The organism is Xanthobacter agilis, assembly GCF_021730435.1.
Taxonomy (GTDB): domain Bacteria; phylum Pseudomonadota; class Alphaproteobacteria; order Rhizobiales; family Xanthobacteraceae; genus Xanthobacter; species Xanthobacter agilis.
On the sequence record NZ_JABWGX010000015.1, the window covers coordinates 55,322 to 112,992 of the forward strand.

Sequence of the window (57,671 nt, forward strand, 5' to 3'; positions counted from 1 at the left end):
CGGCGCGCGGGATCGCTCCATCAAGGGAAGGTGACGGCCATGGCCGGGCATTCACAATTCAAGAACATCATGCACCGCAAGGGCCGTCAGGACGCGGTGCGGTCCAAGCTGTTCTCCAAGCTCGCGCGCGAGATCACGGTGTCGGCCAAGATGGGCCTGCCGGATCCGAGCATGAATGCGCGTCTGCGGGCCGCCATCCTTGCCGCCCGCGCCGAGAACATGCCGAAGGACAATATCGAGCGCGCCATCAAGAAGGCGGCCGGGGCCGATACCGAGAACTACGAAGAGATCCGCTACGAGGGCTATGGTCCCGGCGGCGTCGCGGTGATCGTGGAGGCGCTGACCGACAACCGCAATCGCACCGCCTCGGAAGTGCGCTCCTTTTTCACCAAGTCGGGCGGCAACCTTGGCGAAACCGGCTCGGTGTCCTTCATGTTCGATCGCGTCGGCCTGATCGAGTATGACGCCAAGAAGGCGGATGGCGACGCCATGATGGAAGCCGCGATCGAAGCCGGCGCCGATGACGTGTCCTCCGACGAGGACGGGCATGAGGTGGTGTGCGCGGCGGAAAACCTGGCCGAAGTGCAGAAGCTGTTGGAAGCCAAGTTCGGCGAGCCGCGCAAGGCGGCGCTGGTGTGGCGGCCGCAGAATACCGTTGCGGTGGATGATGACACCGCCGAGAAGCTGCTGCGTCTGGTGGAAAATCTCGAAGACAATGACGACGTGCAGACCGTGACGGCGAATTTCGAGCTGTCCGAGGCCATGCTCGCCAAGCTCAGCGCCGAGTAAGGCTCGATCCCGTCCTGGGTGTCCCGGCCCTTTGATTCCCGGCCGGTCCGCGGAACGCGGACCGGCACCGATTGCTCGTCGTCTGTCCTTTAGTAAGGCTGCGCGACAGGGGCGTTCGGGCCGCGGCACCTCGTGCCGCGGGCGTGGCTCGCGGCCGTCGCGCGGAGCGCGGGCCATCTTGCGGGTCGGGCGGAAGAGAAGCCCTCTGGGCGTCCCTGCGGCGCGGCGCTTCCGCATGTGAGCGGGGCTAATTGGACGCGACCCAGGCTGATGGGCGGCGTTGATGTGTCGCTTGGTGGGGCCCGCCGGCCCGGCGTCAGGCGCCGGATCGAGGGGGCAGGCTCAGGCCGCGAGCGTTTCGGCGATGCCCTTCAGCTCTTCGATGGCCGAATCGATCTCGCCGCGCTGGCGTTCCAGCTGGGCGAGCTGCTTCAGGCACCGCTCGCGGGTCAGGGCGAGGCCGTTCGCCGCACCGGATTCCGCGGCCGGCGTACCGGTCTTCGCCGCCACCAATGCGCGGATCTCGGCCAGGGTGAAGCCGAGCTGCTTGCCCTTGAGGATGACCGTGAGACGCTCCCGGTCCGTCGCCGAATACAGGCGGGTCATGCCGTCGCGGCGCGGCGACAGAAGGCCCTTGTCCTCATAGAAGCGCAGGGCGCGCAGGGTGGTGCCGAATTCCCGGGCGAGGTCGCCGATGGTGAAGGCCTCCTCCGCGGGGGAAGAAGGCGGGGCAAGGGGCGCTGCCGCGGCGGCATGGCCCAGGGCGTGGGCGACATCGTAGGTCGTAGCATCCATAAATAGTCACTCCCGTGTCACAGGGCAGGGGGTTGCGCCTGTGAGATTGCGGTCCTGTTTCGCGGCTCCCGCTGACGCTTGGTGACGAACTGGGGGCCTGTTCTGTTCGATCGCGGGGCCGATGGCCGCCAGGGCGGCGGTGGATAGCGGTCAACCATCCATTCGCCGTTCAGTGCGACATCCTGCCGAACGCTCTCGTTGTGACGGTGTCGGCCGCGCAGCCGCCTTGGGGCTCCTCCGCGCCTCTGATCCCGGCCATCCGCCAGCGGGTGCGGACGCCGGTTGCCGGGGCCGCGGTGGGTTCGCCGCTGCGAGGCGTGGCGCGGAAGACAAATTCCGTTCCGTTACGCAAACTTTTTAGCGCAGCGATGCCGAATGGGGGGAGAGTCAACGGGCTACCGTAGGGGAAAGTAACCGTTACCTGAACCTGAAAACATGGGCGTTTCCTGGATTTAACGGCCCATTTACCATGACGGCCGGATGCTGCATTGAGCGAATCACGCATTGCGGCCATGGTAAATGAGCACCAAGATGGGGCTCCTCCAGCCGCAGGGAGGCGGGCATGGAGCGGATGGAGCGTATTCAGCGCACGGCTTCGGCCGCAGCCGCCGCTGCGCCTCGGCATAGCCTGGGAGGTAGCCGCGGCCGGGACGGCTGGCCGGGCGATCTGGGCGGCGACACCGTGGGTGGAGACACTGGGGGTCGAGATTGGGGGCGTGGCGACGCGGCCGGCGGCGGCGCGTGGCGCGACCGGGCTGCTGACCCGCAGATGGCCGTCGACACGCTGCGCGCCGAGGTGGGCCAATTGCAGCGCCGGCTGGCGCAGGCTGCTCCGCGCCGCGCGGTGGTGGAAATGGACCGCGCCATCAGCCTGCTGCACAGCCGGGTCGAGGAATTGCGGCAGACGAGCGGCGGGGCGGGGCACGGCTCGGGTCCGGAGGACATGGCCTATCTGGCGGAGGAACTGCTGGATCTGCGCACGTCCCTCGACACCATGCGGGCACCGGAGCGCTTTCAGGCGCTGTCGGCGGGAGTCGAGATGCTCTCGCGCAAGATCGACATCCTCAATGCGCGCGCCGTCGACCCGGTCGAGGTGGCGCGCCTGCAGGCGCAGTCGAACGAGCTGAAGTCCCTGGTGACGCGGATGGTGTCGGGCTCCGGCCTTCAGCCCCTCGCCGAGCGTCTTGCCGCCTGCGCGGAGGAAATCGCCCGCAGCAGCGATGCCGCCGCGCAGCGGGTGGCCGATGCCACCTCCACCTTCGAACGCAACGCGGAAGCCGTCATTCGCCGGGTCAATGCCTACGAGGCCAGTGTCCATGAGGCACGCAACGCCACGGCGCAGGACCTGCGCCGAGATGTGGAAGCCAATCTGCACGGCATCCACGACCGCCTCGACAAGGTGACACAATACCTCGCTTCGCTCTCTCCCGCCGCCGGTTCGGAGCTGGCGGCCCATGTGACCGGGCTTCTGGAGCGCCTGGATGCGGCCAAGGCCCGTGACGCGGCGGCGGCGATCCCCCTTGCGGAGGTGGTGGAGCGCCATCTTTTGGCGCTGACGGACCGTTTTCAGGATGCATCCGCCCGCCTGGAGCGACTGGACGGCATCGAGATCACCCTGACGGAGATGATCGACGAACTGCGGCGGGTCCGGGAGGTCTCCAGCGAGGCCACTCAGGAAGCTGTGGAAGTGGCGGTGGAGGCAGTCAGCCGCAAGGTCTCCACCGATCCGGCCGGCCCGGCGGTGGTCGGCCTCAAGCGCGGGCTTGCCGCGCTGGAGGCCCGTCAGGCGGAGGTGGAGCGTCGGGCTTCCGAATTGCTCGGCGAAACCCTCGCCCGCGAGATCGAGGACCGGACCGTCGTCCTGGGTCGCACCGGCGATGACGCCTGGGCTCCGCATCCGCTCGTCGAGGACGAGCCGGGTGAGCCGGATTTTGCCGCCTATGGCGACGGAGGCATCGATCGCGATCCGCTGGCGGACGACGCGCCTGCCGCAAGCGCGGAGGCGGCGTTCGAGCCGGAGCCGCACCATGCGCCGGTTGTGGAGCCGCGGCTCCCGCCGGAACCTGCCGCCGCCGACCTCGGGGACATCCGCCCCGATCCGATGGCGGCACCGCGCCCGAAGAGGGTGAGTCGCGGCCGACGGGCGCCCGCGGATATCCAGTTCGCGTCCCCGTCCCGTGGCCAGGATGCACGGCCGCAGGTGGAGCGGCGCACCCGCCGGGTCGGGCACGCGCCCCTTGCGAAGGTGTCTCCGGCGGTGATTGCCGTTGCCGGCCTCGCGCTGCTGGCCACGGTCTCCGGCGCCACCGCCTGGGTTCATCGCGACGCCATTGTTGCAATGGCGCAGCAGGCTGCGCATCAGGTGAAGGTGGCGGCGGCGACGCCCGCGACGCCGTCGCATCCGGACGAGGTCGCCGCCGCCGCGAAGTCCACGGCGCAATTGCCGGCGCCCATCGGTCCGCAGGCGCTGCACATGGCGGCTTTGGACGGCAATCTGGCCGCGGCCTACGAGGTGGGCGTGCGGTTTGCCGATGGGGTCGGCGTGGACCAGGACGTGGATGCCGGCATCAAGTGGCTCGGCTATGCGGTCTCGCGCAGCTTCGCGCCGGCCGCCTACCGGCTCGGCAGCCTCTACGAAAATACCCTGCACAACATGGACGAGGCCTATCGCTTCTATAAGTGGGCGGCCGAGCAGGGCAATGTGCGGGCCATGCACAATCTGGGCGTGCTCTATTCCCAGGGCATCGCCGGTGCGCCCGACTGGAGCGAGGCCCTCAAGTGGTTCCGCAAGGCCGCCAATCTGGGCCTGAAGGACAGCCAGCATAATCTGGGCATCATTTTCGCGCGCGGCTTCTCCGGCACCAGCGACCTGGCCGAAGCCTTGACCTGGTTCAACATCGCCGCCCGCCAGGGCGACCAGGACAGCGCCGACAAGCGCGACGCGCTGGCCCGCGAGGCGGACGAGGTGGTGCTCGCCCGCGCCAAGAAGGCCGCCGACGCCTTCGTGCCCAAGCCGATCAACGAGGCGGCGAACGTGGTGGCGGTGCTGCCCGAGTGGAATGCCAGTGAGGCCGGAGAGCATGTGGCGGCCAACACGATGGCCACCAACACCCTCGCCTCCAACACCCTCACGTCGGGGGCGGCCTCGGCCAGCACCGTCCTGTTTTCCGGGAATCTGCTGGCGAGCAAGCACTGAGATCGTTGCCGCCGGGGGATCTCCCGGCGGCCCATTTCCGCGGATCTCCCATCTCCGGCGCGGGGCTTTCCTCGCGGTCGCGGGCGGCGCACCTTGGGCATCATGACCGTCACTCCGATTCGTTCCCGCCGCGCCGTGCGCATCCTTGGCCTCGATCCCGGCCTGCGCCGCACCGGCTGGGGGGTGATCGAGGCGGAGGGGCCGCGCCTGCGGTATGTGGATTGCGGTGCCATCCTGCCTCCGGAGGACGCGCCCATGGGCCAGCGTCTTGCCGAGCTGCATCACGGCCTCATGGCGGTGCTCGAACGCTACCTGCCGGACGAGGCGGCGGTGGAAGAAACCTTCGTGAACATGAACCCCTCGTCCACCCTGAAGCTCGGGCAGGCGCGCGGCGTGGTGCTGCTGGCGCCGGCCCTGAAAGGGCTGAGCGTCGCCGAATACGCGCCGACCCTGGTGAAGAAGAGCGTGGTCGGGGCCGGGCGCGCGGAAAAGGCGCAGATCCGCATGATGATCGGCATTCTCCTGCCGCAGGCGGCGCCGAAGAGCGAGGATGCGGCCGATGCCCTTGCGGTCGCCGTCACTCACGCCCATCATCGCAGCGCCGTGACGCAGGTGCGAGACGCCCTCTAGAGCATTTTTATCGCAATTTCAGACGCAAAACCGCTGCACACTTTTGCTGAAATTGCTCTAGTCGTCGCGGCGGAATGATCGGACGTGCGGGTGGGGGACCGGCAGATGATCGTGGGGCATCTGGCGCTTCTGGTGGCGGCCCTGTTCACCGGGGCGGCACTTTATATCAATGTGGTGGAACAGCCGGCGCGGCTGCGCCTCGCGGCGTCGGCGGCCCTTGGCGAATGGAAGCCGTCCTACCGGCGCGGCATCCTCATGCAGGCGAGCCTGGCGCTGTTGGGATCGGCGCTCGGCGCCGTGGCCTTCTGGCAGACCGGGGATTGGCAATGGCTGGCGGGCGGGGTGCTGCTGCTGGCCAACTGGCCCTATACGTTGATCGGCATCATGCCCACCAACCGGCGCCTGCTCGCGGCGCGCGACGAGGACGCGGGGGAGGACACCCAACGGCTCATCGCCAATTGGGGTCAGCTGCACATGGTGCGCACCGGCTTCGGCGCGGTGGCGAGCTTCGTCTTCCTGTGCGCCGCGCTGGCCTGATACAAGGGGCGAACATGGCGCGCCTGCTTCGCGCCATGCTCGGGCGGCCGCGCGGGCCGGCCTGAGCTGAGGAACCCATATGATCGGCAAGCTCAAGGGCGTGGTGGACACCGTCGCCGAGGATCACCTGATTCTCGATGTGCACGGCGTCGGCTATCTCGTGCACTGCTCGGCGCGCACCCTGCGCGACCTGCCGCGCACGGGGGAGGCGGCGAGCCTCGTCATCGAGACCCATGTGCGCGAGGACATGATCCGTCTTTACGGCTTTGGCTCGGAGGCGGAGCGGGATTGGTTCCGCCTGCTTTTGACGGTGCAGGGCATCGGCTCCAAGATCGCGCTGGCGGTGCTCTCCACCCTGCGGCCGAGCGAACTTGCCCAGGCGGTGACACTGGCGGACAAGACCATGATCGCCCGCGCCCAGGGGGTGGGGCCGCGGGTGGCGACGCGCATCGTCACCGAGCTGAAGGACAAGGTGCCGGGCGGCGGCCTGTCCGCCGACATGGGGCTGCCCGCCATCGCCGGCGACGCGGCCATCGTGGGCGAGGGCGGGCCGGTGGCGGACGCCATCTCGGCCCTGGTGAACCTGGGCTACGGCCTGCCGCAGGCCAATACAGCGGTCGCCGGGGCCATGCGCGCGGCGGGGGAGGCGGCGACCACCGAGACGCTGATTCGCCTCGGGCTCAAGGAACTGGCGAAATAGGGGCACGGGGGCGACGGTTTGGCGATCGGCCCCGGTCGTGTCACTTTTTGAGTGACTTTCATGATACAGCGCGATTCACGGGGGCGACGGGCCGCCCGTGCCACAGGCAGTCCACATGAACACCCGCCGCCTCGTTTCGAGCGAAAAGCGCGACGATGACGCCGAGCTCCACCTGCGGCCCCAGATGCTGGGCGAGTTCGTGGGGCAGGCGCAGGCGCGCGCCAATCTCGATATCTTCATCCGGGCCGCCCGCGCGCGCGGCGAGGCCTTGGACCATGTGCTGTTCGTCGGCCCGCCCGGCCTCGGCAAGACCACGCTCGCCCAGATCATGTCACGGGAGATGGGGGTGGGCTTCCGCTCCACCTCCGGCCCGGTCATCGCCAAGGCGGGGGACCTCGCGGCCATCCTCACCAATCTGGAAGAGCGCGACGTGCTCTTCATCGACGAGATCCACCGCTTGTCCCCGGCGGTGGAGGAAATCCTCTATCCTGCCATGGAGGATTATGAATTGGACCTCGTCATCGGCGAGGGGCCGGCGGCGCGCTCGGTGAAGATCTCGCTGCCCAAGTTCACGCTGGTGGGCGCCACCACCCGATCGGGCCTGCTCACCACGCCGCTGCGCGACCGGTTCGGCATTCCGGTGCGGCTCCAGTTCTATACGGTGGAGGAATTGGAGAAGATCGTGGTGCGCGGCGCCAAGGTGCTGGGCATCGCCATCGCCCCCGATGGCGCCACCGAGATCGCCCGCAGGGCTCGCGGCACGCCGCGCATCGCCGGGCGCCTGCTGCGCCGGGTGCGGGATTTCGCGCTGGTGGCGGATGCCGAGGCCATCGACCGCAAGATCGCCGATCGCGCGCTGTCCGCCCTGGAGGTGGACAAGGCCGGTCTCGATGCCATGGACCGGCGGTATCTGACGGTGATCGCCGAATATTACGGCGGCGGCCCGGTGGGGGTCGATACCCTGGCGGCGGCCCTCTCCGAGCCGCGCGACGCCATCGAGGAAATCGTGGAGCCCTATCTGGTGCAGCAGGGCTTCATCCAGCGCACGCCGCGCGGGCGGATGCTGACCGCCATCGCCTTCCGCCATCTCGGCCTGCCCGAGCCCCGGATCGATCCGGCGGCTGATTCGGCCGGCGCTGGCGCCTCCTTGCCTTTGTTTGACGAGGAGGGGTAGGTGTGTGCCCGGCTGCGGCCGGTTTCTCCTGCGCGCACAGACGGGACGAGGGCATGAAGACGGATCTTTCGGGCGAGCGCACCGTGGCGCCGGGCGAGCTGGACGCCCATCCGCATCTGGCCGGGCGGCTCGTTCCCGGCGGCCATGTGCTGACGCTGCGGGTCTATTACGAGGACACCGACTTCTCGGGCATCGTCTACCACGCCAACTACCTGAAATTCATGGAGCGCGGCCGCTCCGACTACATGCGGCTGCTGGGCGTGGTGCAGGGCGAGCTGTTCGCCCAGGCGGCGGCGGAAGCCCCCGGTTTCCATTTCGTCGTGCGCGCCATGCAGATCGATTTCCTGAAGCCTGCCAAGATCGACGACGTGTTGCAGGTGGTGACCTTGTCCAAGGATGTGGCGGGCGCGTCCATCACCTTGTCGCAGCAGGTCAAGCGGGGCGATGAGCTGCTGGTGTCGGCGACCGTGCGAGTGGCCTTCGTCTCCCAGGGCCGCGCCAAGCGGATCCCGGATGCGCTGCGGCAGGCCACCCTCGCCGACGCCCGCGCGGTCGAGGGCTGATCGGCCACCTCCGTGCCGCGTGCTGGCGCGGCGCAGGAATCGCCCGGCCACGGTGGAGCATGACGTTGCGACAGGCCTGGACATTATGGCCAAGCTCTGGTTCAGCAAGGCTGCGCTAACTTTGCCTTAAGCCTGTTCGTGCCTAGGTTTCCGCCGAGCCTTGCGGCGAATTCTTCGCGCCGCAACACGAAACAGCGCTCCCGTCAAAGTTTGGACTAAGTCCCCCGGTCAAACACCGGGATACTGTGGACAGACGGGCGGAGTTGTCCCGCGCGGCGGTGAGCGCCGCGCGCAGCGGAGCCGAGAATGAACGATCAGATGAGCAGGCGCGGCGGGGTGCTTGCGATTGCGTCGCCTCTTCCAGGCCGGGTTCCGGCCGTGCCGGGGCGCGCTTTCCGCCCGCAGGCCCAGCTTTCGCAAACCGTGGTTGCGCTTCTGGCCTTGGCTGTCCTGGCCACCGGCCTTCTGCTCGCCGGCACAGGTCCCGGCTTCGCCCAGGACCTCGGGGCGCCGCCGCTTGCGGCCGGCGGCCCCATCGCCGCGGCCCCGATGGCAGCTCCCGCCGCCGACATTTCCTTCCTCAGCCTGTTCCTGCAAGCTCACTTCGTGGTGAAGCTGGTCATGATCGGGCTGATCTCCGCCTCCATCTGGGTATGGGCCATCATCATCGACAAGACCATTCTGTTCGGCCGCAACAAGCGCGAGATGGATCAGTTCGAGCAGGTGTTCTGGTCCGGCCAGAGCCTGGAGGACCTGTATCGCTCCCTGTCCGGGCGCACCAACCACGGAATGGCCGCCATCTTCGTCGCCGCCATGCGGGAGTGGAAGCGCACCTATGAGGGCGGCGCCCGCTCGCTGACCGGTCTCGGCCAGCGCCTCGACAAGGTGATGAACGTGACCATCGCCCGCGAGATGGAGCGCCTGGAAGGGCGGCTTCTGGTGCTCGCCACGGTGGGTTCGGCCGGTCCCTTCATCGGCCTGTTCGGCACGGTGTGGGGCATCATGACCTCGTTCCAATCCATCGCGGCGTCCAAGAACACGTCGCTGGCGGTGGTGGCGCCGGGCATCGCTGAGGCGTTGCTCGCGACCGCCATGGGCCTCATTGCGGCCATTCCCGCGACCATATTCTACAACAAGTTCATCTCCCAGGCGGGCCGCCAGGGCCAGCGCCTCGAAGGGTTCGCGGACGAGTTTTCCGCCATCCTGTCGCGGCAGATCGACGAGCGGGGCTGACGCCATGGGCATGGGAGGCGGAGGCGCTTCGGGATGGCAGAGCCGGCGCTCGCGGCGTCGCTCCGCCCATGTGATGGCCGAGATCAACGTGACGCCCATGGTGGACGTCATGCTGGTGCTGCTCATCATCTTCATGGTGGCGGCGCCGATGCTCACGGCGGGCGTGCCCATCGACCTGCCGCAGACGCAGGCCAACGCGGTCAGCCAGGACAACAAGGAGCCCATCACCCTCTCGGTGAACGAGAAGGGACAGGTCTTCCTGGGCGAGAGCGAGATCAAGCCCGAAGATCTGGTGGCCAAGCTCCAGGCCGTGACCCAGGCGCGGGGCGGCATGGAGGAGCGGATCTTCGTGCGGGCCGACAAGCGGGTGGACTATGGCACCGTGATGCGGGTCATGGGTCGCCTTTCGGGCGCCGGTTTCAAGAAGGTGGCGCTGGTCACCGAAGTGGATCAAGGGGGCTAAGGTCAAGGCCATGAAACCCGGCCTCGCGGCATCGACGGTCGCCCATGCGGCCATCATCGTCTTCACCCTGGTGTCGTTCTCCGGGGCGCGGCCGCTTGAGCAGGCACCGGATTCCGTGCCGGTGGACGTCATTTCCGCGACCGATTTCACCAAGCTCACCAAGGGCGCCAAGACCGCCCCGAAGATGGAAAAGCCCCAGCAGGTGGCCGAGAAGGTGGCCGAGCCGACCCCGGTGGAAGATCCCAAGCTGAAGGTCAGCAAGGACCCGCCGGTGGAAGCCACGGCGCCGCCGGCACCCGCCCCCGCGCCCAAGGTCGATTCGCCGCCGCCGGAGCCGTCCAAGCCCGCCGAAGCTCCGCCCAAGCCGCCGGAGCCCAAGAAGGCCGTCGAGGCGCCGCCCAAGGCCGAGCCCAAGGTGGACGAGGCCCTGAAGAGCGAGCCCAAGAAGGAAGACAAGCCGAAGGACGAGCAGCCCAAGGAGGAGGCCAAGGCGGCCCCCGCCCCGCTGCCGCCCAAGAAGCCGGCCCCGCCACCGCCCAAGCCGGTGGAGGCGCGGCAGACGCCGCCGCGCGACTTCAATTCGGACCAGATCAAGGAACTGCTCGACAAGCGCACGCCCACCCGCCAGGTGGCGAGCGCCAGCCAGACCTCCACCACCTCGTCCCTCGGGGTGCAGAACGGGCAGGCGGCCACCTTGAGCATGAGCGAGATCGATGCCTTCCGCGCCCGTATGCGCCAGTGCTGGAACACCACCGGCATTCCACCGGAGGAGCGCGTGTTCGTGGAAGTGCGCGTGGATTTCAATCCGGACGGCACCCTTCGGGTCGAGCCGACGGTGATCGGCGGCAGCGCGTCCACTTATGGCCCGGCGGTGGCGCGCACCGCCGTCGCCGCGCTGGTGCGGTGCCAGCCCTTCACCATGTTCCGCAAGGAGACCTATGCCCAGTGGAAGAGCATGGATCTCACCTTCCGGCCGCAGGAGTTTGAGCGTTGATCGCGTTCCTTCGGCGCGTTCCAGCTTCCGTCATGGCGCGGTCGCGCGTCATCTCTTAAGTTTTGTCCTTAAAGATGAGCGCCGCGCGGCTCTTTTCGCAGCGGCGGCTCAACCCACCAGAGGCCCCGATACCGTGATGTCCCCCTTCAACCGCTTCGGACCCGCGTTGAGCCGCCGCCGCTTTGTGGCCGGCGCCGGAGGCCTTCTTGCCGCCGGGGCGGCCTTGCGCGCCTTGCCCGCCGCCGCCGCCACGAAGCTGGACATCACCTCCGGCACGCCGCAGCCGATCCCGATCGCCATCACCGACCTCCTGGGCGAGACCGAGATGGGCCGGCAGATCTCCGGCGTCATCTCGGCCGACCTGAAGCGCTCCGGCCTGTTCGCGCCGATCGATCCCAAGGCGTTCGTGGAGCAGATCAGCAATCCCGATGCGCCGCGGTTCCAGGATTGGCGCGTCATCAATGCCCAGGCGCTGGTGACCGGCCGGGTCACGCGCCAGTCGGACGGGCGCTTCCAGGTCATGTTCCGCCTGTGGGATGTGCTGGCGGGCCAGCAGATCGCCGGGCAGCAGTTCGTGGCCCAGGCCGAGAACTGGCGCCGCATCGCCCACATCGTCGCCGACGTGATCTATGAGAAGCTCACCGGCGAGAAGGGCTATTTCGACACCCGCGTGGTGTTCGTGGACGAGAGCGGGCCCAAGGAGCGGCGCGTCAAGCGGCTCGCCATCATGGACCAGGACGGCGCCAACGTGAGCTACCTCACGCGCGGTGATTCGCTGGTGCTGACCCCGCGCTTCTCGCCGACCAGCCAGGAAATCACCTATATGTCGTATGCCCAGGGTGAGCCTCGGGTGTATTTGCTCAACATCGAGACCGGACAGCGCGAGGTGGTGGGCAATTTCCCCGGCATGAGCTTCGCCCCGCGCTTCGCGCCGGACGGCCAGCGGGTCATCCTCAGCCTCCAGCAGGGCGGCAATTCCAACATCTTCGTCATGGACCTGAGGTCCAAGGCGACGACCCGGCTCACCGACACCCCGGCCATCGACACCGCGCCGTGCTATTCACCGGACGGGCGGCAGATCTGCTTCGAGAGCGATCGCGGCGGCACCTCGCAGATCTACATCATGAATGCCGACGGCTCGGGCCAGCACCGCATCTCGTTCGGCACCGCGCGCTATTCGACCCCGGTGTGGTCGCCCCGCGGCGACTGGATCGCCTACACCCGCCAGGCCGAGGGCCGCTTCGCCATCGGCGTCATGCGCCCCGACGGCTCGGGCGAGCGCGTGCTGACCGAGGGCTATCACAACGAAGGCCCCACCTTCGCGCCCAATGGGCGGGTCATCATGTTCTTCCGCGATCCCGGCGGCGCCTCCGGCCCCTCGCTGTATACGGTGGATGTCACCGGCTACAACGAATTGCGGGTGCCGACCCCGAGCTACGCTTCCGATCCGGCCTGGGGGCCGCTGCGCTCCTGAGCGCGGGCCGCGCGAACTGTGACCGGCGCGCCACACCTTGGCGCCCGCGTCGGCATCGCCCCTGCGTTTGCACAACCTTGCCATGATGCCGCCACGGGCCGGCATCACTGAAGGGATGTTAGAAGGCTGGCGCCGAGACGCCGCCGGCCTTTCGTTATCAAAGCAATGGAAGACGGTCCCCCTTGAGGATCCGCCGTCGGCGCCGCCGGCCGGTGGACCTCCTGGCGCGGCCCGAAGACCGGCGCATCCGGACGTCAACGCCTTGGAAACCATGGCGCCCGGTATTCGATGCAATTTCATCTTGAGTATGCGCGACGGTGGGCGCGCGGAACATTCGCTTAACCGGGACGCGGCTAGACCATGCCATCCGGTCTGCGTGGAGATAAGGAGACACCGGAATGCATTTTCTTGAGGTTGTTCGCGGCTTCCGGTTCGCGGCTCTGTTCGGTTTCGCACTGGCCCTTGCCGCGTGCGCCAATACTCAGAATCAGAATGCCGGCGCCGGCAACGGCGGCCCTCCCGGCTCGCCGCAGGAATTCGTGGTGGGGGTGGGCGACCGCGTGTTCTTCGAGAGCGACCAGACCGACCTGACGCCCCAGGCGCGGGCCACCCTCGATCGCCAGGCCCAGTGGCTGCAGCAGTGGAGCCGCTACACCTTCACCATCGAAGGTCACGCCGACGAGCGCGGCACCCGCGAATACAACATCGCCCTCGGCGCCCGCCGCGCCCAGTCGGTGCGCGATTATCTGGTGGCCCGTGGCATCGACCCGGCCCGCATGCGCACCATCTCCTACGGCAAGGAGCGCCCGGTGGCCATCTGCAACGACATCTCTTGCTGGTCGCAGAACCGCCGTGCCGTCACCGTGCTGAACGCCGGCGGCGCCTGAGCCGTCCGACACCGACCGGATGCGAACTCAGCCGGCGCTTTTCGAAGCGCCGGCTTCTGCGTTGCATCGGCGGCTCGCGCGGGATCGCGCGGCGTCGGGTCACACTTTGGACGTGATCGCCGCTTTATGCTGCGCAGCACGCGTGCCGAGTCTTTCGTCTTTCGGGCCAAGCTGTTGGCGGGACTTGTCCCGGGTCTTCCCCGGATCTTGCCGCCATCGTCGCCGAAGCGGGATTCGGGCGCGTCCGGAAGCCGGATGCGATCGGCGCGTGCCTTCAGCCCCTGCGAGCCCCATGCCTTCGATTCTGCCCTTATTCCGGATGACCCGGCTGGCCCTGCCGGCGGTGGTCCTCGGCCTCGCGATGTCGGGGCCGGCCGCCGCGCAGCAGGACAACAACATCTTCGGAAACCTCTTCAAGCCACCGGCTCCGGTGCAGGACAACAGCCACGGCGCGGAGGCGTCGGAGGTGGCCATGCGGCTCGACCGCATGGAAAACGCCTTGCGCAACCTCACCGGCCAGATCGAGCAGCTCCAGTATCGCAACCAGCAGCTGGAAGCGCAGGTCAAGCGCCTGCAGGACGATGTCGATGCCCGGGCCGGGCGCGGCAGCCCGGTCCCCGCGTCGGCTCCGCCGCCGGTGGCCGCGGCGCCTCTCGGACGCCCGGCGCCGACACCCGTGGCGACCGGCAAGCGCTCGGATATCTTCGATCCGGCCGAGGAGCCGAGCGCCCCCGGCGCGCCGCAGCCGCTCGGCTCGCCGGCCAGCGCATCGGCCGGCCTGGGCCGGCCGCCGGCGGGGATCGGCGCCGCGCCGATCGCTGGCCAGGCGGGAGGGGGGCAGGGTGGCACCCAGGTGGCGGCGCTACCGGCGAATGCCGGGCCCCGCGAACTCTACGATCAGGGTCAGGCGCAGCTTCAGCGCCAGGATTATGCCGGCGCGGAACAGACCTTCCGCCAGATCATCCAGGCTCATGCGGGGGACCGCATCATCCCCGATGCCACCTTCATGCTGGGGGAAAGCCTGTTCCTGCGGCGGAACTACGGTGATGCCGCCGCCTCCTTCCTGGAGGTGTCCACCAAATATCCGAATTCCGTGCGCGCGCCCGAGTCGCTGCTGCGGCTTGGCCAGTCGCTGGCGGGCCTCGGGGAGAAGGAGACGGCCTGCGCCACCTTTCTGGAGGTGGATCGCAAATATCCCCGTTCGCCGTCCGCCATCCGCCAGGCGGTGGAGCGCGAGCAGAAGCGTGTCGGCTGCTGAGGCGGCCAGCCCCCTTCGCGATGACGAACGCGACCGGCTGCTGGCGGGATTGGCGGCCTTTCCCCATCTCCTGATCGCGGTGTCCGGCGGGCCGGATTCCACCGCGCTCCTGTGGCTCGCGGCCCGTTGGCGCGCGGCGCGGCCGGACCGCCCGTGCCTCACCGTGGCCACCGTCGATCATGGTCTGCGGCCGGAGGCCGCCGCCGAGGCGGAGGCGGTCGCGCGGCTGAGCGCGGCGCTGGGCCTTTCCCACCACACCTTGGTCTGGCAGGGGCAAAAACCCGCCCGCGGCATCCAGGCGGCGGCGCGGGAAGCGCGCTACCGGCTGCTGTTCGAGGCGGCGCGGGGCATCGGCGCCGACGCCATCGTGACCGCCCACACGGCCGACGACCAAGCGGAGACGGTGCTGTTCCGCCTCGCCCGTGGCTCCGGCGTGTCGGGGCTCGCGGCCATGCGGGCCGCCACGGCGCGCGACGGGCGGGTTCTGCTGCGCCCTTTCCTCGACGTACCCAAGGCGCGGCTGGTGGCGACGCTGGAGGCGGAAGGCCTGCCGTTCGTGCGTGATCCCGCCAATTTTGATCCGCGCTATGCCCGCGCGCGTCTGCGCCAGCTCGCGCCACGCCTTGCGGAAGAGGGGCTGGATGCCCGTCGCCTCGGCATTTTCGCGCGCCGGGTGGCGCGACTCGATGCCGCTGCGGAGGCCGCCACCGATGCCGCAGCCCTGCATCTGGCGGTGGAGGCGCAGGCCCGGCGACTGCCGGTGGCGGTCTTCCGCGCCTTGCCGGAGGAGGTGGCGCTGCGGCTCTTGGGGCGGTGCGTGGCCGCCCTGGGCCTTGAGGGGCCGGTGGAACTGGGCAAGCTGGAGACGCTGACGCAGGCCTTGCTAGCCCATCTGGAGCGCCCGGCGGCGGACGGCGCGCCCATGGGCGCCTTTCGTCGCACCCTGGCGGGTGCCCTGGTGGCGGTGAAGGGTGGGGAGGTGGTCGTCACGTCCGCACCGCCGCGCCGTGGCGCGTGAAACCTGTCCGCGATTTCACGCCTGATCGCGCCCCTTTGCCTTGGCAACGCCCGAGTGCGTCCCTAGATTAGGGAAGAGACGGTGCGGGAGGTGTGGCCGCAGACGGCGCCCCGTGGGATATCCATTCCCTTGGGGCAGCTTGATCGAAGCTGCGTTTTCGGCTGTCCCCACGAGGGTTCAATGAACGCCAACCTACGAAATTTCGCCCTTTGGGTGATCATCGTTCTGCTGCTGCTTGCCCTGTTCTCTCTGTTCCAGAGCCCGGGACAGCGCACGAGCGCGAACGACATCTCCTTCTCCCAGCTCCTGTCGGACGTGGATCTCGGCCGCGTGCGCGACGTGGTGATCGAGGGGCCGAACATCTCCGGCACCTTCACCGACGGTCGCCAGTTCCAGACCTACGCCCCCAACGATCCGTCGCTGGTGCAGCGGCTGTACGGCAAGGGCGTGCAGATTACAGCTCGTCCGCTGTCGGATAGCATGCCGTGGTTCGTGAGCCTGCTCATCTCCTGGCTGCCGATGCTGCTGTTGATCGGCCTGTGGATCTTTATGTCGCGCCAGATGCAGGGCGCGGGCGGCAAGGCCATGGGCTTCGGCAAGAGCCGCGCCAAGCTGCTCACCGAGGCGCACGGCCGCGTCACCTTCGAGGATGTGGCCGGCATCGACGAGGCCAAGAGCGACCTGACGGAGATCGTGGACTTCCTGCGTGACCCGCAGAAGTTCCAGCGCCTGGGCGGCCGCATTCCGCGCGGCGTGCTGCTGGTGGGTCCGCCCGGCACCGGCAAGACCCTCCTGGCCCGCGCCATCGCCGGCGAGGCCAACGTGCCCTTCTTCACCATCTCCGGCTCGGATTTCGTGGAAATGTTCGTGGGTGTCGGCGCGAGCCGCGTGCGCGACATGTTCGAGCAGGCGAAGAAGAACGCGCCCTGCATCATCTTCATCGACGAGATCGACGCGGTGGGTCGCCACCGCGGCGCCGGCCTCGGCGGCGGCAATGACGAGCGCGAGCAGACCCTCAACCAGTTGCTGGTGGAGATGGACGGCTTCGAGGCCAACGAGGGCATCATCCTCATCGCCGCCACCAACCGTCCCGATGTGCTCGACCCGGCGCTGCTGCGTCCCGGCCGCTTCGACCGGCAGGTGGTGGTCCCCAACCCTGACGTGGTGGGCCGCGAGCAGATCCTGAAGGTGCATGCTCGCAAGATCCCGGTCGCGCCCGACGTGAACTTGAAGACCATCGCCCGCGGCACCCCCGGCTTCTCCGGCGCCGACCTCGCCAACCTCTGCAACGAGGCGGCGCTGATGGCGGCCCGGCGCAACAAGCGCATGGTCACCATGGCGGATTTCGAGGACGCCAAGGACAAGGTGATGATGGGCGCGGAACGCCGCTCGCTCGTCATGACCGAGGAAGAGAAGATGCTCACCGCCTATCACGAAGGCGGCCATGCTTTGGTGGCCCTCAACGTGCCGGCCACCGATCCCGTGCACAAGGCCACCATCATTCCCCGTGGCCGGGCGCTGGGCATGGTGATGCAGCTTCCCGAGCGCGACAAGCTCTCCATGAGCTATGAGCAGATGACCTCGCGCCTCGCCATCATGATGGGCGGACGGGTGGCGGAAGAGTTGATCTTCGGCCATGACAAGGTCACCTCCGGAGCGGCCTCCGACATCGAGCAGGCGACCCGCCTCGCCCGCATGATGGTGACCCGCTGGGGCTTCTCCGCCGACCTCGGCACCGTGGCCTACGGTGACAACCAGGACGAGGTGTTCCTGGGCATGTCGGTGTCGCGCCAGCAGAACGTGTCCGAGGCCACCGCCCAGACCATCGACCGCGAGGTGCGCCGTCTGGTGGACGAGGGGTATGCGGAGGCCAGGCGCATCCTCTCCGAGAAGGCTTCCGACCTGGAGACCCTGGCCCGTGGCCTGCTCGAATATGAGACCCTGTCCGGCGACGAGATCGTGGATCTCATCAACGGCAAGACGCCGAACCGGGAGAGCGTGATCGAGCCCGCCAATCCGCGCGGCTCGGCCATTCCGACCCCGAAGAACCGGCCACGTCCGGGCGGTGCCGGCGGCTCCATCGAGCCCCAGCCCCAGGCGTGAGGCCACGCCGGAAGCGCGGGAACAACGGATCAGGGCCGGCGGGCGAATGCTCGCCGGCCCTTTTCTTTGGCGTCTGCCGCGCCCCCCGCACGCGCGCCGGGCCGCTTCTTCGCGGTGTCGCTGCCGGGGCCAGTGGTCGCGGATGGCGCCCGTATGGCGGGGCGCCAGAGTGTCCCCTGTTATTGGTCCGCGGCCTTGATGTGCCTTGCCTTAATCTGCCCTGTCGCGGGGTGTCACTCCGATGGGACAGTCGATATGGGTGGCTCTTCGAAGATATGTGGGCACAGGATGGAGCCGGTTCCTCCAATCGCTTCGGTGCGCCCGTGACTCGTGCTCGCCCTGCGCTCTGGTCGTCGGGCGGAAGCCCGCTGGCGCGCGACGCCGCCGGCCTTTCGGAGCCTGCGGACGCCGCAAAGCGCTGCGTTGGAGCAGTTTCACGCCACAGGATTTCCGGTTCGCCGGAAGACCCTGCGTCGGACCATCCGTCCGCTCGTCGCGGCACCAAGCGGGTCAACCTGCCGCCCCGCAGGCGAAACCAAAGGTCTTGAGGACAGGGCATCGGCCGTTGGGGGCGGGCGCGATCGTTGACGAGGAGCGCGCGCCGATGCGAGCGGAAACGCTCTGATCCGGCCGCACCGACCGCGCCGCCGTCGATCTGCGGGATGCGACGCCGTCCTCGCGGGGTGAAACTAAAGGCCTCTGACGATAGGGGATAGGCCGTCGGGACACACCCGATCGTTTGCGGGGAGCGGCGTGTCAATGCGATCGGCAACGCTTTGATCCGGCGGCTTGGACGGCTCTGCGGTCGATCCGCCAGGATGCAGGCCGTCCTGGTCCGCGCTGAAGGATGGGGCGCGATCGCGCACCCGGCGGGGGGCGCCGCCGGTGCCCGGTGCGGCCCCGTCCGGATGGGCGGCTTGTTCGGGGTGCCCCGTTCCGCTACCAATTCGTGAAGACTCCGCCTGATCCCCTGACCGCCGACCATGTGCCGAGGGTTGCCGTTGCCGTTTCTTCGCCTTTGTCCGGGACGGTCGTGCGCCACCCGGTTGCGCCCCGGCGCCGCCCGCGCGCGCGCACCGGCGGGAGGCGCGCCTGCTGCCCGTGAGGGCGTGGCGCGCGGGGCGGTTTTGCTCGCGGGGGCAGGGGTGCTGTCCGGTTGCTCGCCGGTCGGGGCGCCGACGATTCCTTTCTTCGGGGCCTATTTCCCCTCCTGGCTCGCGTGCGCGCTGGCGGGTATCCTCGGCGCGGTGCTGGTGCGCGTCGCGTTTGTGCGGCTCGGCGTGGATGACGTGTTGCCGGCGCGCCTGCCGATCTATGTGAGCATCGCGGCCGGCCTTGGCTTTCTCGTCTCCCTCGTGAGCTTCGGGCGATAGCCATGGAGGCGGAGCACAAGCCCCATCCGCGCCGGCGCCTGGGCCTCGTGGTCAGCCTGGTGGCGGTGGTGGCGGCCATCGTCTTCGGCTGGCGCTATTTCCGCAATGCGGAGCTCAATCCCCTGTCGCAGGACGCCGTGCTCACGGCCGATGTGGCCAATATCGCGGCGGCGGTGCCGGGCCGCGTCGTGTCGTTCGGGGTCAAGGAGAATGGATCGGCGCGCCAGGGCGAGCTGCTGTTCGCCCTCGATCCCACCACCTATCGCCTGCAGGTGGAGCAGGCCGTGGCCGATCTCAGGATGGCGGAGGCGGCCCGCGCCGACCGCGCGCGAGCGGTGGCGGCCGAGCGCTCCAATGCGGTCATCGCCCGCGAGCAGGTGACGCGCGCGCGCTCCAATCTCGATCTTGCCAGCCAGACCCTCGCCCGGCTCGAGGCGCTGCGCCCGAAGGGTTATGTGAGCGCCCAGCAGGTGGACGACGCCGCCACCGCCAAGCGCGACGCCGAGATCAGCCTGAAGCAGGCCCTGGAGCAGCAGGCGGCGGCCGATGTCCTGGTGAGCGATGTGGCCGCCGCCACGGCGCTGGTGGAGGCGCGACAAGCGGCGCTGGCCCTCGCCGAGCGCGCGCTTGCCAATACGCAGGTGCGGGCGCCGTTCGACGGCAAGGTGGTGGGGCTGGAAATGGCCGTGGGCGAATTCGTGCTGCCGGGACAATCGGTGTTCACGCTCATCGACATCCGCGCCTGGTTCGCCTCCGCCGGCTTCCTGGAGACGGAGCTGCAGGGGATCGCCATCGGCAATTGCGCCACCGTCTATGCCCTGGCCGATCGCACGCGCGCCCTGCGCGGCCGGGTGGAGGGCATCGGCTGGGGGGTGGCCTCGGAAGAGGTCATCGCGCTGCCCCGCAGGATGCCGATCGTGCCCAAGACGCTGGATTGGGTGCGGGTGGCCCAGCGCTTTCCGGTGCGCATCCGCCTGCTGGACGCGCCGGACGACCTGATGCGCGTCGGCGCATCGGCCACCGCCACGGTGCATCATGGCAGCCGCTGTTGAATCGCCGTGGCGGGGCATCGCCCGCCAGGCATGGCAAGACCTTCTGCCCTTTCCCGGCCGCTTCGCCATGACCTGGCGGGTGGCGCTGCTGTGCGCCATCGTGGCCGGCGTCGCCATGGTCTACAAGGTGCCCGAGGCCGCCATCGGCTGCTATCTGGTGATCTTTCTCGCCCGGCCGAGCGGGGCGGAATGCGTGGGGCAGGCCATCGGCCTCATCCTGCTGGTCAGCGTGGTGGTGCTCGCCATGGCGCCGCTGATCCAGGCCACGGCGGATTATCCGCTGGCGCGGATCGCCGTCATCGCCTTGACCTCGTTCGCTTTCGTGTTTCTGGGCGCGGCCTCGCAGCTTGGCGAGATCGGCTCCATCATCGCGCTGGTCATCGGCTTTGTGCTGACCTTGGTGGATCAATTGCCGGTGGGGGAGATCGCCACCCGCGGCCTGTTGTATGCGTGGCAGATGGCCGTGATGCCCATGGTGGCGATGATCGCGTTCAATCTGGTGCTCGGCACCTCGCCGCACCGTCTGCTGCGCGAGATCGTGGCGCGCCGGCTGAGGGTGGCCGCCGATGTGCTGGAGGCGCCGCAGGCTCGCGCGCGGCTCGAGGGGGAATTGGCGGGCGGCCTTGCCGATGGCGACCAGCAGGCGATGCTCGCGCGCCTTTTCCATACGGCGCCGGCGGCGGCCGTGACCTGGCTTTCGGGCGCCGCCACCGCCAGTTACCGCCTGCTGCTGGCGGTGGCGGCGCTGCCGGCCGATCTGGCGGCGGATGCGCGCATCGCCTTCGCCGGGCAGTGTCGCGCGGCGGCGCGCGCCGTCGCTGCCGGGGCTCGCCCGATGGTGGCGGATCCGGAGCCCGCCGCCGGCCCCACCATCGGCGCCGCCGGCATGGTGCGGGCGCTCCTGGCCGGATTGGCCGCGCCGAACGGCGGCACCGACGCGGTGGCGCAAAAGCCGCCGTTTCTTGCGCCCGATGCCTTCAGCAATCCTGATTACCAGCGCTATGCCCTGAAGACGACGGCCGCCGCCATTTCCTGCTACATCATCTATTCCTTGATCGACTGGCAGGGGATCCACACGGCCATGATCACCTGCTATGTGGCGGCGCTGGGCACCACCGGCGAGACCGTGCACAAGCTGGCGCTGCGGATTGCCGGCTGTCTCGTGGGCGCGATGCTGGGGTTCGCCTCGATTTTGTTCGTCATCCCGCATCTGGATTCGGTGGGGGGGCTGATGGCCCTGGTGTTCGCCGGGGTGCTGGTCGGGGCCTGGGTGTCCAGCGGCAATGAGCGCATCTCTTATGCCGGGGTGCAGGTGGGGCTCGCCTTCCTGCTCACCATCCTCAACGGATTTGCGCCGAGCCTCGACATGGATTCCGGGCGTGACCGCATCGTCGGCATCCTGCTGGGCAATGTGGTGGTCTATGTGATTTTCACCGGCATCTGGCCCAAGAGCGCGGTGGTGGATGCGCGCGCGCGGCTGGCGCGGGCGCTGGTCGCCCTGTCGCGGCTGGCGGCCATGGCGCCGGCGGCCCGCCTTGCCGCCACCGCCGATGCCGCGCAGGTGGAGATGGAGGCGGAGAAGGCCGAAGGCCAGCTCATGTTGCTGCCGTTCGAACCGCCCGCGCAGCGCCCCTCGGCGGCGGTCGTCGCCCGGCTGGCGGGGCTCGTGGAGGAGACGCGGGCACTGCTGCCGGCGCTGCTGTTCCTGCCGGCGCCGTCCGCTGAGCTGTCGCGCCGGCTCGCGGACGCGGCGGCGCGCGTTGCGCCGTCCGGGGGATGCGGGGACGGTCCCGCCGTCGCGGCGGGCGATGAAGACGGTGGCGTGGCGGCCGGTCTCACCACCCGCCTGCACCGCATCGAACGACTGGCGGCGGGGTGATGGCCATGGTGCGATGGCGACCGCGTCCGACCGGACGGGACCGGGGGAGGGCTGGCGTTGCGCCCGCGGAACGTCCCTCGCGGGTGGCGGATCGCGCCGCCTCGCGCGTGGGGCGGGGGCTGGCCGCGCTTGTGCGCTGGGGCGTCGCCGGGCTCGCCTGCGCGGTGCTCTCGGCCTGCACCTTGAGCGCGCTCGACAGCGCGCCGAGCCATCCCTCCGAACCCTGGACGCCGTCGGGCGATGCCACGGCGGCGGGCGCGTCGCCGCCGGAGGCGCCCGAGGCCGCGGCGCAAGGTCCGTCCGCGCCATCGGCGCAGGCCGCCCCGGTGCGGGATTTCGCCGTGCCGCCGGACCCGGCGGTGGCGACGCTGAAGCCCGCGCCGGCCATCGCGCGGGATCGGGCCTATGGCCTGCCGGAGCTGATCGACCTTGCCCAGACCCAGAATCCACAGACGCGGGTGGCCTGGCAGCAGGCGCGGCAGGCGGCGCTCGCCACCGGCATGATCGAAGCCACCTTCCTGCCCTACATCTCGGCCAATGTGATCGGCGGCTATCAGAAGATTTCGCAGCCACTGCCGGTGTCTGTCGGCAGCGTCAACCAATTGAGCACCTCCATCGACGGCATCTCGCCGCAGATCGCATTGCAATGGCTGGTGTTCGACTTCGGCGAGCGCAATGCGCTGGCGGTTGCTGCCCGCCACAATGCCGATGCCGCCAATGTGCTGTTCAATGGCTTGCACCAGAAGATCATCTTCGACGTGACGCGAACCTATTTCCTCTATGGCGCCGCGCGGAGCCGGGTGGGGCTGGCCGAGCAGAACCTCGCCAACAGCCGCAAGATCGAGGATGCCGCCGATGCGCGGATGCAGAAGGGCCTTGGCACCACGGTGGAGGTGGCCCAGGCCCGCCAGCAGGTGGCCCAGGCCCGATTCGGCCTGGTGCAGGCCCAGGGCGGCGAGCGCGACGCCTATCAGGCGCTGCTGGGTGCCCTGGGCGTCTCGCCCATGACCGAGCTGAAGGTAAAAGTGGCGAACGGCCGGCGCCTGCCCGAGAGCGTGGGCGCGCCCACGGAAAAGATGATCTCGGCGGCGCTGACCCAGCGTCCGGACGTTCTGGCCGCCTTCTCGGCGTTGAAAGCCACCCAGTCCGGGATCACGGCCGCCGAGGCGGCGTTCATGCCCAAGGTGTTCCTGGGGGCGGTGGCAGCCACCGGCAACACCTCCCTCAGCGCCACCGGCCTGCCCACCATCGGCCAGCAGTCTTCGGCTTCCGGGGTCATGGTGGGCGCCACCATGCCGCTCTTTGACGGCGGCCTGAGGGCGGCGCAGCTCAAGAATGCGGAATCGCTGGCCGCCGCCACCGAGGCCACCTATGAGAAGGCCAAGGACGCGGCGGCGCGGGAGATCGTGGTGAGCGCGAACACGCTGCGCTCGGCGCTGGCCTCCTATCGCGCGGCGACGGCGCTCGCGGATGCCGCCGCGCTCACCTATGACGCGGCGCTCGATGCCTATCGCACCGGGGTCGGCACCATCACGGTGGCGACGGCGGCCGACAGCGGCCTTCTCACCGCCCGGCAGGCGCAGGCGGATGCCCACGCCGCGTCCCTGGTCGCGGCGGCCAACCTTGCCTTCGTGCTCGGCGCCATGACCTCGCGCGAGGCGCCGTCGGCGCTGATGGCGCGGTGACGAGGCCGTGCCCGCATTCCTTCCTCCAGCGCGCGGCGGGGCCCGTTTTCGATGTCTGTCCATCGTCCGCCGGGAGACCCATGCGTGATGTCCGCTGATCGCTCCACCCGCCGTCGTCGCAATCCCGTGCTCGCGGCGGCGCGGCTGCTGTTCCGCATCCTGCTCGGCATCCTCATCGTCGCGGACGAGCTCGTGCGCCCGCTCTATGAGCCGCTGGTGCGCTGGATCGAGGCGCTGGCCCTGGTGCAGAAGTTCGAGCGCTGGGTGGCCGGTCTGCCGGCGCTCGCCATCCTGGCGCTCATCGGCGTGCCCTATGCGGTGGTGGAACCGGTGAAATTCCTGGCCATGCTGCACATCGCGAACGGCCACGCGCGGACAGGCACGTTTGTGCTGGTCTTGGCCTATCTGGTCAGCTTCGTGCTGATCGAACGCGTGTACACCGCCGGCCGCCCGCAATTGATGACGCTTCCGGCGGTGGCCTGGGTGATCGTGACGTCCGGCACGGTGCGCGACCGGATCTATGCCTGGCTGCGGCTGCCGGAACTGAAGGCGCGGGCGCGGGTGATCTGGCGCTGGGTGCGCTTTCACCTGCGTTGATCCCGCCCCAACGCGCCGCGGTGGCGGCTGAACGGCATACCATTATTCATTGATGCCTTCCTCTTGGGCGAAATGACTATAGGTTAGGCAGATACCCCGAGCGTTCTGCCGCCTGCGCCTGCCGGTGTTCCCCCCTTCTGCGCCCAGCCGCATCCCGGATTCGCCGTCCGTTCCCGTGGCGTGCAGGCGCGAGAGGTCTCGGATTCAGAACGCCCGCGGTGGATCTCCCGCCTGCACGGATCGCCCCGCGCTCCCATCTCCCCGCTTTGGATTTGATTTAGGTCAATTCTGGCACGCGCCCTGCATAGGGGAATACGAAGCATACTTCGTATTAAGGCGGTCCCCGACCGCGCGGCGACGACGGAGATCTTGATGGGTGAGGCAGTGGGTTACGACATCGTGCTGAAGGGCGGGCGGGTGATCTGCCCGGCGTCGGGGCGCGATGGCGTGTTCGACGTGGCGGTGCGCGACGGGCGTATCGCGGCCATCGAAGAGACGATCCTTCCGATGCGCGCCAATTCCGTGATCGATGTGTCGGGCAAGCTGGTGCTGCCAGGCATGATCGATACCCATGGCCATTGCTACCAGTATGTGAGCGGCCGTTTCGGGCTCGATCCGGACATGGTGGGCGTGCATTCGGCGGTGACCTCGGTGGTGGACCAGGGCGGTGCATCCTGCATGACCTTGCCGGGCTTTCGCAAATTCATAGTCGAGCCCAAGAAGACGCGGGTTTATTCCTTCCTGTCCGCCTATCTCGTGGGTGGGCTCGAAGGCCATTACTATCCCAACCTCTACAGCCCGGAGTGCGTGGACGTGGACGCCACCGTGCGCGCCGCGATCGCGAACCGCGATCTTGTGCGCGGCATCAAGGGCCATGCGGAGATCGGCGGCTTCGCTCGCTGGGGCATCACGGTGATGGAGATGGCGGCCGAGATCGCGCGGCGCGCCGAGATCCCGCTCTATGTCCATTTCGGCGCCCTGTGGGGCCTGCCCGAGAGCGGCACCAACGGCGAGGACGCCGACACCATCCTCGAGCGCGTCATTCCGCTGCTGAAGGAAGGCGACATTCTGGCCCACCCCTTCACCCGCAACCCCGGCGGCTTCGTGAACCGTGACGGCAAGGTGCACGACGTCATCAAGGCCGCCCTTGACCGGGGCCTGAAGATCGATGTCGGCCACGGCAGCCACTTCTCCTACCGCATTGCCGCGAAGGCGATCGCGGCGGGCGTGGTGCCCCACACCCTGGGGGCCGACATGCACGGCTACAACACCCATGTGCCCGCTCCCGCCGGCACCCCGGCCGAGCACCCCGACGACGAGAACCACCCGTTCCGGGGGCAGGCGCGCTTCAGCCTCACCCAGGCCATGAGCTCGCTGATGGCGCTCGGCCTGTCGGTGGAACAGGTGGTGCCCATGGTCACCGCCAACCCGGCCGCCATGTTGGGGCTCGCCGATCGCCTTGGCGCCCTGAAGGTGGGCTACGCGGCCGACATCTCGGTGCTCGACGACAATCGCGGCCGCTTCCTGCTGCGCGACAACGAGGACACCAAGGTCGTCACCGATCGGCTGCTGACGCCGGCCTTCTGCCTGCGCAACGGCGAGCGCTTCGATGCCGATGCGCCGATCCTGCCGGAAGCGGTGGCGGCGTGAGCGCGCCGGCCCCCGCCAAGGCCCCTCAAGAGGCCTGGGACACCCTGTCCCAGGCCGAGCGGGATGCCGCCTACAACAACAACGCGGCCGTCGCCGACAGCGCGGCCTGGGTGGCCGCGCGCGATGTGGCCGCCGCCGCCTACCGGGCCGCACATGGGGAGAGGCTGGATATTCCCTACGGCGCCGGCGCCCGGCAGAAGCTGGACCTGTTCCCCGGAGCGCCGGGCGCGCCGACCCTGGTGTTCCTCCACGGCGGCTATTGGCAGCGCAATTCGCGCGAGGGGTTCGCCCATTATGCCGCGGGGCTTGCCGCCCATGGCTGGTCGGTGGCGCTGCCCAGCTATTCGCTGGCGCCGCAGGCGCGGCTCGCCGACATCGTGCGCGAGATCGGCGCCGCCCTCGACCTGTTGGCGCGCGAGGGGGCGGCGCTGGGCCTCTCCGGCCCCATCGTGCTGTCCGGCTGGTCGGCGGGGGCGCAGCTTGCGGCGATGCAGATGGACCATCCGGCGGTGACGGCGGGGCTTGCCATCTCGGGCGTGTATGAGCTGGCGCCCATCCGCGACACCTTCCTGAATGCCGCGCTGCAGCTTTCGGATGGCGAGATCGAGGCGTTGTCCCCGCTGCGCCTTGCGCCGTCGCGCAAGCCGGTGACCATCGCCTATGGCACGGCCGAGGTTCCGGCGCTGGTGCACGATGCCAAGGCCCTGGCGGCGCATCGCGAGGCGGCGGGCGCGCCGGTGGCGCTGCTGCCGATCGCCGGCGCCAACCATTTCTCCATTCTCGACGAACTGCGGGATCCCGCCGGCCTTCTGACGCGCGCGGCCCTCGATCTCGTCAGCGGAGGAGCAGCATGATGATGGACGTCACGGCGCCGGGCGAGGGCGTGGGCGCGCGCCTGCCCCGCAAGGAAGACGACCGGCTGATGCGCGGGCGCGGCCAGTACATCGCCGACATCCGCCTGCCGGGGATGCAGGACGTGGCGTTCGTGCGCAGTCCTTTGGCCCATGCCCGCATCCGCGCCATCCATGTGCCGGAGGATCTGAAGGGGCGCGTCTTCACCGCCGCCGACCTTAATGGGGTGAAGCCCATCCGCGCGGTGTCGGGCCTGCCCGGCTTCAAGGTGTCGGAGCAGCCGGCCCTCGCCGCCGACAAGGTGCGGCAGGTGGGCGAATTGATCGCCGTCTGCGTCGCCCCCACCCGCGCCGAGGCCGAGGACATGGCGGCGCGCGTGGAGCTGGACCTCGAAGAGCTGCCGGCCCTTCACGACATGCTGGAGGCGAAAAAGCCCGGCGCGGCGCTGGTGCATGAGCATTGGGGCGACAACGTCTTTCTCGAAACCCTGGTGAATGTGAACATCGAGGCGGCCTTCGACGCCCCGGTGAAGGTCTCGCGCACCATCTCCACCGCGCGCCAATGCATGGCGCCCATCGAGGGGCGCGGCACCGTCGTCCATCTCGACCATCGCATGGACCAGCTCGTGGTCCATACCGCGAGCCAGATGCCCCACATCGTGCGCTCGGGGCTCGCCGAATGCCTGGGGCTGGATGAAGGGCAGATCCGCGTCATCTCCCCCGATGTGGGCGGCGGCTTCGGCTATAAGGCGATCCTCTTGGCGGAAGAGATCTGCCTCGGCTGGCTGGCGCGCCGGCTGGGCACGCCGGTCAGGTGGCTGGAGGACCGGCGCGAGCATCTCACCGCCAACGCCAATTGCCGCGAGCACCATTACGAAATCACCCTCTATGCCGAGCGCGACGGCACGCTGCGCGGCATTGATTGCGAGGCGAGCGTCGATAGCGGCGCCTATTCGGCCTATCCCTTCTCGGCGTGCCTGGAGGCCGCGCAGGTGGCGTCCATCCTGCCGGGGCCTTACGATTTTCCCGCCTATCGCTGCCGCACCTGGTCGGTGGCCACCAACAAATGCCCGATCCTGCCCTATCGCGGGGTGGCCCGCACCGGCGTGTGCTTCGCTTTGGAAGTGGCGCTGGACGCGCTGGCGGCGGAGCTCGGCCTGACGCCGGAGGTGGTGCGCTTCAAGAATCTGGTGCGCCCGGAGCAGATGCCGTTCGACAACATCACCAAGAAGCATTTCGACAGCGGCGACTATCCCGAAGTGCTCACCCGCGCGCTCGCGGTCATCGATCCGGACAAGGTGCGGGCCCGCCAGATAAAGGGGGAGCCGGATGGCCGGCGCATTGGCCTCGGGCTCTCCATCTATTGCGAGCAGGGCGCGCATGGCACCTCGGTCTATTCGGGCTGGGGCATTCCCATGGTGCCCGGCCACGAGCAGGCCGGCGCGCGCCTCACCCCCGACGGCGGGCTTGAGCTGCGGGTGGGCGTGCATTCCCACGGCCAGAGCCTGGAAACGACCCTGGCCCAGGTGGCCCATGAGATCCTCGGCATTCCCGTGGCGCGCACCCGCGTGTTCTACGGCGATACGGCCATGACCCCCTATTCGACCGGAAGCTGGGGGTCGCGGGTGATGGTGATGGCCGGCGGCGCGGTGGCGACTGCCTGCACCGAGCTCAGCGAGCGCATCCGCCGCATCGGCGCCCACATGCTCCAGGCGGACCTTGCCGAGGTGCGGTTCGCGGCCGGTCGCGTCATCGGCCCCCATGGCGACGTGGGGGTGAACGAGATCGCCCACACCTGGTATCGGCGGCCCCAGGACCTGCCCACCGACGTGGACGGCGGCGGCCTGGAGGTCATTTCCGGCTACAAGCCGGTGCGCGACAGCGGCACCTTCAGCTATGCGGCTCACGCGGTGGTGGTGGCGGTGGACCCGGAGATCGGCGAAGTCGAGATCCTCGACTATGTCATCGTCGAGGATGGCGGCGTGCTCGTGAACCCCATGGTGGTGGACGGGCAGATCATCGGCGGCCTCGCCCAGGGCATCGGCACCGCGCTCTATGAGGAGATGCGGTTCGACAGCTCCGGCCAGCCGCTCGCCTCCACCCTGGCGGATTATCTGCTGCCCGGCGCGCCGGAAGTGCCGGCCCCCTTCATCGGCCACATGGAGACGCCCTCGCCCTACACCCGCTTCGGCGTGAAGGGCATCGGCGAGGGCGGGGCGATCGCGCCGCCCGCCGCCATCGCCAATGCGGTCAACGATGCGCTGCGCCCGCTGGGGGTGGAGATGCTGCATTCCCCGGTCACGCCCCGGCGGATCGTGGAAAAGGTGCTCGCCGCCCGCGCCGCTCGCGCCAGGAGGAGCGCCGCATGAAGCCCGCGCCCTTCGATCTGGTCCGTCCGCGCGAGATCGCCGCCGCCGTCGCCCTCCTCGCCGCGGCGGGCGATGGGGCCAAGGTCATGGCCGGGGGCCAGTCCTTTGGTCCCATGCTGAACCTGCGCCTCGCCACGCCGTCCCTGGTGGTGGATATCTCCGGCATCGCCGCGCTGAAGACCGCGCGGGAGGAACCCGACGCGGTGGTGTATGGCGCCCTGGTCACCCACGCGGACGTGGAGGATGGCCGGGTGCCGGATGCGGGCGCGCATCTGCTCAAGCGGGTGGCGTCGGGCATCGCCTATCGGGCGGTGCGCAATCGCGGCACCATGGGGGGCAGCCTCTGCCATGCCGACCCGGCCGCCGACTGGGTGAACGCCCTGTCCGCTTTGGGCGCGCAGGTGGAGATCGCCGGTCCATCGGGCCGGCGCTGGCTGGCGCTTCAGGAGTTCCTGACCGGCGCCTTGTCCGTCGCATTGGGCGAAGGGGATCTGCTGGTGGCGGTGCGGGTGCCCAAGGTGCCGGCGAGCGCCCGCTTCGGCTATGTGAAGCACTGCCGCAAGGTGGGCGAGTTCGCCCATGCGGTGGGTGCCCTGCTGGTGGACCCCGCCGCCGGAACCGCCCGCGCCCTGATGGGTGCCATCGATGCGCCGCCGCTGGTGCTGGCGGATGCGCGTGACCTGTTCGGGGGGCGCATCGACGCCGATTTCGCCGCCCGCTTCGATGCCGCCGCCGCAGCCGCCGCGCTTCATGAGGCCGGCGTCATCGATCCGGTGGATCGGCATGTCCATGTGGAGGTGCTGCGCCGCGCGGTGCGGCAGGCGGACGGCTTGTTTTCCCCCGACACCAGGAGCGCCGCATGAACGCCCCCATTCGCGTTTCCGGCGCGGCCCGGACGCTCGCCCTCACCCTCAACGGCCGCGCCGTGGCGGCGGAGGTGGAGCCGCGCACCAATCTCGCGGACTTCGTGCGCGACACGCTCGACGCCACCGGCACCCACATCGGCTGCGAGCATGGCGTGTGCGGCGCCTGCACCGTCTTGGTGGACGGCGAGCCGGCCCGCGCCTGCCTCTCTTTCGCCGCCGCCTGCGCGGGGGCGCAGGTGACCACCATCGAGGGCCTGGACGATGACGCGGTGACGGCCGAGCTGCGCGCCGCCTTCAACCGCGAGCACGCCCTGCAATGCGGCTTCTGCACGCCGGGCATGCTGGTGTCATCCCGCGATCTGGTGCTGCGCCTGGCCGAGCCGGACGAGGCCCGCATCCGCCTGGGGCTCGCGGGCAATCTATGCCGCTGCACCGGCTATGCGGGCATCGTGAAGGCGGTGGCGTCGGTCATCGCCGACCGTCGCGCGCGGGGCATCGCGGCCGGCACCGCGCCGCGCCCGCTCGGTCCCGTGGGCGCGCGGGCCGGTGCGGGCGCCGAGGCGGCCGCTTCGCTCAAGACCCCGGAGGCGGTCCGCGCGACACCGGCGCCGCCCGCCCGCGCCGCCGATTTCACGCCGGCCCACAGCTTCGCGCAGAGCTTCGATCTGGCGTTCCCGAAGGCGCGCGTGTTCGCGCTCTTCGCCGACATCCGGGAGGTCGCCGCCTGCCTGCCCGGCGCGGTGGTGGACGAGATGCCTGACCTCGAGCATGTGGTGGGCGGCATGAAGGTGAAGCTCGGGCCTATCTCCACCACCTTCCGCGGCACCGCGCGCGTGACCCGGAACGCGGACACCTTCAGCGGCGTCATCCTGGGCGCGGGCGGCGACGGGCGGTCCGCCACCCAGGGCGAGATCTGCTATCGGGTTCTTGACGGCGCCATGCCGGGCACGGCGCGGGTGGAGCTGACCGTGGGCTACACCCTCAAGGGGCCGCTCGCCCAGTTCGGCCGCCCGGGTCTCGTGCGCGAGGTGGCGGGCCGGCTCATCGCCGATTTCGCCGCCCATCTCGACGCCCGCCTGAAGGGCGCGCCGGCCCCCGCCGCCACGGACGGCGGGCTCAATCCGCTGAGGCTGCTGTTGTCGCTGCTCGCCCAGCGCCTGAAGGCGCTGTTCGGCCGGTAGCGCCGGTCTCCTAAATCCTCTCCGAACCAAGTCCCGATTGCCCCGAAAGACTGGAGTTTCAAGATGCAGATGACCCGCAGGACGACCCTGGCCACACTGGCTTTCGCGCTGATGTGCTCCACGGCCTTCGCCGCCGACGACACCATCAAGATCGGCGTGAACCAGCCGCTGACCGGCGCCTTTGCCGCCTCGGGCACCTATGTGGCCAACGGCGCCAAGATCGCCGCCGACGAGATCAACGCCAAGGGCGGCGTGCTCGGCAAGAAGATCGAGCTTGTGATCGAGGACAACAAGAGCAACCCCACCGAGGCCGCCGCCGTCGCGGAAAAGCTCATCACCTCCGACAAGGTGCCGGTGATGATGGGGGCGTGGGGCTCCAGCCTGACGCTGGCCACCATGCCCAAGCTTGAGGAATATTCCGTGCCGATGCTGGTGGAGACCTCATCCTCGGGCAAGATCACCACCTCGGGCAATCCCCACGTCTTCCGCATCTCGCCGCCCTCGTCCCTGGAAGCGGAGGCGTTCGCGCCGCTGGCATCCAAGCTCGGCGTCAAGAAGGTGGACTTCCTGGTCATCAACAATGACTGGGGCCGCGGCGCCGCCGCCGATTTCTCCAAGATGCTGAAGGCGAAGGGCATCGAGGTGGGGCTCGTGGAGACCATGGACGCCTCGTCCCAGGACATGAGCGCCCAGCTCGCCAAGCTGAAGGCTTCCGACGCCGACACCATCATGATCACCGCCGCGGTGGACCAGCTCACCTTGCTGTTCAAGCAGATGGCGGCGCTCGGCCTGAAGAAGCGCATCATCACCACCGGCGGCTCGCAGAACCCGGACCAGATCATCGCCCAGGCCGGCCCGACCGCGAACGGCACCATGCACATCGTCACCTTCGCCCCCTGGTGGCCGGAAAAGAGCACGAATCCGCAGGCGGCCGAATACTTCATCGGGGAATGGAAGAAGCGCGGCTACGACTTTGCCGGCACCACCGAAAGCTTCCGTGGCTATGACGGCATCCGCACCATCGCCGCGGCCATCACCGCCGGCGGCGGCACCGATCCGGCCGCCATCGAAAAGGGCTTCTGGGCCGTGAACATCATGGGCCTCAACGGTCCCATCGCGTTCAAGAAGACCGGCCCGGAAGGCAAGGAGAGCGGGCAGAGCAAGCCCGAGGTCTATCTGATCGAGATCACCGACGGCAAGATCGCGCCGGTCAAGTTCTGACGCGGAACTTAAATCTTCTCCCCGTGCGGGAGGGGGCGGGGGTGAGGGCGCGGAACACGTCGCATGCCCTGACCGGTGTTTTGCTCCTCACCCCCAACGTTCCGCGCGGAGACGCAGCCCGTCGCGGCGACCTCACGGCCGCCGCCTTGCCCCGAACGACACCGTACGGACAGGCCGGATGGATCAGTTTCTGCAACACCTCGTCAACGCATCGGTGCTCGGCGGCACCTATGCGCTCCTCGGCATCGGCCTCACCTTGATCTTCGGCATCATGAACGTGGTGAACTTCACCCACGGGGCCATCTATACCTTCGGCGCCTATGCCATGTATTTGGCCGCCGTGGCGCTGGGTCTCAATTTCTTCGTCGCTTTGCCGGTGGCGCTGGTGGCGGGGCTCGCCATGGGCGCCCTGATCGAGTTCGCGCTGCTGCGGCCCCTGCGCCGCTCCGACATCGACACCACCATGCTGGTGATGATCGGCGCCGGCATCATCCTGCAATCGGGCACCTTGTGGATCTTCGGCGGCGTCGCCAAGGCGGTGCCGACGCCGTTTCCCGATGCACCGCTGGTGATCGGTCCGGTGTCCGTGTCCTATGTGCGCCTGTTCGTGTTCTGCGCGGCGCTGGCGCTGATCGCGCTCACCTATTTCACCATCAACGGCACCCGGCTCGGCCGCGCCATGCGGGCCACCTTCCAGGACCACGACACGGCGGCGCTCATGGGTGTCAACGTCTCGCTCATCTACACCGCCACCTTCGCCATCGGCTCGGCGCTGGCGGCGGCGGCCGGGGCCTTGCTGGGCCCGGTCTATGTGGTGTTCCCGCAGATGGGGGACCTCGCGGCGGTGAAGGCGTTCGCCATCGTCATCTTAGGCGGGCTCGGCTCCATCTCGGGCGCCACCATCGGCGGCTTCATCCTGGCGTTCGCGGAGGAGATCGGCGCCGGCTACATCTCGTCCGGCTATCGCGACGCCATGGGCTTTCTCATCATCATCGCGGTGCTGCTGGTGAAGCCCACCGGCCTGTTCGCCCGCGCGGAGCGGATCGGATGACACGGCTTCTCGCCCCCACCTTGCTCGTGGTGCTCGCCGCGCTGCCGCTGGTCCTCAAGGACCCGTACCTTGTCAACGCGCTCATCATCACCGGCATCTTCACCATCTGCGCCATGAGCCTCAACCTGCTGCTCGGCTTCACCGGGCAATTGAGCCTCGGGCATGTGGCCTTCTTCGGCATCGGCGCCTATGTGAGCGCGCTCACGGCGCTCGGCTTCGACGTCGGCCTGCCGTTCGGCCTTCGGGTGACCTATGAGGGGGGCTCGCCGCTGGTCGGCTTCGGGCTGGCCATCGTCGTCACCGGGCTCGCGGGCTATCTCATCGGCCGGCTGTCGTTCCGGGTGCGCGGGGCCTATTTCGTCATCGTCACCATCTCGTTCGCGGAGGTGGTGCGGCTGGTGGCGCTGAACTGGGTGGAGCTGACGCAAGGCCCGCTCGCCCTCACCTCCATCCCCAACATGACGCTGCCGCTGCCCGGTCTCGGCGAGGTGGCGCTGCGCACCAAGATCCAGAACTATTATCTGGTGCTGGCGGTGGCCACGCTGAGTTACCTCGTCATCGCCCGGCTGGTGGGCTCGCGCCTGGGGCGGGCCATGCGGGGGCTGAAGGAAAACGAGTCGCTGGCGCTGTCGCTCGGCATCAACGCCACGCGCACGCTCACCATCGCCGCCACCGTCTCGGCCGCCATGGCGGGGGCGGCCGGCAGCCTCTATGCCCATTACATCCGCATCATCGATCCGGACGTGTTCCTGTTCTCCTACACGGTCACCATGGTCATCATGGTGGTGGCGGGCGGCAAGGGCACCCTCGCCGGGCCGCTGGTGGGCGGGCTCCTGTTCGGCCTGCTGCCGGTGGCGCTGCGGCCGGTGATGGCGCCCGAGGCGCAATGGATCGTCTATGGCGCTATCCTCATCGCCATCCTGTTCGTGATGCCCAAGGGCATCGTTCCGGCGCTTGAAGCACTCACCCGCCGCCGGGTCGCCAGAGCGGAGCCCAATCCGGCGCTTGAAGCGGGAGCGCAGCCATGACCGCCATCCTCAGCGTCGAGCATGTGGGCATGCGGTTCGGCGGGCTCACGGCGATTTCGGATTTGCATTTCCATGTGCGGGAAGGCGAAATACTGAGCCTCATCGGCCCCAATGGCGCCGGCAAGACCACCGCCTTCAACATTATGACCGGCTTTCTGAAGCCCACCCAGGGCCGGGTTGTGTTCCGGGGACGCGACCTGGCGCAGACCCGGCCCAATGAGATCGCGCGCCTGGGCCTTGCCCGCACCTTCCAGCGCACCAGCGTGTTCGCCGACGATACGGTGCGCGACAACGTGTTGATCGGCCTGCACCGCTTTGCCTGCCCGGACTTCATGGACCGCCTTCTGCCCACCCCCCGCGCCCGCGCGGCGGAGAAGGCGGCGCGGGCGCGGGCCGATGAGATCATTGATCTCGTCGGCCTCGCTCAGCGCGCCGAGGAGAAGGCCGGCGCGCTTTCCTATGGCGAGCAGCGGCTCATCGGCTTCGCCCTGGCCCTCGCCACCGCGCCGCGGATGCTGCTGCTCGACGAGCCGGTGTCGGGCATGAACGCCTCGGAGACACAGGGTTTCGTGCGCCTGGTGCGCAAGGTGCGGGACGAGGGGGTCTCCATCCTGTTGGTGGAGCACGACATGCCCATGGTGATGGAGGTGTCCGACCGCATCGTGTGCCTCAATTACGGTCGCCTGATCGCGGAGGGCTCGCCGGCCGAGATCCGCAGCGATCCGGCGGTCATCGAGGCCTATCTCGGCAAGAGCGCCGCCCGGCTGGAGCACAAGGAGATGGCTGATGCTTGAGATTTCCGACCTCGTCTGCGGCTACGGTCAGGTCGCGGCCCTGCGCGGCATCTCGCTCACGGTGGCGCGCGGCCAGCTGGTGGCCTTGGTGGGCGCCAACGGCGCCGGCAAGTCCACTACCCTGCGCGCCATTTCCGGCCTCGTGCCCGCCCGTTCCGGCACCATTCTGTTCGACGGGCAGGACGTGACCCGCGCCGGTCCGCAGAAGATGTTGCGCCTCGGCGTCGCCCATTGCCCGGAAGGGCGGCGGGTGTTTCCGCACATGAGCGTCGCCGACAACCTCGCCATGGGGGCCTATCTGCGCGCCGCCGATTCCAGCCTGCGCGAGGATTACGCCCGCATCTACGCGAGCTTCCCGCGCCTCGCCGAGCGCCGGCACCAGATGGCGGGCACCCTCTCCGGCGGCGAGCAGCAGATGCTGGCCATCGGCCGGGCGCTGATGTCCCGGCCCCGTCTCGTGCTGTTCGACGAGCCCTCGCTCGGTCTTGCGCCGAACATCGTGGAGCAGATGTTCACCATCATCGGCGGCATTCGCGATGCCGGCGCCACGGTGCTGCTGGTGGAGCAGAACGCCTTCGCGGCGCTGGACCTGTGCGACCATGCCTATCTCATCGAAGCCGGCCGCATCGTGAAGGCGGGGTCGGGCGCGGCGCTGATCGGCGATCCCCATGTGCGGGCGGCCTATCTCGGCGGCTGAAGGTGGTCTCACCCCACGTCGTGGAAGGGGCGGGCGCGATCCCGCCCCTTTGCTTTGGGCGTCACAAAAAGAAGCCGACGCCAAGGGCGCCGAACGGCTCGTCCATGAGCGGCATCTTCGGCCGGTAGGAGAGGGCGGAGGCGATGGCGACGCGGGGGCGTTGTTTTGCCGGGCCGTGAGCCAGGGCGGCAAGGTGTCGGACCGGAACACCGGCGCGCCATCGATCTTGATCGGGGAATAGTCCTCGGTGCCGGACGTCCGGTCGCCGTAGGTCTCAAGCCCGGCGACGATGGACAGCAGGGGGGCTCTTGCCGCACCCGGAGGTGCCGACCCGCGAGATAAACTCGCTGTTGGCGACGTCGAGCAGGGCCACGATCTTGATGGGCAGGCCGGCGGCCTTCATGCTCAGCGCCGCGTTGGTGGGCACCGCTGCCACGGCGAGCGCGCCGCTGGCCACGGCCGCTTTCATCTCCTTCTGCTCGGCGAAGTTCTCACTTCTGACGCCGGACAGGCCTTCCTTCTTGTACATGCCTCTTTCGGCTGCGATGTGCAGCGGGCCGTAGCCCAGGCTGGCGTCGCCGCCCATCCTGGCGGCGCAGGTGGCGTGGAAAGGAGCCGGTCGCCCCCTTCGTCGGCGGCGGAGGCTCAGCCTGCGTCGAGGCCGCCGACCGGGGAGCGGCTGAGATCGTTGTTGGCGGCCACGAGCAGGCCCCGCGATTCCAGGCGGCGGAACATTCCTCGGTGAACAGGGCCACATGGATCTGGTGCAGGCGGCGGATGAGGAAGCCCGGACGCTCCTCCAGATCCTTGATGCGCCAGCTCCGTTCCGGTCCGTTGCCGCCCTTTCGGCCGCGCGTGGCGCTGGAACGTCCCGCGGCGGGGACGTCACTATGGGGGCATGTTCTTCGGCATGCGCTCCCTGCGCGAGGGAGAACGCGGGCGCAACGACGGTGTCGCGCGGGTGGCGATACGCCCATCGGTACGCCGAAACTCCGGGCGGGGCCAACCCGTCGGGCCGGCCCCGCCGGTTCAGGGCGTTCCGGCGAAGGCCTCCTGCGACACCACGGTCCGGTTGCGGCCGCTGTGCTTGGCCTCGTAGAGCGCGCGGTCGGCCGCATCCACCAACTGCACATAGTCGGGATGACCGCTGTAGCTGGCGACGCCCACGGACGCCGTGACTTGGACGTGGTTGCCGTCGGACAGGCGCAGCCGGCGCTCGGCAAGGCGCGCGCGCACCCGCTCGGCGATCTCATAGCCTTCATTGACGCCGGCCTCGACCAGCGCGATCAGGAATTCCTCGCCGCCATAGCGAAAGACGAAATCATTGAAGCGCACGGTGTCCATGACCACGTCCGCCACCTGCTGGAGCACCATGTCGCCGGTGGAGTGGCCCCAGCGGTCGTTGATCTGCTTGAAGTGGTCCACATCGATCATGAGGATGGTGAAGGGCGTGCCGGTGCTGCTGGCGATGGAGACTTCGCGGCCGAGGATGGTCGGCAGGAACCGGCGGTTGAGGGCGCGGGTGAGCGGATCGCGCCCTCCCTCCACGCCGGCGATGCTCTGGAACAGGTCCGAGAGCACGAACTTGATCTCCTCCACCAGCTCGCGCAGCCGCGCGAGCAGCTTGCGCATCTCCTCCCCATTGGTGGGGCGGGATTCCTGGAGCTTCGGCAGGACGATGGTGTCGATCTGCTTCAGGTTGCTGTGGATCACCTCCAGGCCCGGCGCGCCCTGGAAGATCAGGCCCGCGCGGTGGTGGAACCACAGGCCGAAGGTGGATTTCGCGAGCGGCACGAGGTCCGCGTTGGAGGTCCCCTCCAGCAGCGGGAAGAGAATGGACTGAAGCCATTCCATGAGGGCCGCGTTCTGGGTTTCGCGGGTCAGCGACACGTCCTGGCCGACAGCGAACAGGCGGAACGCCTCGTCCACCTGGGCGCGGCGCATGCTGCCTTGCATGTAGGCCTCACTCATGAGGCCCATGGCCCAGTCCATGCGGGCGTCCACGAACACCAGCGTGGAGGCGAGCGCCGCGCGGTCGAGCTCGCTCTTGATGAGCAGATCCGACATCTCCGCCTTGAGCAGCGCGGCCCCCTTGATGACGAGGCCGAACGGCAGCTTGATGCGCGCATGCACCTCGCCGATCTTCCGCTGGGCCTCGGTGTCGGCGCTCACGAACAGGTCGATCAGCCACTGGCGGAGGGAGTGGACGAGCCGGGTCTCGACCATCTGGTGGCTGAGGAAGGCGGCGCCGTCCGCGTCCTCGAGGAACGCGTCGTAGAAGCGCCGTACGAGCCGTTGCGCATGGGTGCCGATGAGGTGGTCGAGGACGGCCAGGGTGTCTTTGGAGGCCTGGGGAAGTGCATGCGAGCTCGCAATCGGAGTGCCGACGTTATGGCTCTGCATTATGAATACCCTTGTATGAAACGACAGGCGGTGGAAAAGCGGCATCCGGCGCCGCCCGGCACCATCCATTTCAACGTCCGCGCGATCCGGTCGCGACGATAGATTTCTCCACCATTCAAGCGCAAGCATCCGGCCGGGCTGAAATCACGGGCGGTGATCGCGACGCGGCATCGGGCCGGGTCGGTGTTGGCGGCGCGCGGCCTCTCTCTCCCGCAATTCGTGGTGCGGCGGCACCGGCGGGCGAAGCTTTCCTCGGTTTCTCACCGGTTGTTTGCCCTGGCTAATGACCCTTGCGACATTCGCAACTTTTGTCTGAGTGGGTAATGCCGTAATAAGTTAAACCGTATCGGATGGCCGAAAAGCCTGTGTGGATAATATATTTATTGAAAGCTATATTTTTGATATAAAGCAAATCGCGGATATTTATACCCCATATGGGAGGTGATATCTCTCTGCGCTCTTCTGTCTCAGGGGGTGCACTATCTTTTCGGTGGTATTATTTTGACGTTATGGGAGTCTCCTGCGCGGGGCGGATTCGAGCGCATTCGGCGCGCCAACGGAGAAATTCGTGCACGGCCGGGGATTGCTCGTGCTGGCGGAAGATCATGTAGACATCCGCAACTAATGGTTGCGCAACCATGCGAAATGCAACGTCGTTGCTTGTGAAGCGAGCCGTTGACGCCGGTACCAGCGCCACGCCGAAACCGGCGGCGATGAGGCTCGGGATGGATTGGGAATCGACCACCTGTTGCGAGACCTGTGGCAGGAAGCCGGCTTCCACGCAGCTTTTCTGGAGATAGCGGGCAAATTCCGATGATTCCGGATGGAGCATCACATGCTCGTCCGCGGCAAGATCGGCGAGCGCGACGACATCCTGTGCGGCTAGGCGGTGGCCGCGGGGCAGGATGACGGAAACGCTCTCCCGCCACGCCAGGGTGCAGCCGAGCTCGGGATGGCGGGCCACCGAGCGGTCGAAGGAAAGATCCGTGCGATTGAAGCTGATGTCGGTGCGGTGCTCCAGTACGTCCTTCACCTGCAGGGCCGGGGCCTGCTCGTAGATCACGGTGCGCACCTCGGGGGCATGGCGCCGGTAGTCGGCGAGCCAGCCGGCAAGGCCACCACGCAGGATGGTGCCGGTGGCGCCGATCTCGATCTTGCCGGAGCGTCCGGCGCCCACCGACATCACCTGTTGCTGGGCTCGCTCGGCCTGGGCGATGAGGGCTCGGGCCTGGGCTTCCATCTCCTGGCCGGCAGCGGTGAGCTCCACCCGCCGGCTGGTGCGGGTGAACAGGCGCGTCTTCAGTCCCGCTTCCAACTGGGCGATGGCCTGCGACAGGGGCGGTTGGGACATGTGCAGTCGCGCCGCCGCGCGGGTGAAGGACAATTCCTCCGCCACCGCCAGAAAATAGCGCAACTGCCTGAGATCGATATCCATATCATCTCAATCTAGTTCAATCATATATTGGACATATCCATATCCGAGGCGGAAAGTGACTTCAACGACCGGCGCCCGGGGGCGGCCCATATGGGTGCCCCAGGGCCGCACGGCCGACCTTCCGGGCTTTCGTGGGGACAAGGAACCTCTTTCATGACCATGCTCATGCGCGTTGCCGCCAAATGTGCGTCCGCCGCCGCTGTCGCGGCTGTTCTCGTCTCCGCCGCGCTGCCGGCGCGGGCCGATACCCTTGCGGAGATCGAGAAGGCGAAGGTGGTCCGCATTGCCGTGCCCCAGGACTTCGCGCCGTTCGGCTCGGTGGGGCCGGACCTGCAGCCGCGCGGCTACGACATCGACATGGCGAACTATATCGCCAAGCAGCTCGGGGTGAAGGTGGAACTGGTGCCGGTCTCGAGCGCCAACCGCATCGCCTATCTCCAGACCCACAAGGTGGATCTCGTCATTTCCAGCCTCGGCAAGAATCCGGAGCGGGAGAAGGTGATCGATTTTTCCGCGCCTTACGCCCCCTTCTTTTCCGGCGTGTACGGCTTGAAGGGCGAAGGTGTGGCGGACGCCGCCGGCCTCGCCGGCAAGACCGCCGGAGCCACACGGGGCTCCATCGAGGAGCAGGAATTGACCAGGCTTGTTCCTGCCAGCACCACCGTGAAGCGCTATGAGGACAACAACGCCACTGTTTCCGCCTTCATCTCCGGTCAGGTGGACTATATCGCCACCGGCAACACGGTGGCGGCGGCGGTGGCGGAAAAGAGCCCGAGCCGCAAGCCGGAGCTGAAGTTCATCATCAAGGACAGCCCGTGTTATGTGGGCCTCAACAAGGATGAGCCGGCCCTGCTCGCCAAGGTGAACGCGATCATCGCCAAGGCCAAGGCCGACGGCACGCTCGCCGGTTTCTCCGAAACGTGGCTGAAGGCGCCTCTGCCGGCGAATTTCTGAGCGGCCGCGCCGTAACGGGGCAGCGCCATGATCCAGCACCTGAATTTCGGCGATCTCCTGCCCTATTGGGACGTGTTCGCTCGGGGCCTTCTGTTCACCATCGTCCTCACCCTCACCTCCACCGTGGCCGGACTCACGCTCGGCACGGCGGGGGCCTGGGCCCGCACGTTCGGGCCCAGATGGGCGGGCGCGCTGACGCGGGCCTATGTGGAGATCATCCGCAACACGCCCTTCATCGTGCAGCTCTTCTTTATCTTCTTCGGGCTGCCGGCCTTGGGGGTGAAGCTTTCGGAGAATACGGCGGCCTTCATCGCGATGGTGGTCAATCTCGGGGCCTATTCCACCGAGATCATCCGCGCCGGCATCGAGGCGGTGCCGAAGGGCCATCTGGAGGCCGGCGCCTCGCTGGCCATGAGCCGGTGGGAGATCTTCCGCCATATCGTTTTGAAGCCGGCCATCATGAATGTCTATCCGGCCCTGTCCTCGCAGATCATCATCGTGATGCTGGGCTCGGCGGTGGTCTCCCAGATCTCGGCGGAAGATCTGACCTATGCGGCGAACTATATCCAGTCGCGTAATTTCCGGGCGTTCGAGGTCTATATCGTCGCCGCCCTTCTCTATCTCCTGCTCGCCATCGGCCTGCGCGCGCTCCTGCGCGGCATCGGCCGGGCGATCTTTCCGAAAGGGTGAGGGCCATGAGCGATTTCAGCTTCTGGATCATCCTCCAAAATCTTCTGCTCGCCACCCGCTGGACCATCCTTTTGTCGCTCATCGCCTTTGTCAGCGGGGGCATCGTGGGGCTGCTGGTGCTGTTGGCGCGGGTGTCGCACGGCCGGGTGCTGCGCATCCTGTCCCTGGGTTACATCGAAGTGTTCCAGGGCACGCCGCTCTTGATGCAATTGTTCCTGTTCTTCTTCGGTGTCGCCTTGTTCGGCATCGAGGTGAGCCCCTGGGTCGCCGCCTGGCTGGCGTTGACCCTCTGGACCTCCGCCTTCCTCGCCGAGATCTGGCGCGGCTGCGTGGAGTCCATTCCCAAGGGCCAATGGGAGGCCTCCGAGAGCCTCGCGCTGTCTTATGGGGAGCAGATGCGCCACGTCATCCTGCCCCAGGCGCTGCGGATCGCGGTGGCGCCGACCGTCGGCTTCTCGGTGCAGGTGGTGAAGGGCACGGCGCTGGCCTCCATCATCGGCTTCGTGGAGCTGACCAAGGCCGGCACCATGCTCAACAACGTCACCTTCCGCCCGTTCCTGGTCTACACGCTGGTGGCGCTCATCTACTTCGCCCTGTGCTTCCCTTTGTCCTGGTATTCCAAACGTCTGGAGGGTCGGCTCAATGTCGCTCGTTAGCATCAGGGACGTGCGCAAGAGCTATGGCGCGCAGGAGGTCCTCAAGGGGGTGTCGCTGGATACCGGGCGCGGCGACGTGGTCGCCATCATCGGCCGCTCGGGCTCGGGCAAGAGCACGCTTCTGCGCTGCATCAACGGGCTCGAAACCTACCAGTCCGGCAGCATCACGGTGGACGGCATGGCGGTGGGCGACGGCAAGACGGACCTGCGCACCCTGCGCCGGCACGTCGGCATGGTGTTCCAGCAGTTCAACCTGTTCCCGCACCTCACCGCCGGCGAAAACATCATGCTCGCCCCGACCGTGGTGGTGAAGGAGCAGAAGGGCGAGGCCCGCGCCGTCGCGGAGAGCCTGCTCGAAAAGGTGGGGCTCGCCGGCAAGTTCGACGCCTATCCCAGCCAGCTTTCGGGGGGCCAGCAGCAGCGGGTGGCCATCGCCCGCGCGCTCGCCATGCGGCCCACCGTGCTGCTGTGCGACGAGATCACCTCGGCGCTCGATCCGGAACTGGTGAACGAGGTGCTGAAGGTGGTGGAGCGGCTTGCCAGCGAGGGCATGACCTTGATCCTGGTGACCCACGAGATGCGCTTCGCCCGTGATGTCGGCACCAAGCTCGTCTTCATGCACCAGGGCCGCGTGCACGAGGAGGGCCCGCCCAAGGCCCTGTTCGGCCAGCCGGCGACGCCCGAGCTGGCTCAGTTCATCGGCGTTCAGCCGTAGTCGGCCGAAGCCCGGCCATCGCCCGACCCAGGTTTCCAAGCGTCCCCGCCACCGGCGCGGCGGCGCAACGGACCCCCATGCCGGCACCAAGAGGCACGCCATGACAACGGGAGGATTCATGACCGCTCAGCGCCCAAAGGCGGCGCCCGCCGCAATGGCGACGCGCATCGTCCGCCGGATCGACGCGCTCGCCCGCATTTCCGAACGGGATGGGGAGGTGACGCGGGTGGCGTTCTCGCCGGAGCACCGCGCGGCGGCGAACCTCATCCTTGGCTGGATGCGGGAGGCCGGCATGGCGGCGCGCCTGGACGAGATCGGCAATGTGGTGGGCCGCTACGAGGGCGCGGTGGAGGGCGCGCCGGCGCTCATGGTGGGCTCCCACTACGACACCGTGCGCAATGCCGGCAGATGGGACGGGCCGCTGGGCGTCATCACCGCCATCGAATGCGTGGCGGGCCTGGCAGGGGGCGGGGTGCGCCTGCCTCATGCCATCGAAGTGGTGGGCTTCTGCGATGAAGAAGGGGTGCGCTTTTCCTCGACCCTGCTCGGCAGCCGCGCCGTGGCCGGCACCTTCGACGAGGGGGCGCTGGAGGCGAAGGACGCGCAGGGCACCAGTCTGCGCGCGGCCATGACCGCGTTCGGCCTCGATCCCGATGCCATCCGCCGGGCCGCGCGCCGGCGCTGCGATGTGCTCGCCTATCTGGAGCTGCACATCGAACAGGGGCCGGTGCTGGAGGCGGAGAAGCTGCCGGTGGGGGTGGTCACCGCCATCAGCGGCGCCACCCGGTTCCGGGTGGAACTGGAGGGCATGGCGGGCCATGCCGGCACCGTGCCCATGACGTTGCGCCGCGATGCCCTTGCCGGGGCGGCGGAATGCGTGCTGGCGGTGGAGGCCCTGGCCCGGGCCGGCATCGGCGTGGTGGGCACCGTGGGGCAGATGGAGGCGGCGCCGGGCGCCACCAATGTCATCCCCGGCCGCGCCGTCTTCACCATCGACATTCGCGCCGCGGACGATGGGCAGCGCCGGGAGACCGTGTCCGACGTGGTGGACGCCATCGACGAGATCGCCGCCCGGCGCGGCCTCAAGGCGCGGATCATCAAGACCCATGAGAATGGCACGGCCCGTTGCGCCCCCTGGCTTCAGGCGCAGCTCGCGGCGGCCATCTCGGGCGCCGGCCATCGGGTGTTGGAACTGCCGAGCGGGGCCGGACACGATGGTATGGCCATGATCGACATGACCGACATCGCCATGCTGTTCGTGCGCTGCCGGGGCGGTATCAGCCATCACCCGAGCGAGCATGTGAGCGCGGACGATGTGGCGGTGGGGGCCGAGGTGTTGCTGTCGGCGATGGCGGGGTTCGCGCCGCGCTGAACGGCGCGGGTCCGCCGTGGGCTGGCCCGGCCGCCCCGTGGCGCGGCCGGGCCATGGGTTCAGGCGACCCGGCGGAGAGCCTCGGCCACGCGGTCGGCGATCTCGGTGATCTGCGCCGGCTCGATGATGAGGGGCGGCGAGATGGCCAGCACGTCGCCGGTGGCGCGGATCAGTACGCCCTTCGCGAAGCAGTCGAGGAACACTTCATAGGCGCGCGCGCCGGGGGCGCCGGGGCGCGGCTCCAGCTCGATGCCGGCGACGAGGCCGATGTTGCGGATGTCGATGATGTGGGGCAGCCCCTTCAGGGCGTGCATGGTCTCCTGCCAGGTTTCGGCCAGCGCGCCACCGCGGGTGAGCAGGTTTTCCTCCGCATAGACCTCCAGGGTGGCAAGGCCGGCCGCGCAGGCCACCGGGTGGCCGGAATAGGTGTAGCCGTGGAACAGCTCGATGGCGTTCTCCGGCCCCGTCATCAGCGCATCGTGCACGGCGCGCTTCGTGAACACCGCGCCCATGGGGATGGTGCCGTTGGTGATGCCCTTGGCGGTGGTCACGATGTCCGGGACCACGCCGAAATAGTCGGTGGCGAACGGCGTGCCCACGCGGCCGAAGCCGGTGATGACTTCATCGAAGATCAGCAGGATGCCATGACGCGTCGCGATTTCGCGCAGGCGCTCCAGATAGCCCTTCGCCGGCAGGATCACGCCGGCCGAGCCGGACATGGGCTCCACGATGACGGCGGCGATGGTCTCCGCGCCGTGCAGGGCCACCAGCCGCTCCAGGTCGTCGGCAAGCTCGGCGCCATGCTCGGGCAGGCCCTTGGTGAAGGCGTTGCGGGAGATGTCGAGGGTGTGGCGCATGTGGTCCGCCGGGATCTGCGGGAACACGCGGCGATTGTTCACGAGGCCGCCCACCGAAATGCCGCCGAAGCCGACCCCGTGATAGGCCTTCTCGCGGCCGATGATGCGGGTGCGCGTGCCCTGGCCGATGGCGCGCTGGTAGGCGATCGCGATCTTGAGCGCCGTTTCCACCGATTCCGAGCCCGAGCCGGTGAAGAACACCCGGTCGAGCTGCGCCTCTGGGCCGCCGGGGGCGATGGCGGCCAGCTTCTCGGCGAAATCGAAGGCGATGGGGTGGCCCATGTTGAAGCAGGGCGCATAATCCATGGTGGAGAGCTGGCGCTCCACCGCCTCGGCGATGCGCCGGCGGCCGTGGCCGGCGTTCACGCACCACAGCCCGGCGGTGCCGTCGAGCACGCGGCGGCCATCGTCGGTGGTGTAATACATGCCATCGGCCGCGGCGAGCAGGCGCGGCGCCGCCTTGAACTGCCGGTTGGCAGTGAACGGCATCCAGTAATTTTCCAGGGTGGGCGTGTTCGGCTTGGCCGCGGTCATCATGATCCCCTTTGCAAGGTCCATGAGCCAGAGCACGCTTCCATATGCGCAACAAGTCCTTTTCTGCGGCTTCGTAACCCATTGAAAAATAGTACCAAAAATGTACGCTGTTGCGTCAACGGCAACGACTGCAACAGGGGGAACGGTGGTGGAGGATCTGGGCGGGCGCCTGCGCTATGTGCGCGAGCTTCACAAGCTGTCGCAGCGCGAGCTGGCGAAGCGGGTGGGCGTGGCCAATTCCACCATTTCCCTGATCGAGGCCAACAAGAGCAATCCCTCGGTGGGGGCGCTGAAGCGTATCCTTGATGGTATTCCCGTCAGTCTCGCGGATTTCTTCGCCATCGTCCCGGTGCCGCCCAGGAAGGCCTTCTACCGGGCCGATGAGCTGGTGGAGATCGGCAAGGGTCCCATTTCCTTCCGGCTGGTGGGCGAAAGCCTGTTCGGCCGTAGCCTGCAGATCCTGAAGGAATGCTACCAGCCCGGCGCGGACACCGGTGTTATCCCCTTGGAGCATGACGGGGAGGAGGGCGGGATCGTGCTCAGCGGGCGGCTGGAGGTGACGGTGGGGGCCGAACGCTGCATCCTCGGTCCCGGCGACGGCTATTATTTCGAAAGCCGCCGTCCGCACCGCTTCCGATGTGTGGGCCCGGTGCCCTGCGAAGTGGTGAGCGCCTGCACGCCGCCAACCTTCTGAGGGCCGCGTTCAGCGGCGCGGATTCAAGATGGGCGGGCGGACAACGCCTGGAGACACTGCCCCGCATGGCGTCACAGGCCATAACGCGTCAGAAAAGGCGCAAATTCATCAATATTTCTCAGGCATTGGTAGCCATCTGCAAATTCGACGTTGATTTCCTCCAGTTCCGTGCGGAGCTGGAGGAAATCAACGTCACGCATGTTGCCATCGGCTTCTTTCCCGGTGCTGCGCGCCGAGGCCAGATACATTTGAAGCTTCAGTTCGGCGAACAATTGCTTCAGTCGTTCCGGATCGCGCGAGCCGCCGGTCAGCTGTGCGGCGACGCGGTTGAAACGAAGATTCGCGAGAACGTCGGACAAGCTCTGCCCCGCATTCTGCACGGTTTTGAGATCCTTGGCCTTGAAGTGCAAGCCCAGATGGCGCGCGAGGGCGGCGGAAAACTCCGCTGGATTCTTGCTCAGCAGTTCGAAGGGAAGCATCGTAAAGCGATCCGCGAAGCCGGCACGTTCAATAAGGGGTAATAGTTGATCAAGCGCGTAATGGCTTTTGAATTTATCCGTCATGCGAAGCAGAAATGAAGCTGGCATTTCCATTTCAGTCGCGCGTGAAACCGAAAATCTGTAATACGACCGTATCCAATCGTTCGGATTGCGCACGATAATGAAAATATGTGCTGCGGGCGCGACCCGGCGCACCGCCGTCAGCACCCATTCCGGGCGACCGTAAATCAAAGATTCATGACTGAGGAAGAGATTTTTGTCATTGTCGCTGGGAATGATGTCATGCAAGGCCTTGGACATCGCGTTGATCGCTTTTGATCGCTCGCCGCGGTGTTGATGTAAGGCCGCTTTCAGCGGCTGAGCGGAGCGATAGATGATACCGCACCGACGTGCTGCCCTCTGGATGGTCGTCGAGGCGGACTTCATCATCCCGAGGTGAACCACGACTTGACGTGCCGTTTCCATTGAGGCTGCGTTCTCGGTCGGCATCGACTTCTCCAAATAGCGGCGAGGTCAAAATCTTTGCGTGCCTATGTGACGGGCCGGCTGGCCGGCGTCAATGGTGGTAAGCAGATCTTGTGGCTGACACTTTTGTGAAACGGCCGCGGATGGGAATCGGCAGGGCGTGCTCTTCCAGCGTGTCCAGGAACTCCAGGGAATATGGGGGACCGGCTGGCCGGAGGGTCCAACGCAAGGTATGGCGTCCAGGAGCCGCCATCCCGTTGCACGGGCGGGGAATGATACCAATGGCCTGCGGGCCTGGCTCACGGGGCTTTGCCCGCGTGGCGCCTGAGCGAACCCACTCGGCGCCGGTCAAAGACCAGGGACCGATGGTATGATGGGGTTCGCCGTCTTGCGTCGGAGAGGGCTTTAAGGCCGTTGCCTGCGTGGCCTGGAGGGCAAGAGCCTGTCGGAGGAAATGGGTGCGGCGCTCGAGAAGAAAGCCTATCGACCCGATCGTGTCGAGTTATGGTCTCTTACCTAAGGGAACTGAAAGTCGCTCCGCGGAGGCAGGTGTCAGCGCTTGATGCCTGCGCCAGAGCACCCGCTCCCTTCCGGTTTCGCATTTGATTTCTGTGCGATCCGCAAGGTTCGCACAGGCTCAAGTCCTCGGCTCGCGCCATGGAGCGGCACGACCTGGGGGAAACCCGCCATCAGCGTCCCCCCCCCCCCCCGGGGGGAGCGCGAGGTCCGGGTCTCCGTGGAATGCTAGGCCTTTACGGCTTGCTCGAGTTTTTGAGGAGCGGGTCTTTTCCTTTTCCTTGGCGGGGGCGCGATGGAAATGGCGGCCGCAAGTCGCTTCTTGTGCTCCGCGATATATAGATCGCGCAATTGACTATTTTTATTTGTTGAAATTTTCTTGAAAGCTGTTTCTGTAACGATATTTCCGGTCATGGGTCGGTTGATATAATTTCCAATCCGGCGTACGACATCCTCTGGATCGCTCAAAAGCTGTTCGTAAGTCACGCGGAGCGGGCGAATGCCCTCGCTGGCGAAAAACCGCTCCCAATTCGACTGCATCTCAGAAAATTGAACCACGCGCGCGGCTATGGCGTCGAAGTCAAAATGTATTTCTTCTGCATTTTGGTCTTTACGCTGCTGGGAAGTAGAGTGGAAATAGCCTGTCGACTGAGCGATGAATAATGAAATTGATTGATCTAGAATGTCTTCGCGGGTTAGGTATACAAATTTCGCGCTAGAAAAATAATGTCTATATGCGCCTGAAAAATAAATTGGATTGAATTGCGGCCAGCCAACTTTGGCGCTGAACATTCCATTTTTTGTATTGTCGCTAATCTTATTTCTAATATATTCTTCATATGTTTTTGATTTTGTCTTTCTTACGTATCTTTCAAATGTTCCTTGAATGAAGCGGAAGGTTTCGCCTTGCATCAAAAAGCCATTTGCGGAAATCAGTGAGCCGAGATAGCTGCTCCCCGAGCGTGGGACCATGGCGACGAACAAGAAGTCGAGATCCTCATACCGTGGACCGGAAAACGGCCTGAACTGAACGGCGCGACCGAGCTGGCGCAAAATGCCTTCGGAGTGGGGGTCGTCGGTGGGAAGCATGGGGCTCTCCTGAATCTCGGACTTGTGTTCATGGGTCCTGCCGCGGCACTAACTACGCTAGAGACTCTCTCCTTCACAACAGGAGATGTGGGCCGTAGGGCGGCGTAGCTGCCTCCTGCGGAACGCGGCGGGGCTTCCCGACGCCGTCGCGTTTTCATCTGGCGGCGTTTCCGTGCGCTCATGCCTCTCGGCGCCATTCGCTCGTGCACGCCATCGCGTGTTTCGCCTCGCGCCGGGGAGGGCGAAACGCTTGATCGCGCCCGCTAAAAGGGGTTATTCTATCACCTCTGTGCATGAAGCGCGGCGGGTGGTCGCGATGGCCTTGCTGGCTTCAGGCTGCCGGGGCTGAATGGGGTGTCGGGCCGTGGCCTCCTCATCTTCTGGTCGCGGCTCCATTCTCGGCTTGCCTTTCGGGCGTGCGTTGGAGAACCATCGCGTGCGGGACGTTGGTTGCATGCTGGCGGCCGGAGTCTGGATCAAGTCTACGTCAATATTGAGATTCTCGAATGTCGCTTATTATAAATGATACGGGGAAGGGCAATACCGTCACGGGAAAGCCGACGGGTAGAGGGCGGCTGGAGATTATAATTACTGGAAATAATAATTGCGTTGAAATAGGGCAGAATGTGGAGATTCGTGGGCATAGTCGTATTTTTATGCATAATTCAGCTCAGTATTGCAAGTTTTCCGGAGATAATATATTTCGAGGAGATGTAATATTTAAAAGGAAAAGAGGCTCTTTCTTGTTCGGAAAAGGCGCGTCCACAAACGCGTCCATATGGGCCAATATTGGAGAAGAGGGGGATAAGATATCGATTGGCGAGGGGTGCTTGTTGGCTGGGGTTCGATTCCGCACGTCCGATTCACATAAGATTATTGATCGCGCGACGGGCCAGCGGCTGAATCCGTCTGGTTCCATCATCATCGAGCGCGGCGTTTGGCTGGCGGAAGACGTGCTTTGCTTGCGCGGGGCGCATGTTGGTGAGGGCTCCATCGTGGGCACCCGATCTCTTGTGAATTCGGTTTTGCCGCCCTTTTCCCTTTGTGTTGGCACTCCGGCCCGAGTTGTGCGCGAGAACGTCTCCTGGGAGGCGTGATCCAGGTTTGTTTCGTGCGCTGGTCGTGTTCTCCGGGCTGCGGGGCCCGAGCAAGCGGGCGATGCGTGTCGGACCTTACGGTGTCTCCGCCGGGCCTGCGACCCCGATGCCGCAGGTTGGAACGGTCTTAATCGGTTGACGACTGCAAGAAATATCGGCCATGTTGCCGCTACGATGTGGGAGTCCTGAGAATCGCCGGTTGCGCAATCCGCGATCGGACGGCTCGCCGTCGCGCAAGGGGGGCTTGTGATGGTGAACGACCTTGTCGTGGATTTGTCGCGAACGCAATTCGCGGCCACGGCGCTCTACCACTTCCTCTTTGTGCCGCTGACTCTCGGCCTCACCGTCCTTCTGGCGGTGATGGAGACCATCTACGTGACCACCGGTCGCGAGGTCTACAAGCAGATGGCCCAGTTCTGGACCAAGCTGCTGCTGATCAATTTTGCTCTTGGTGTCGCTACCGGCCTCACTATGGAGTTCCAGTTCGGCACCAACTGGTCATTTTATTCCAGCTTTGTCGGCGACACCTTCGGCGCTCCGCTGGCGATCGAGGGCCTCATGGCCTTCTTCCTGGAATCCACGTTCATTGGCCTGATGGTCTTTGGCTGGGACCGGATGTCGAAGGCGCAGCATCTCCTGGTGACCTATCTGGTGGCGGTGGGCTCTAACCTCTCGGCGCTCTGGATCCTGGTGGCCAACAGCTTCATGCAGCATCCGGCGGGGGCCAGCTTCAATCCGGTGACCATGCGCATGGAGCTCGACAGCTTCGGCGCCTTGTTCTTCAATCCGGACGCGCAGGCGAAGTTCGTGCACACGGTGCTTGCCGGCTACATGACAGCAGCGGTGTTCGTGTGCGGTGTCAGCGCCTGGTATATGCTGCGCGGGCGCCATCTGGAGTTTGCCAAGCGCTCCTTCCGGGTCGCGGCGGTGTTCGGCGTGCTGGGCGCACCGGGGGTCATCACGCTCGGTGACGCGCTGGGTTATGTGGGCGCCCATGTGCAGCCCACCAAGCTGGTGGCGATGGAAGCGCTGTGGACCGCGCAGAAGCCGCCGATGCCCTTGACCCTGATCGCCTTCCCGGACCAGGAGGAACAGCGTAACCTGTTCCCGATCGAGATCCCGGCGGCCCTGTCGCTCTTAGTCACGCATTCGCTGAGCGGCACGCTGCCGGCGGCGGACCAATTGCAGGCTCAGGCCGTGGAGCGTATCAAGAACGGCATTCCCGCCGTGCTGGCGATGGAGACTTTGAGCTCCAATCCCAGTGATGCGGCCGCCTTGGCGCAGTTCCAGGCCCACGCCAAGGATGTGGGCTACGGCTTCCTGGTGCAGCGCTACGCCGCCGGCGGCGACGTGACCAAGGCCACCGATGCCGACATCGCCCGCGCCGCGCGGGACACCATCCCGGAGGTGTGGATGGTGTTCTGGTCATTCCGCGTGATGGTGGGCATCGCCTTCCTGCTGCTGGCCTATACCGTGCTCGCCATGTTGATGTCGCTGACCAACAGGGTGCAGACCCAGCGCTGGTTCCAGTGGGTCGCGGTGCTGATGATCCCGATGCCCTACATTGCCTGCGAGGTGGGCTGGGTGGTGGCCGAGGTCGGGCGCCAGCCTTGGACGGTCTATGAGCTCCTGCCCACGTGGCTGTCGGCCTCGACTCACAGTGTCGGCTACATGGCCTTCTCGCTCATCGGCTTCGTTCTGCTCTACACGATTTTCGCGATCATCGAGATCTTCCTGATGGTGCACTTCATTCGCAAGGGCCCCGAGGCGCCCGGGCATGACGGTGCGGTCCGGCTGGCGGGGGCCTACTGATATGGAAGGCTTTGCTTTCGAGGCGTATGCCGCTCTCAAGGTGATCTGGTGGGTGCTGCTTGGCGTGCTGCTGACCGGCATCGGCGCGATGGTGGGCATGGACATGGGCGTGGGCACCATCCTGCGCTATGTGGGCCGGACCGATGCCGAGCGCCGGGTGGCGCTCAATATCATCGGGCCGCACTGGGACGGCAACCAAGTGTGGTTCATCCTCGGCGGCGGCGCGATCTTCGCGGCTTGGCCTCTGGTCTATGCCACCGCCTTCTCAGGCTTCTATATCGTCATGCTGGTGCTCCTGTGGAGCATGATCGTGCGTCCGCTTGGGTTTGAGTACCGCAGCAAGATGCCTTCCGATCGCTGGCGCGCGGCATGGGATGCGACGCTTTTCATCAGTGGCTTCGTCCCGATGCTGGTGTTCGGGGCGGCGGTCGGCAATGTGCTGCAGGGTGTGCCCTTCCATTTCGACTGGCGGCTGACCTCCTATTATACCGGCAGCTTCATCTCGCTTTTCAATCCGTTCGCGATCCTCTGCGGATTGATGTCGGTGGCGCTCGCCGTCTACATGGGCGGGAGCTGCCTCGCCAGCGGTGCTGCCGATCCGGTGTCGGCGCGGGCCCGCAAGGCGGCGATCACCTCAGGCATCGCGGCGCTGGTCATCTTTACCATCGCCGGGGTCTGGTTCTCCGGGATGAGCGGCTATCAGCTCATTTCGGGTCCGTCTCCCGATGCCGCGCAGACTCCCCTGCATCAGCAGGTAGCGTATGTGTCCGGCGGGGCGCTGGCGAATTATTTCCAACATCCGGTGCTGTGGGTGTTTCCCGCGCTGCTTTATGTCAGCGCCATCCTGGGGGTCCTCGCCCATGCGGCGCATCGGCCGCTGGTGGGCTGGTGGCTCGGGGTCGTGGCCTGGATCGGCGTCATGGGCACGGTGGGCGCTGCCATGTTCCCGTTCCTGATGCCCTCTATCAGCAATCCCTCGCACAGTCTTTCCATCTGGAACTCCGGCTCGAGCCTGAGAACCTTGTCCTGGATGCTCGGCTTCACCTTGATCTTCATGCCGCTCATCGTCTGGTACACAAGCTGGGCGTTCTGGGTGATGCGCGGCAAGATCGATCCGAAGCAGGTCGAGGCGTCCGACCACGCGCTCTGAGGAGGCCAGCATGTTGCTGCACTACATCATCGCCCTGGTCGTTGCGGGTCTCGCAGTGCTGCTCGGGATTATCATCGGGGATTACGGCCCGTGGTACATGTGCTGGTTCCTGGGAACCGGTTTCATGATCCTGGTTTCGGCGTCTGCTGGTGTCTTGTTCGAGGCGCAGGAAGAAGCATCTGAGGCGGAAGCCTCCGTTGGTTTGGGTGACGTGGTCGGCGTCGTGGCGGGGAAGGCCCCGGCGGGGCCGGGCGGCGGGCACCACGGCTGACCGCGAGCGCGCCTTCCTCCGCCGTGACGGACACGCCTTCGGCTGCGGCGATTACGCCTGACACGGGCGCTGCGATCGACGCCTCGTCGCCCGTAGAACGGCATCGCCCAGGCGTGGAGCGTTGGCTGCGCGGCCGGTCGGAGGCGATAGCCGGTCGGGCGATCCGCGGAGCGGCGGTGTTCGGAGCACTCGGTGCCGCGCTGGTCGTGCCGCAGGCTTGGCTGTTGGCCCACGCCATCACCCCGATCGTCATGGACCAGGCGGGGTTGGATACGGCCCTTCCGTGGCTGCTTGGCGTGCTGCCAGTCCTTGCGCTGCGCTTTGTGATCACGACCGTGGCAGACCGGCAGGGGCTCACTGCGGCTGCGAGCCTGAAGTCGCAGGTGCGCGACGACGTGGTACGGCACCTCCAGGCGTTGGGGCCGGCGCGATTGGCGGGGCGGGCGTCCGGTGACGCCGCATCCGTCATCGTCGAGGGGGTCGATGCGCTCGAGCCCTATGTCACGCGTTTTCTCGCGCATGCGGGCATCCTGGCAGCGCTACCGCTGATCATTCTCGCCGTGGTGCTGCCGAGCGACTGGGTCTCGAGCATCGTTCTGCTGGGCACGGCACCTGTCATTCCGCTCTTCATGGTGCTGCTTGGTCGAGGCGCGGAGCAGTTGAACCGCAAACAGTGGCGCAAGCTCACGCGGTTGTCGTCCTTGTTGCTCGATGGCCTGCAACGGCTGGCCACCCTAAAAGCCCTCAACGCCAGCGCCCGCGAAGCGGAGCGGCTTGCGGCGGCGGGGGAGGCCTACCGCGCCAGCACCATGTCCGTGCTCCGGGTGGCCTTCCTGTCGTCGCTGGCGCTCGAATTTTTCGCCACGGTGGCCATTGCGGTGGTGGCGGTGCTGATCGGGTTTCGGCTGCTCGCCGGGACGCTCGGGTTCGAGGCCGGCTTTTTCGTGCTGTTGCTGGCGCCCGAATTCTTCGCGCCCTTGCGGCAGCTTGGGGTGGATTATCACGCGCGGATGGAGGCGATCGCGGCCGCCGAGCGCATTCTGGACCTGTTGGATGAGGCGCCGGAGGCGGCTGGCGCGCGGCGGCCGACCTTCAATGGTCCACCGGCCATCGAGATGGACGATGTGACCTTTGCCTGGACGGCCGGGCGGCCGGCGCTTCAGGGGGTGTCGCTCCGGCTGGAGCCGGGGGAGGTTACCGCGCTGGTGGGGCCAAGCGGCGCGGGCAAGAGCACGGTGTTGTCCCTGCTCCTGGGCTTCACGCAGCCGCAGCAGGGCTGCATCCGTGCCGGCGGTTGGGATCTGGCGGATATGGACGGCGCCCATTGGATGGAGCAGGTGGCGCTCGTGCCGCAGCGCCCGCATATGTTCGCCGGAAGCGTGCTCGACAACATCCGCATGGGCAATCCGGCGATCAGCCGCGACATGGTGCGGACCGCCGCCGCGCTGGCGTCCGCGGACGGGTTCATCACCGCGCTGCCGCAGGGCTATGACACGCCCCTCGGGGAACATGGCCAAAGCCTTTCCGGCGGGCAGGTGCAGCGGATCGCGCTGGCCCGGGCCTTCCTCAAGACCGATGCCCGTGTGCTGGTGCTGGACGAGGGCACGGCGGGGCTCGACCGCGCAACGGAAGCCGCCATCGCCGACGCCATCCGCCGGCTCGCGCCGGCGCGGACCACCCTGCTGGTCGCCCACCGCCTTGCCACCGTGCGCCTTGCCGACCGGGTGATCTTTCTGGAAGGCGGGCGTGTGGTGGAGGCCGGGCGGCGGGCGGCGCTCGAGGCCGATGGTCATCACTTTGCAAATTTGCTGCGCGATGCCGGGTTGCAGGCATGAGTTCTGACATGGCCATCCTGCGCCGGCTGTTCGGCCTTGCGCGGCCCTATCGGGGCTGGATGGGCCTCGCGGGTGCGGTCGCGTGCGTCACGGTGCTGGCCAGCATCGGCCTGATGGCGGTGGCCGGGTGGTTCATCGCCGCGATGGCGATCGCCGGGGTCAGCACCGGCATGATGAATTACTTCCTGCCGTCGGCGGCGATCCGGCTGTTCGCCATCTTGCGGACCGGCGGGCGGTATCTGGAGCGCCTGCTGAGCCATGAGGCCACCTTCCGGCTGCTCGCCGGGGTGCGGCTGTGGCTGTTCCGGCGGCTTGAACCGCTGGCGCCGGCGGATCTGATGGATCGCCGCGGCGCCGATCTCGCTTCGGGGCTACAAGCCGACGTGGAAACGCTGCAGCATGCCTATCTGCGGCTCGGGGCGCCGGTGGCGGTGGCGGTGGCGTGCGCGATCGCCGTGGTGGCCATTCTGGTGGCGCTGCATCCGCCGACCGGGGCGGCGGTTGGGCTGTTGCTGGTGTGCGGCGGCGCTCTGGCGCCGGCCTTGGCGCGCCGCGCGGCGGCCGGACCCGGGGCACAGGCGGTGCGGCTGCGGACGGAGTTGCGCGTTGCGGTGGTGGATGCCCTCCAGGGCGCCACCGATCTGCGGGCCGCGGGCGCGCAGGAGCGCCAGCGGGCCCATGTCAGCGCATTGAGCATGGCCTTGATCGACGCCCAGCGCCGGACGGCGGTGAGTGGCGTCCTCGCCGAAGCGGGGGTGGGCCTGTGCGCGGGCCTTGCCCTTTGGAGCGCGGCGCTGCTGTCGGCGGCGAGCGTTGCCGCGTCCGATCTCGCGCCGGCCATGGTTCCCGCCCTGAGCCTTGCTGCCCTCGCCAGCTTCGAGGCGGTGGCGCCGCTGCCGGCGGCCATGCAGCGCTGGGGCGAGGTGATGGCGGCGGCGCGGCGCCTGTTCGCGCTCGCCGACCGCGTGCCCACGGTCGTGCCCGCCGTCGGGCCGTCACCGGTGCCGCGCGACGGGAGCCTGGAGTTCCTGTCGGTGGGGTTGCGCTACAGCCCCGATGGTGCCCCGGCCCTTGATGGGCTGAACCTTGTCATTCCCAGTGGCCGCCGGGTCGCGCTGCTCGGTCCAAGTGGGGCCGGCAAGAGCTCCATCGCCAAGCTGCTGTTGCGCTTCTGGGACTATGAGGGGGAGATCCGCCTGGGCGGGCACGACCTGCGGCTCTATCAACCGGAGGATCTGCGCCGGATGGTCGGGGTCGCCGCCCAGGATGCGCAGCTTTTCAACGCGACGCTCCGCGACAATCTGCTGATGGCTGCCCCCGAGGCGGACGACGCGGCGCTGCTGCAATGCCTCGCCCTGGCGCAGCTTGGGGATGTGGTGGCGCATTTGCCCGAGGGGCTCGACACCTGGATCGGCGAAAGCGGTGCCCGCCTGTCCGCCGGCCAGGCGCGGCGGCTGGTGTTGGCGCGCACGTTGTTGCGCGCGCCCGCGGTGCTGGTGCTGGACGAGCCCACCGAAAACCTCGACCCGACCACGGCGCGGCGCCTTTTGGCGGCGCTCAAGGTGGCGACCGCCGGACGCACGGTGATTCTCATTACCCATGACCCGGTCGCGGCCGAGACGTTCGCGCAGGATACGGTGCGCCTGGAGGCCGGGCGCCGGGTCGGCTGACGGGAGCGGGTGCCCGCGCACCGCCGTGCGGGCGGGGCGCCCTTTCGCTGCGGCGCGACATGGCCTATGGCCGCCGGTGACAGCTTCGGATGAGCCCCTCATGATTCGCCTCGACAATATCGGCAAGCAGAACGGCAAGCAGATCGTCTTCATCGAGGCCTCCGCGGCGCTCCTGAAGGGCGAGAAGGTGGGCCTTGTCGGTCCCAACGGGGCCGGCAAGACCACGTTGTTCCGCATGATGACGGGGCAGGAGCCGCCGGACGAGGGCCAGGTTTCGGCCGATCGGGGCATCACCATCGGCTATTTCAGCCAGGACGTGGGCGAGATGAGCGGCCGCAGCGCCCTCGCCGAGGTGATGGATGGGGCGGGCCCGGTCAGCACGGTCGCGGCCGAGCTGAAGGAGATCGAGACCGGCTTGGGCGATCCCGAGCGGGCGGATGAAATGGAGCAGCTCGTCGAGCGTTACGGCGAGGTGCAGGCGCGATTCGAGGAACTCGGGGGCTATGCCCTGGAGGGCCGGGCGGCGGAGGTGCTGGCGGGTCTCGGCTTCAGCCAGGAGATGATGGACGGCGATGTGGGCCGGCTGTCCGGTGGCTGGAAGATGCGCGTGGCGCTCGCCCGCATCCTGCTCATGCGTCCCGACGTGATGCTGCTCGACGAGCCATCGAACCATCTCGACATCGAAAGCCTGATCTGGCTGGAGGCGTTTCTGAAGGGCTTCGACGGGGCTTTGATGATGACGTCCCATGATCGCGCGTTCATGAACCGCATCGTCAACAAGATCGTGGAGATCGACGGCGGGTCGCTGACCACTTATTCGGGTGATTACGAATTCTATGCCCAGCAAA

48 protein-coding genes and 1 pseudogene (1 of these 49 cut by a window edge) are annotated in these 57,671 nt (G+C 67.5%); 42 read left to right on the forward strand and 7 right to left on the reverse strand.

All coding sequences use genetic code 11. From position 1 onward, the window contains the following. Nucleotides 1-39 precede the first annotated feature (39 nt). Nucleotides 40-789, forward strand: a complete 750-nt coding sequence (locus tag HUW53_RS12420) for a YebC/PmpR family DNA-binding transcriptional regulator (protein ID WP_237346081.1) — start codon at nt 40-42, stop codon at nt 787-789. 342 nt (nt 790-1,131) lie between these two features. Here HUW53_RS12420 and HUW53_RS12425 read toward each other — a convergent pair whose 3' ends face one another. After that, nucleotides 1,132-1,584 carry a MerR family transcriptional regulator gene (locus HUW53_RS12425; protein ID WP_237346082.1) on the reverse strand — a complete coding sequence of 151 codons (453 nt, stop codon included), beginning with the start codon at nt 1,582-1,584 and terminating at the stop codon, nt 1,132-1,134. 769 nt (nt 1,585-2,353) lie between these two features. Between HUW53_RS12425 and HUW53_RS12430 the strand changes: the two genes are divergently transcribed. From HUW53_RS12430 to HUW53_RS12570, 29 genes are all read left to right on the forward strand, one after another. Then, nucleotides 2,354-4,780, forward strand: a complete 2,427-nt coding sequence (locus HUW53_RS12430) for a tetratricopeptide repeat protein (protein ID WP_237346083.1) — start codon at nt 2,354-2,356, stop codon at nt 4,778-4,780. 102 nt (nt 4,781-4,882) lie between these two features. After that, nucleotides 4,883-5,410: a crossover junction endodeoxyribonuclease RuvC gene (ruvC, locus tag HUW53_RS12435; protein ID WP_237346084.1), complete on the forward strand. Its 528-nt coding sequence runs from the start codon at nt 4,883-4,885 to the stop codon at nt 5,408-5,410. 105 nt (nt 5,411-5,515) lie between these two features. Continuing rightward, a complete protein-coding gene (locus HUW53_RS12440; protein WP_272904221.1) occupies nt 5,516-5,947 on the forward strand; it encodes an anthrone oxygenase family protein in 432 nt (143 codons plus the stop codon). Between the two features lie 79 nt (nt 5,948-6,026). Further along, a complete protein-coding gene (gene ruvA / locus HUW53_RS12445; protein WP_237346085.1) occupies nt 6,027-6,647 on the forward strand; it encodes a Holliday junction branch migration protein RuvA in 621 nt (206 codons plus the stop codon). A 115-nt stretch (nt 6,648-6,762) separates the two neighbouring features. Continuing rightward, complete coding sequence (ruvB, locus tag HUW53_RS12450; RefSeq protein ID WP_237346086.1) at nt 6,763-7,821, forward strand: Holliday junction branch migration DNA helicase RuvB; 1,059 nt, start codon at nt 6,763-6,765, stop codon at nt 7,819-7,821. A gap of 53 nt (nt 7,822-7,874) precedes the next feature. Beyond that, nucleotides 7,875-8,384, forward strand: coding sequence for a tol-pal system-associated acyl-CoA thioesterase (gene ybgC, locus HUW53_RS12455; protein ID WP_237346087.1), 510 nt, complete (start codon nt 7,875-7,877; stop codon nt 8,382-8,384). 549 nt (nt 8,385-8,933) lie between these two features. Continuing rightward, complete coding sequence (tolQ, locus tag HUW53_RS12460; RefSeq protein WP_237346134.1) at nt 8,934-9,617, forward strand: protein TolQ; 684 nt, start codon at nt 8,934-8,936, stop codon at nt 9,615-9,617. Between the two features lie 4 nt (nt 9,618-9,621). Then, nucleotides 9,622-10,080 (forward strand): protein TolR, encoded by a 459-nt coding sequence (gene tolR / locus HUW53_RS12465; RefSeq protein ID WP_237346088.1) that lies wholly within the window; start codon nt 9,622-9,624, stop codon nt 10,078-10,080. Between the two features lie 10 nt (nt 10,081-10,090). After that, nucleotides 10,091-11,074, forward strand: coding sequence for a cell envelope biogenesis protein TolA (locus HUW53_RS12470; RefSeq protein WP_237346089.1), 984 nt, complete (start codon nt 10,091-10,093; stop codon nt 11,072-11,074). Between the two features lie 136 nt (nt 11,075-11,210). After that, nucleotides 11,211-12,548, forward strand: coding sequence for a Tol-Pal system beta propeller repeat protein TolB (tolB, locus tag HUW53_RS12475; protein WP_237346090.1), 1,338 nt, complete (start codon nt 11,211-11,213; stop codon nt 12,546-12,548). A 398-nt stretch (nt 12,549-12,946) separates the two neighbouring features. Next, the gene (pal, locus tag HUW53_RS12480) at nt 12,947-13,435 is read left to right on the forward strand and encodes a peptidoglycan-associated lipoprotein Pal (protein ID WP_237346091.1); all 489 of its coding nucleotides are present in this window, start codon (nt 12,947-12,949) and stop codon (nt 13,433-13,435) included. A 292-nt stretch (nt 13,436-13,727) separates the two neighbouring features. Further along, nucleotides 13,728-14,693 (forward strand): tol-pal system protein YbgF, encoded by a 966-nt coding sequence (gene ybgF / locus HUW53_RS12485; protein WP_237346092.1) that lies wholly within the window; start codon nt 13,728-13,730, stop codon nt 14,691-14,693. Continuing rightward, nucleotides 14,680-15,711, forward strand: a complete 1,032-nt coding sequence (gene tilS, locus HUW53_RS12490) for a tRNA lysidine(34) synthetase TilS (RefSeq protein ID WP_237346093.1) — start codon at nt 14,680-14,682, stop codon at nt 15,709-15,711. The genes ybgF and tilS overlap by 14 nt, the downstream gene beginning before the upstream one ends. 180 nt (nt 15,712-15,891) lie before the next feature. Beyond that, a complete protein-coding gene (gene ftsH, locus HUW53_RS12495; protein ID WP_237346094.1) occupies nt 15,892-17,814 on the forward strand; it encodes an ATP-dependent zinc metalloprotease FtsH in 1,923 nt (640 codons plus the stop codon). Nucleotides 17,815-18,959: 1,145 nt separating this feature from the next. Continuing rightward, nucleotides 18,960-19,187, forward strand: coding sequence for a YtcA family lipoprotein (locus HUW53_RS12500; protein ID WP_237346095.1), 228 nt, complete (start codon nt 18,960-18,962; stop codon nt 19,185-19,187). Between the two features lie 2 nt (nt 19,188-19,189). Further along, nucleotides 19,190-20,239 carry a multidrug transporter subunit MdtN gene (gene mdtN, locus HUW53_RS12505; RefSeq protein WP_237346096.1) on the forward strand — a complete coding sequence of 350 codons (1,050 nt, stop codon included), beginning with the start codon at nt 19,190-19,192 and terminating at the stop codon, nt 20,237-20,239. Beyond that, nucleotides 20,223-22,118, forward strand: coding sequence for an FUSC family protein (locus HUW53_RS12510; protein WP_237346097.1), 1,896 nt, complete (start codon nt 20,223-20,225; stop codon nt 22,116-22,118). The genes mdtN and HUW53_RS12510 overlap by 17 nt, the downstream gene beginning before the upstream one ends. An 83-nt stretch (nt 22,119-22,201) precedes the next feature. Then, nucleotides 22,202-23,803, forward strand: a complete 1,602-nt coding sequence (locus tag HUW53_RS12515; protein ID WP_237346098.1) for a TolC family protein — start codon at nt 22,202-22,204, stop codon at nt 23,801-23,803. A gap of 87 nt (nt 23,804-23,890) precedes the next feature. Continuing rightward, nucleotides 23,891-24,400: a hypothetical protein gene (locus tag HUW53_RS12520; RefSeq protein ID WP_237346099.1), complete on the forward strand. Its 510-nt coding sequence runs from the start codon at nt 23,891-23,893 to the stop codon at nt 24,398-24,400. Between the two features lie 372 nt (nt 24,401-24,772). Next, nucleotides 24,773-26,050, forward strand: a complete 1,278-nt coding sequence (locus HUW53_RS12525) for an amidohydrolase/deacetylase family metallohydrolase (RefSeq protein WP_237346100.1) — start codon at nt 24,773-24,775, stop codon at nt 26,048-26,050. Further along, nucleotides 26,047-26,904 carry an alpha/beta hydrolase gene (locus tag HUW53_RS12530; RefSeq protein ID WP_237346101.1) on the forward strand — a complete coding sequence of 286 codons (858 nt, stop codon included), beginning with the start codon at nt 26,047-26,049 and terminating at the stop codon, nt 26,902-26,904. Before HUW53_RS12525 ends, HUW53_RS12530 begins: the two co-directional genes overlap by 4 nt. Continuing rightward, on the forward strand, nt 26,901-29,270 hold the full coding sequence (locus HUW53_RS12535) for a xanthine dehydrogenase family protein molybdopterin-binding subunit (RefSeq protein ID WP_237346102.1): 2,370 nt from the start codon (nt 26,901-26,903) through the stop codon (nt 29,268-29,270). The genes HUW53_RS12530 and HUW53_RS12535 overlap by 4 nt, the downstream gene beginning before the upstream one ends. Then, complete coding sequence (locus HUW53_RS12540) at nt 29,267-30,133, forward strand: FAD binding domain-containing protein (protein ID WP_237346103.1); 867 nt, start codon at nt 29,267-29,269, stop codon at nt 30,131-30,133. The genes HUW53_RS12535 and HUW53_RS12540 overlap by 4 nt, the downstream gene beginning before the upstream one ends. Beyond that, nucleotides 30,130-31,317 carry a xanthine dehydrogenase family Fe-S subunit gene (locus HUW53_RS12545; protein ID WP_237346104.1) on the forward strand — a complete coding sequence of 396 codons (1,188 nt, stop codon included), beginning with the start codon at nt 30,130-30,132 and terminating at the stop codon, nt 31,315-31,317. The genes HUW53_RS12540 and HUW53_RS12545 overlap by 4 nt, the downstream gene beginning before the upstream one ends. A 69-nt stretch (nt 31,318-31,386) precedes the next feature. Continuing rightward, nucleotides 31,387-32,538, forward strand: coding sequence for an ABC transporter substrate-binding protein (locus HUW53_RS12550; RefSeq protein ID WP_370877765.1), 1,152 nt, complete (start codon nt 31,387-31,389; stop codon nt 32,536-32,538). Between the two features lie 178 nt (nt 32,539-32,716). Continuing rightward, nucleotides 32,717-33,589, forward strand: coding sequence for a branched-chain amino acid ABC transporter permease (locus HUW53_RS12555; protein ID WP_237346105.1), 873 nt, complete (start codon nt 32,717-32,719; stop codon nt 33,587-33,589). Continuing rightward, nucleotides 33,586-34,617 carry a branched-chain amino acid ABC transporter permease gene (locus tag HUW53_RS12560; RefSeq protein WP_237346106.1) on the forward strand — a complete coding sequence of 344 codons (1,032 nt, stop codon included), beginning with the start codon at nt 33,586-33,588 and terminating at the stop codon, nt 34,615-34,617. The genes HUW53_RS12555 and HUW53_RS12560 overlap by 4 nt, the downstream gene beginning before the upstream one ends. Beyond that, nucleotides 34,614-35,411, forward strand: coding sequence for an ABC transporter ATP-binding protein (locus tag HUW53_RS12565; protein ID WP_237346107.1), 798 nt, complete (start codon nt 34,614-34,616; stop codon nt 35,409-35,411). Before HUW53_RS12560 ends, HUW53_RS12565 begins: the two co-directional genes overlap by 4 nt. Further along, nucleotides 35,404-36,108: an ABC transporter ATP-binding protein gene (locus HUW53_RS12570; protein ID WP_237346108.1), complete on the forward strand. Its 705-nt coding sequence runs from the start codon at nt 35,404-35,406 to the stop codon at nt 36,106-36,108. Before HUW53_RS12565 ends, HUW53_RS12570 begins: the two co-directional genes overlap by 8 nt. Before the next feature lie 82 nt (nt 36,109-36,190). Here the strand turns inward: HUW53_RS12570 and HUW53_RS12575 are convergent. From HUW53_RS12575 to HUW53_RS12585, 3 genes and pseudogenes are all read right to left on the reverse strand, one after another. Then, nucleotides 36,191-36,472: pseudogene (locus tag HUW53_RS12575) on the reverse strand (P-loop NTPase family protein); the annotation flags it as partial. 665 nt (nt 36,473-37,137) lie between these two features. Continuing rightward, complete coding sequence (locus HUW53_RS12580; protein WP_237346109.1) at nt 37,138-38,511, reverse strand: GGDEF domain-containing protein; 1,374 nt, start codon at nt 38,509-38,511, stop codon at nt 37,138-37,140. A 496-nt stretch (nt 38,512-39,007) separates the two neighbouring features. After that, nucleotides 39,008-39,946, reverse strand: a complete 939-nt coding sequence (locus HUW53_RS12585; RefSeq protein ID WP_237346110.1) for a LysR substrate-binding domain-containing protein — start codon at nt 39,944-39,946, stop codon at nt 39,008-39,010. Nucleotides 39,947-40,099: 153 nt separating this feature from the next. Here HUW53_RS12585 and HUW53_RS12590 point away from each other — a divergent pair, with 153 nt between their 5' ends. The 5 genes from HUW53_RS12590 to HUW53_RS12610 all read left to right on the forward strand — a co-directional run bounded on the left by HUW53_RS12590 (nt 40,100) and on the right by HUW53_RS12610 (nt 44,333). Continuing rightward, nucleotides 40,100-40,900 carry a transporter substrate-binding domain-containing protein gene (locus tag HUW53_RS12590; protein ID WP_370877754.1) on the forward strand — a complete coding sequence of 267 codons (801 nt, stop codon included), beginning with the start codon at nt 40,100-40,102 and terminating at the stop codon, nt 40,898-40,900. A gap of 27 nt (nt 40,901-40,927) precedes the next feature. Further along, nucleotides 40,928-41,590, forward strand: a complete 663-nt coding sequence (locus HUW53_RS12595) for an amino acid ABC transporter permease (RefSeq protein ID WP_237346111.1) — start codon at nt 40,928-40,930, stop codon at nt 41,588-41,590. Nucleotides 41,591-41,595: 5 nt separating this feature from the next. Continuing rightward, nucleotides 41,596-42,246: an amino acid ABC transporter permease gene (locus HUW53_RS12600; protein WP_237346112.1), complete on the forward strand. Its 651-nt coding sequence runs from the start codon at nt 41,596-41,598 to the stop codon at nt 42,244-42,246. Next, nucleotides 42,233-42,961, forward strand: a complete 729-nt coding sequence (locus HUW53_RS12605; protein ID WP_237346113.1) for an amino acid ABC transporter ATP-binding protein — start codon at nt 42,233-42,235, stop codon at nt 42,959-42,961. Before HUW53_RS12600 ends, HUW53_RS12605 begins: the two co-directional genes overlap by 14 nt. Nucleotides 42,962-43,079: 118 nt before the next feature. Further along, entirely contained in the window at nt 43,080-44,333 is a 1,254-nt protein-coding gene (locus HUW53_RS12610; protein WP_237346114.1) for an allantoate amidohydrolase, read from the forward strand. A gap of 59 nt (nt 44,334-44,392) precedes the next feature. Here HUW53_RS12610 and aptA read toward each other — a convergent pair whose 3' ends face one another. After that, nucleotides 44,393-45,727 carry an omega-aminotransferase AptA gene (gene aptA, locus HUW53_RS12615; RefSeq protein WP_237346115.1) on the reverse strand — a complete coding sequence of 445 codons (1,335 nt, stop codon included), beginning with the start codon at nt 45,725-45,727 and terminating at the stop codon, nt 44,393-44,395. A 97-nt stretch (nt 45,728-45,824) separates the two neighbouring features. Here aptA and HUW53_RS12620 point away from each other — a divergent pair, with 97 nt between their 5' ends. Continuing rightward, entirely contained in the window at nt 45,825-46,418 is a 594-nt protein-coding gene (locus HUW53_RS12620) for a cupin domain-containing protein (RefSeq protein WP_272904215.1), read from the forward strand. Between the two features lie 71 nt (nt 46,419-46,489). On the opposite strand, the gene HUW53_RS12625 is transcribed toward HUW53_RS12620, so the two are convergent. Beyond that, on the reverse strand, nt 46,490-47,407 hold the full coding sequence (locus HUW53_RS12625) for a hypothetical protein (RefSeq protein ID WP_237346117.1): 918 nt from the start codon (nt 47,405-47,407) through the stop codon (nt 46,490-46,492). Between the two features lie 720 nt (nt 47,408-48,127). Then, the gene (locus HUW53_RS12630; protein ID WP_237346118.1) at nt 48,128-48,988 is read right to left on the reverse strand and encodes a Stf0 family sulfotransferase; all 861 of its coding nucleotides are present in this window, start codon (nt 48,986-48,988) and stop codon (nt 48,128-48,130) included. Between the two features lie 1,346 nt (nt 48,989-50,334). On the opposite strand from HUW53_RS12630, the gene HUW53_RS12635 reads away from it, so the two are divergent. The 6 genes from HUW53_RS12635 to HUW53_RS12660 all read left to right on the forward strand — a co-directional run. After that, entirely contained in the window at nt 50,335-51,897 is a 1,563-nt protein-coding gene (locus HUW53_RS12635; RefSeq protein ID WP_237346119.1) for a cytochrome ubiquinol oxidase subunit I, read from the forward strand. Nucleotide 51,898: 1 nt separating this feature from the next. Further along, nucleotides 51,899-53,047 (forward strand): cytochrome d ubiquinol oxidase subunit II, encoded by a 1,149-nt coding sequence (gene cydB / locus HUW53_RS12640; RefSeq protein ID WP_237346120.1) that lies wholly within the window; start codon nt 51,899-51,901, stop codon nt 53,045-53,047. Between the two features lie 10 nt (nt 53,048-53,057). Beyond that, nucleotides 53,058-53,318: a hypothetical protein gene (locus HUW53_RS12645; RefSeq protein ID WP_237346121.1), complete on the forward strand. Its 261-nt coding sequence runs from the start codon at nt 53,058-53,060 to the stop codon at nt 53,316-53,318. A 113-nt stretch (nt 53,319-53,431) separates the two neighbouring features. Beyond that, nucleotides 53,432-55,153: a thiol reductant ABC exporter subunit CydD gene (cydD, locus tag HUW53_RS12650; protein WP_336885714.1), complete on the forward strand. Its 1,722-nt coding sequence runs from the start codon at nt 53,432-53,434 to the stop codon at nt 55,151-55,153. After that, nucleotides 55,150-56,823 carry a thiol reductant ABC exporter subunit CydC gene (gene cydC / locus HUW53_RS12655; RefSeq protein WP_237346123.1) on the forward strand — a complete coding sequence of 558 codons (1,674 nt, stop codon included), beginning with the start codon at nt 55,150-55,152 and terminating at the stop codon, nt 56,821-56,823. Before cydD ends, cydC begins: the two co-directional genes overlap by 4 nt. A 100-nt stretch (nt 56,824-56,923) precedes the next feature. Then, a protein-coding gene (locus tag HUW53_RS12660) for an ABC-F family ATP-binding cassette domain-containing protein (protein ID WP_237346124.1) crosses the window boundary here: on the forward strand, nt 56,924-57,671 show its 5' end (the start). 875 nt of this gene lie beyond the right edge of the window; 748 of the gene's 1,623 nt are visible here — the first part of the coding sequence; it begins with the start codon at nt 56,924-56,926; its stop codon lies beyond the right edge, outside the window.

Bases quoted from the DNA above. Each gene is read 5' to 3' on its own strand.
- HUW53_RS12420 (WP_237346081.1), top strand. From the start codon at position 40: ATGGCCGGGCATTCACAATTCAAGAACATCATGCACCGCAAGGGCCGT.
- HUW53_RS12425 (WP_237346082.1), bottom strand. From the start codon at position 1,584: ATGGATGCTACGACCTACGATGTCGCCCACGCCCTGGGCCATGCCGCC.
- HUW53_RS12430 (WP_237346083.1), top strand. From the start codon at position 2,354: ATGGCCGTCGACACGCTGCGCGCCGAGGTGGGCCAATTGCAGCGCCGG.
- ruvC (WP_237346084.1), top strand. From the start codon at position 4,883: ATGACCGTCACTCCGATTCGTTCCCGCCGCGCCGTGCGCATCCTTGGC.
- HUW53_RS12440 (WP_272904221.1), top strand. From the start codon at position 5,516: ATGATCGTGGGGCATCTGGCGCTTCTGGTGGCGGCCCTGTTCACCGGG.
- ruvA (WP_237346085.1), top strand. From the start codon at position 6,027: ATGATCGGCAAGCTCAAGGGCGTGGTGGACACCGTCGCCGAGGATCAC.
- ruvB (WP_237346086.1), top strand. From the start codon at position 6,763: ATGAACACCCGCCGCCTCGTTTCGAGCGAAAAGCGCGACGATGACGCC.
- ybgC (WP_237346087.1), top strand. From the start codon at position 7,875: ATGAAGACGGATCTTTCGGGCGAGCGCACCGTGGCGCCGGGCGAGCTG.
- tolQ (WP_237346134.1), top strand. From the start codon at position 8,934: ATGGCAGCTCCCGCCGCCGACATTTCCTTCCTCAGCCTGTTCCTGCAA.
- tolR (WP_237346088.1), top strand. From the start codon at position 9,622: ATGGGCATGGGAGGCGGAGGCGCTTCGGGATGGCAGAGCCGGCGCTCG.
- HUW53_RS12470 (WP_237346089.1), top strand. From the start codon at position 10,091: ATGAAACCCGGCCTCGCGGCATCGACGGTCGCCCATGCGGCCATCATC.
- tolB (WP_237346090.1), top strand. From the start codon at position 11,211: ATGTCCCCCTTCAACCGCTTCGGACCCGCGTTGAGCCGCCGCCGCTTT.
- pal (WP_237346091.1), top strand. From the start codon at position 12,947: ATGCATTTTCTTGAGGTTGTTCGCGGCTTCCGGTTCGCGGCTCTGTTC.
- ybgF (WP_237346092.1), top strand. From the start codon at position 13,728: ATGCCTTCGATTCTGCCCTTATTCCGGATGACCCGGCTGGCCCTGCCG.
- ftsH (WP_237346094.1), top strand. From the start codon at position 15,892: ATGAACGCCAACCTACGAAATTTCGCCCTTTGGGTGATCATCGTTCTG.
- mdtN (WP_237346096.1), top strand. From the start codon at position 19,190: ATGGAGGCGGAGCACAAGCCCCATCCGCGCCGGCGCCTGGGCCTCGTG.
- HUW53_RS12510 (WP_237346097.1), top strand. From the start codon at position 20,223: ATGGCAGCCGCTGTTGAATCGCCGTGGCGGGGCATCGCCCGCCAGGCA.
- HUW53_RS12520 (WP_237346099.1), top strand. From the start codon at position 23,891: ATGTCCGCTGATCGCTCCACCCGCCGTCGTCGCAATCCCGTGCTCGCG.
- HUW53_RS12525 (WP_237346100.1), top strand. From the start codon at position 24,773: ATGGGTGAGGCAGTGGGTTACGACATCGTGCTGAAGGGCGGGCGGGTG.
- HUW53_RS12535 (WP_237346102.1), top strand. From the start codon at position 26,901: ATGATGATGGACGTCACGGCGCCGGGCGAGGGCGTGGGCGCGCGCCTG.
- HUW53_RS12540 (WP_237346103.1), top strand. From the start codon at position 29,267: ATGAAGCCCGCGCCCTTCGATCTGGTCCGTCCGCGCGAGATCGCCGCC.
- HUW53_RS12545 (WP_237346104.1), top strand. From the start codon at position 30,130: ATGAACGCCCCCATTCGCGTTTCCGGCGCGGCCCGGACGCTCGCCCTC.
- HUW53_RS12550 (WP_370877765.1), top strand. From the start codon at position 31,387: ATGACCCGCAGGACGACCCTGGCCACACTGGCTTTCGCGCTGATGTGC.
- HUW53_RS12555 (WP_237346105.1), top strand. From the start codon at position 32,717: ATGGATCAGTTTCTGCAACACCTCGTCAACGCATCGGTGCTCGGCGGC.
- HUW53_RS12560 (WP_237346106.1), top strand. From the start codon at position 33,586: ATGACACGGCTTCTCGCCCCCACCTTGCTCGTGGTGCTCGCCGCGCTG.
- HUW53_RS12565 (WP_237346107.1), top strand. From the start codon at position 34,614: ATGACCGCCATCCTCAGCGTCGAGCATGTGGGCATGCGGTTCGGCGGG.
- HUW53_RS12570 (WP_237346108.1), top strand. From the start codon at position 35,404: ATGCTTGAGATTTCCGACCTCGTCTGCGGCTACGGTCAGGTCGCGGCC.
- HUW53_RS12580 (WP_237346109.1), bottom strand. From the start codon at position 38,511: ATGCAGAGCCATAACGTCGGCACTCCGATTGCGAGCTCGCATGCACTT.
- HUW53_RS12585 (WP_237346110.1), bottom strand. From the start codon at position 39,946: ATGGATATCGATCTCAGGCAGTTGCGCTATTTTCTGGCGGTGGCGGAG.
- HUW53_RS12590 (WP_370877754.1), top strand. From the start codon at position 40,100: ATGACCATGCTCATGCGCGTTGCCGCCAAATGTGCGTCCGCCGCCGCT.
- HUW53_RS12595 (WP_237346111.1), top strand. From the start codon at position 40,928: ATGATCCAGCACCTGAATTTCGGCGATCTCCTGCCCTATTGGGACGTG.
- HUW53_RS12600 (WP_237346112.1), top strand. From the start codon at position 41,596: ATGAGCGATTTCAGCTTCTGGATCATCCTCCAAAATCTTCTGCTCGCC.
- HUW53_RS12605 (WP_237346113.1), top strand. From the start codon at position 42,233: ATGTCGCTCGTTAGCATCAGGGACGTGCGCAAGAGCTATGGCGCGCAG.
- HUW53_RS12610 (WP_237346114.1), top strand. From the start codon at position 43,080: ATGACCGCTCAGCGCCCAAAGGCGGCGCCCGCCGCAATGGCGACGCGC.
- aptA (WP_237346115.1), bottom strand. From the start codon at position 45,727: ATGATGACCGCGGCCAAGCCGAACACGCCCACCCTGGAAAATTACTGG.
- HUW53_RS12620 (WP_272904215.1), top strand. From the start codon at position 45,825: ATGTACGCTGTTGCGTCAACGGCAACGACTGCAACAGGGGGAACGGTG.
- HUW53_RS12625 (WP_237346117.1), bottom strand. From the start codon at position 47,407: ATGCCGACCGAGAACGCAGCCTCAATGGAAACGGCACGTCAAGTCGTG.
- HUW53_RS12630 (WP_237346118.1), bottom strand. From the start codon at position 48,988: ATGCTTCCCACCGACGACCCCCACTCCGAAGGCATTTTGCGCCAGCTC.
- HUW53_RS12635 (WP_237346119.1), top strand. From the start codon at position 50,335: ATGGTGAACGACCTTGTCGTGGATTTGTCGCGAACGCAATTCGCGGCC.
- cydB (WP_237346120.1), top strand. From the start codon at position 51,899: ATGGAAGGCTTTGCTTTCGAGGCGTATGCCGCTCTCAAGGTGATCTGG.
- HUW53_RS12645 (WP_237346121.1), top strand. From the start codon at position 53,058: ATGTTGCTGCACTACATCATCGCCCTGGTCGTTGCGGGTCTCGCAGTG.
- cydC (WP_237346123.1), top strand. From the start codon at position 55,150: ATGAGTTCTGACATGGCCATCCTGCGCCGGCTGTTCGGCCTTGCGCGG.